The 53,680-nt window shown below is 43.9% G+C and carries 45 protein-coding genes and 2 riboswitches (1 of these 47 running past the window's edge); of the genes, 26 read left to right on the top strand and 19 right to left on the bottom strand.

All coding sequences use genetic code 11. The features are described 5' to 3' along the window. Positions 1 to 572: 572 nt before the first annotated feature. From SFC66_RS14445 to SFC66_RS14435, 3 genes are all read left to right on the top strand, one after another. A complete protein-coding gene (locus SFC66_RS14445) occupies positions 573 to 1,346 on the top strand; it encodes an SDR family NAD(P)-dependent oxidoreductase (protein WP_411219443.1) in 774 nt (257 codons plus the stop codon). Positions 1,347 to 1,810: 464 nt separating this feature from the next. After that, positions 1,811 to 2,746 (top strand): NADP-dependent oxidoreductase, encoded by a 936-nt coding sequence (locus SFC66_RS14440; protein WP_411219442.1) that lies wholly within the window; start codon positions 1,811 to 1,813, stop codon positions 2,744 to 2,746. A gap of 406 nt (positions 2,747 to 3,152) precedes the next feature. Further along, a complete protein-coding gene (locus SFC66_RS14435) occupies positions 3,153 to 3,782 on the top strand; it encodes a Spy0128 family protein (RefSeq protein ID WP_411219441.1) in 630 nt (209 codons plus the stop codon). 178 nt (positions 3,783 to 3,960) lie between these two features. Here SFC66_RS14435 and SFC66_RS14430 read toward each other — a convergent pair whose 3' ends face one another. After that, complete coding sequence (locus SFC66_RS14430; protein ID WP_411219440.1) at positions 3,961 to 5,034, bottom strand: aldo/keto reductase; 1,074 nt, start codon at positions 5,032 to 5,034, stop codon at positions 3,961 to 3,963. A 169-nt stretch (positions 5,035 to 5,203) separates the two neighbouring features. On the opposite strand from SFC66_RS14430, the gene SFC66_RS14425 reads away from it, so the two are divergent. From SFC66_RS14425 to SFC66_RS14415, 3 genes are all read left to right on the top strand, one after another. Further along, the gene (locus SFC66_RS14425) at positions 5,204 to 5,392 is read left to right on the top strand and encodes a hypothetical protein (RefSeq protein WP_411219439.1); all 189 of its coding nucleotides are present in this window, start codon (positions 5,204 to 5,206) and stop codon (positions 5,390 to 5,392) included. Positions 5,393 to 5,609: 217 nt separating this feature from the next. After that, positions 5,610 to 6,803 (top strand): hypothetical protein, encoded by a 1,194-nt coding sequence (locus tag SFC66_RS14420; protein ID WP_411219438.1) that lies wholly within the window; start codon positions 5,610 to 5,612, stop codon positions 6,801 to 6,803. A gap of 15 nt (positions 6,804 to 6,818) precedes the next feature. After that, a complete protein-coding gene (locus SFC66_RS14415; protein WP_411219437.1) occupies positions 6,819 to 8,045 on the top strand; it encodes a Zn-dependent hydrolase in 1,227 nt (408 codons plus the stop codon). A gap of 65 nt (positions 8,046 to 8,110) precedes the next feature. Here the strand turns inward: SFC66_RS14415 and SFC66_RS14410 are convergent, their stop codons facing one another. Then, on the bottom strand, positions 8,111 to 8,932 hold the full coding sequence (locus SFC66_RS14410) for a helix-turn-helix domain-containing protein (protein ID WP_411219436.1): 822 nt from the start codon (positions 8,930 to 8,932) through the stop codon (positions 8,111 to 8,113). Between the two features lie 170 nt (positions 8,933 to 9,102). On the opposite strand from SFC66_RS14410, the gene SFC66_RS14405 reads away from it, so the two are divergent. From SFC66_RS14405 to SFC66_RS14390, 4 genes are all read left to right on the top strand, one after another. After that, on the top strand, positions 9,103 to 11,052 hold the full coding sequence (locus tag SFC66_RS14405; protein WP_411219435.1) for a primary-amine oxidase: 1,950 nt from the start codon (positions 9,103 to 9,105) through the stop codon (positions 11,050 to 11,052). Between the two features lie 63 nt (positions 11,053 to 11,115). Further along, a complete protein-coding gene (locus SFC66_RS14400) occupies positions 11,116 to 11,694 on the top strand; it encodes a hypothetical protein (protein WP_411219434.1) in 579 nt (192 codons plus the stop codon). A gap of 49 nt (positions 11,695 to 11,743) precedes the next feature. Continuing rightward, entirely contained in the window at positions 11,744 to 13,120 is a 1,377-nt protein-coding gene (locus SFC66_RS14395; RefSeq protein WP_411219433.1) for an APC family permease, read from the top strand. A gap of 271 nt (positions 13,121 to 13,391) precedes the next feature. After that, the gene (locus SFC66_RS14390) at positions 13,392 to 15,533 is read left to right on the top strand and encodes a bifunctional metallophosphatase/5'-nucleotidase (protein ID WP_411219432.1); all 2,142 of its coding nucleotides are present in this window, start codon (positions 13,392 to 13,394) and stop codon (positions 15,531 to 15,533) included. 49 nt (positions 15,534 to 15,582) lie between these two features. On the opposite strand, the gene SFC66_RS14385 is transcribed toward SFC66_RS14390, so the two are convergent. Then, positions 15,583 to 16,785 carry a DUF4317 domain-containing protein gene (locus SFC66_RS14385; RefSeq protein ID WP_411219431.1) on the bottom strand — a complete coding sequence of 401 codons (1,203 nt, stop codon included), beginning with the start codon at positions 16,783 to 16,785 and terminating at the stop codon, positions 15,583 to 15,585. A gap of 149 nt (positions 16,786 to 16,934) precedes the next feature. Beyond that, a complete protein-coding gene (locus SFC66_RS14380) occupies positions 16,935 to 17,582 on the bottom strand; it encodes a DUF3885 domain-containing protein (protein ID WP_411219430.1) in 648 nt (215 codons plus the stop codon). A gap of 179 nt (positions 17,583 to 17,761) precedes the next feature. On the opposite strand from SFC66_RS14380, the gene dhaK reads away from it, so the two are divergent. The 3 genes from dhaK (at position 17,762) to SFC66_RS14365 (ending at position 21,337) form a co-directional block, all read left to right on the top strand. Then, complete coding sequence (gene dhaK, locus SFC66_RS14375; RefSeq protein WP_411219429.1) at positions 17,762 to 19,504, top strand: dihydroxyacetone kinase subunit DhaK; 1,743 nt, start codon at positions 17,762 to 17,764, stop codon at positions 19,502 to 19,504. Between the two features lie 134 nt (positions 19,505 to 19,638). Further along, positions 19,639 to 20,694 carry an NAD(P)H-dependent flavin oxidoreductase gene (locus SFC66_RS14370; RefSeq protein WP_411219428.1) on the top strand — a complete coding sequence of 352 codons (1,056 nt, stop codon included), beginning with the start codon at positions 19,639 to 19,641 and terminating at the stop codon, positions 20,692 to 20,694. 28 nt (positions 20,695 to 20,722) lie between these two features. Continuing rightward, on the top strand, positions 20,723 to 21,337 hold the full coding sequence (locus SFC66_RS14365) for an NUDIX hydrolase (protein WP_411219427.1): 615 nt from the start codon (positions 20,723 to 20,725) through the stop codon (positions 21,335 to 21,337). Positions 21,338 to 21,418: 81 nt separating this feature from the next. Here the strand turns inward: SFC66_RS14365 and SFC66_RS14360 are convergent, their stop codons facing one another. The 12 genes from SFC66_RS14360 to SFC66_RS14305 form a co-directional block, all read right to left on the bottom strand. Then, positions 21,419 to 22,201, bottom strand: coding sequence for an amino acid ABC transporter substrate-binding protein (locus SFC66_RS14360; RefSeq protein WP_411219426.1), 783 nt, complete (start codon positions 22,199 to 22,201; stop codon positions 21,419 to 21,421). A 4-nt stretch (positions 22,202 to 22,205) separates the two neighbouring features. Then, positions 22,206 to 23,555, bottom strand: a complete 1,350-nt coding sequence (locus SFC66_RS14355) for an MmgE/PrpD family protein (protein WP_411219425.1) — start codon at positions 23,553 to 23,555, stop codon at positions 22,206 to 22,208. Positions 23,556 to 23,566: 11 nt separating this feature from the next. Beyond that, positions 23,567 to 24,310: an amino acid ABC transporter ATP-binding protein gene (locus tag SFC66_RS14350; protein ID WP_411219424.1), complete on the bottom strand. Its 744-nt coding sequence runs from the start codon at positions 24,308 to 24,310 to the stop codon at positions 23,567 to 23,569. Positions 24,311 to 24,319: 9 nt separating this feature from the next. Continuing rightward, positions 24,320 to 24,991 (bottom strand): amino acid ABC transporter permease, encoded by a 672-nt coding sequence (locus SFC66_RS14345; protein ID WP_411219423.1) that lies wholly within the window; start codon positions 24,989 to 24,991, stop codon positions 24,320 to 24,322. Next, a complete protein-coding gene (locus tag SFC66_RS14340) occupies positions 24,981 to 25,523 on the bottom strand; it encodes a GNAT family N-acetyltransferase (RefSeq protein WP_411219422.1) in 543 nt (180 codons plus the stop codon). The genes SFC66_RS14345 and SFC66_RS14340 overlap by 11 nt, the downstream gene beginning before the upstream one ends. Before the next feature lie 12 nt (positions 25,524 to 25,535). Further along, complete coding sequence (locus SFC66_RS14335) at positions 25,536 to 26,843, bottom strand: LLM class flavin-dependent oxidoreductase (RefSeq protein ID WP_411219421.1); 1,308 nt, start codon at positions 26,841 to 26,843, stop codon at positions 25,536 to 25,538. 368 nt (positions 26,844 to 27,211) lie between these two features. Continuing rightward, positions 27,212 to 28,213: an ABC transporter ATP-binding protein gene (locus tag SFC66_RS14330; protein WP_411219420.1), complete on the bottom strand. Its 1,002-nt coding sequence runs from the start codon at positions 28,211 to 28,213 to the stop codon at positions 27,212 to 27,214. Then, positions 28,210 to 29,226 carry an ABC transporter ATP-binding protein gene (locus tag SFC66_RS14325; RefSeq protein WP_411219419.1) on the bottom strand — a complete coding sequence of 339 codons (1,017 nt, stop codon included), beginning with the start codon at positions 29,224 to 29,226 and terminating at the stop codon, positions 28,210 to 28,212. Before SFC66_RS14325 ends, SFC66_RS14330 begins: the two co-directional genes overlap by 4 nt. 13 nt (positions 29,227 to 29,239) lie before the next feature. Further along, complete coding sequence (locus SFC66_RS14320; protein ID WP_411219418.1) at positions 29,240 to 30,088, bottom strand: ABC transporter permease; 849 nt, start codon at positions 30,086 to 30,088, stop codon at positions 29,240 to 29,242. Positions 30,089 to 30,109: 21 nt separating this feature from the next. Further along, entirely contained in the window at positions 30,110 to 31,054 is a 945-nt protein-coding gene (locus SFC66_RS14315) for an ABC transporter permease (RefSeq protein ID WP_411219417.1), read from the bottom strand. A 70-nt stretch (positions 31,055 to 31,124) separates the two neighbouring features. After that, complete coding sequence (locus SFC66_RS14310; RefSeq protein WP_411219416.1) at positions 31,125 to 32,708, bottom strand: ABC transporter substrate-binding protein; 1,584 nt, start codon at positions 32,706 to 32,708, stop codon at positions 31,125 to 31,127. Between the two features lie 12 nt (positions 32,709 to 32,720). Beyond that, complete coding sequence (locus tag SFC66_RS14305; RefSeq protein ID WP_411219415.1) at positions 32,721 to 33,917, bottom strand: M20 family metallopeptidase; 1,197 nt, start codon at positions 33,915 to 33,917, stop codon at positions 32,721 to 32,723. 109 nt (positions 33,918 to 34,026) lie between these two features. Further along, positions 34,027 to 34,131: riboswitch (SAM riboswitch) on the bottom strand. A gap of 187 nt (positions 34,132 to 34,318) precedes the next feature. Further along, a riboswitch (SAM riboswitch) is annotated at positions 34,319 to 34,424 on the top strand. 78 nt (positions 34,425 to 34,502) lie between these two features. Between SFC66_RS14305 and SFC66_RS14300 the strand changes: the two genes are divergently transcribed. The 4 genes from SFC66_RS14300 (at position 34,503) to SFC66_RS14285 (ending at position 38,947) form a co-directional block, all read left to right on the top strand. Continuing rightward, on the top strand, positions 34,503 to 35,603 hold the full coding sequence (locus tag SFC66_RS14300; protein ID WP_411219414.1) for a methionine biosynthesis PLP-dependent protein: 1,101 nt from the start codon (positions 34,503 to 34,505) through the stop codon (positions 35,601 to 35,603). An 11-nt stretch (positions 35,604 to 35,614) separates the two neighbouring features. Beyond that, positions 35,615 to 36,790 (top strand): aminotransferase class I/II-fold pyridoxal phosphate-dependent enzyme, encoded by a 1,176-nt coding sequence (locus SFC66_RS14295; RefSeq protein WP_411219413.1) that lies wholly within the window; start codon positions 35,615 to 35,617, stop codon positions 36,788 to 36,790. Between the two features lie 15 nt (positions 36,791 to 36,805). Further along, positions 36,806 to 37,912, top strand: coding sequence for a 5-methyltetrahydropteroyltriglutamate--homocysteine S-methyltransferase (locus SFC66_RS14290; protein WP_411219412.1), 1,107 nt, complete (start codon positions 36,806 to 36,808; stop codon positions 37,910 to 37,912). A 132-nt stretch (positions 37,913 to 38,044) separates the two neighbouring features. Further along, on the top strand, positions 38,045 to 38,947 hold the full coding sequence (locus SFC66_RS14285; RefSeq protein ID WP_411219411.1) for a DMT family transporter: 903 nt from the start codon (positions 38,045 to 38,047) through the stop codon (positions 38,945 to 38,947). A gap of 47 nt (positions 38,948 to 38,994) precedes the next feature. Here SFC66_RS14285 and SFC66_RS14280 read toward each other — a convergent pair whose 3' ends face one another. Continuing rightward, on the bottom strand, positions 38,995 to 40,104 hold the full coding sequence (locus SFC66_RS14280) for a DUF4236 domain-containing protein (protein WP_411219410.1): 1,110 nt from the start codon (positions 40,102 to 40,104) through the stop codon (positions 38,995 to 38,997). A gap of 246 nt (positions 40,105 to 40,350) precedes the next feature. On the opposite strand from SFC66_RS14280, the gene pdxS reads away from it, so the two are divergent. The 5 genes from pdxS to SFC66_RS14255 all read left to right on the top strand — a co-directional run bounded on the left by pdxS (position 40,351) and on the right by SFC66_RS14255 (position 46,176). After that, positions 40,351 to 41,235, top strand: a complete 885-nt coding sequence (gene pdxS, locus SFC66_RS14275; RefSeq protein ID WP_411219409.1) for a pyridoxal 5'-phosphate synthase lyase subunit PdxS — start codon at positions 40,351 to 40,353, stop codon at positions 41,233 to 41,235. Between the two features lie 19 nt (positions 41,236 to 41,254). Next, positions 41,255 to 41,839 carry a pyridoxal 5'-phosphate synthase glutaminase subunit PdxT gene (pdxT, locus tag SFC66_RS14270; RefSeq protein WP_411219408.1) on the top strand — a complete coding sequence of 195 codons (585 nt, stop codon included), beginning with the start codon at positions 41,255 to 41,257 and terminating at the stop codon, positions 41,837 to 41,839. A gap of 188 nt (positions 41,840 to 42,027) precedes the next feature. Beyond that, positions 42,028 to 43,332: an aldehyde dehydrogenase gene (locus SFC66_RS14265; RefSeq protein WP_411219407.1), complete on the top strand. Its 1,305-nt coding sequence runs from the start codon at positions 42,028 to 42,030 to the stop codon at positions 43,330 to 43,332. A 536-nt stretch (positions 43,333 to 43,868) separates the two neighbouring features. Beyond that, positions 43,869 to 45,170, top strand: a complete 1,302-nt coding sequence (locus SFC66_RS14260) for an Nramp family divalent metal transporter (RefSeq protein WP_411219406.1) — start codon at positions 43,869 to 43,871, stop codon at positions 45,168 to 45,170. Between the two features lie 22 nt (positions 45,171 to 45,192). Beyond that, complete coding sequence (locus SFC66_RS14255; RefSeq protein WP_411219405.1) at positions 45,193 to 46,176, top strand: 2-hydroxyacid dehydrogenase; 984 nt, start codon at positions 45,193 to 45,195, stop codon at positions 46,174 to 46,176. Positions 46,177 to 46,360: 184 nt separating this feature from the next. On the opposite strand, the gene pdxR is transcribed toward SFC66_RS14255, so the two are convergent. Together pdxR and SFC66_RS14245 are read right to left on the bottom strand one after the other, a co-directional pair. Further along, entirely contained in the window at positions 46,361 to 47,827 is a 1,467-nt protein-coding gene (gene pdxR / locus SFC66_RS14250) for a MocR-like pyridoxine biosynthesis transcription factor PdxR (RefSeq protein WP_486388643.1), read from the bottom strand. 160 nt (positions 47,828 to 47,987) lie between these two features. Then, positions 47,988 to 48,482, bottom strand: a complete 495-nt coding sequence (locus tag SFC66_RS14245) for a TetR/AcrR family transcriptional regulator (protein WP_411219403.1) — start codon at positions 48,480 to 48,482, stop codon at positions 47,988 to 47,990. A 249-nt stretch (positions 48,483 to 48,731) separates the two neighbouring features. Here SFC66_RS14245 and SFC66_RS14240 point away from each other — a divergent pair, with 249 nt between their 5' ends. The 4 genes from SFC66_RS14240 to celB form a co-directional block, all read left to right on the top strand. Next, on the top strand, positions 48,732 to 50,912 hold the full coding sequence (locus tag SFC66_RS14240; protein WP_411219450.1) for an MMPL family transporter: 2,181 nt from the start codon (positions 48,732 to 48,734) through the stop codon (positions 50,910 to 50,912). A gap of 144 nt (positions 50,913 to 51,056) precedes the next feature. After that, on the top strand, positions 51,057 to 51,821 hold the full coding sequence (locus SFC66_RS14235) for a GTP pyrophosphokinase (RefSeq protein WP_411219402.1): 765 nt from the start codon (positions 51,057 to 51,059) through the stop codon (positions 51,819 to 51,821). Positions 51,822 to 51,951: 130 nt separating this feature from the next. After that, the gene (locus SFC66_RS14230) at positions 51,952 to 52,251 is read left to right on the top strand and encodes a DUF3784 domain-containing protein (RefSeq protein WP_411219401.1); all 300 of its coding nucleotides are present in this window, start codon (positions 51,952 to 51,954) and stop codon (positions 52,249 to 52,251) included. 940 nt (positions 52,252 to 53,191) lie between these two features. Further along, positions 53,192 to 53,680: the start of a PTS cellobiose transporter subunit IIC gene (gene celB, locus SFC66_RS14225; RefSeq protein ID WP_411219400.1), read on the top strand. The gene runs 822 nt beyond the window's last position; the window shows 489 of its 1,311 coding nt (coding positions 1-489); its start codon is at positions 53,192 to 53,194; its stop codon lies off the right edge, out of view.

Below are 53,680 nucleotides of genomic sequence, written 5' to 3'. Positions count from 1 at the left end.
GATCATCGCATTGCCAAGCGATGAGAAGAGACTTAGGAAATTTCCTAAGTCTCTTTTTATGTTTTTGCAAGATGTTTGATTGAGACTGAAGAGTGAATGAGCATAAGAATTCTTGAATAGCAATATATCAGCAGTTCACCTTTTCCATTTAGTTTACATGCAAACAATTTCAATCTATAATATTTAATGTAAGCGTTTCACTTCGTTATTTTTAACGGAGTATAGGCTTAAAACAAGTGAGAGATAGAATGTGTGAACGTCTGGAGAACAAAACAATAACAATAACCATCACGGGAGAGGCTGGAGAAATAGGTAAATCTGTTTCCATCTTTTTTTGCAGAATAGCATGCTAAATAGCAATTTGTGATGTGAATGAGGAGAAGTTATCAGAAGTCAAAAGCAATTCGGTCATGGGTCGTTTCGATGAGACATATGATAGATATAACTCGAGTTGTCTATTATTGAGTACAGATGACTGGTTAAACTATCTTTTTGGATAACGGAGTTATAATCAATGCGTTATCAGTACTAACTTTTCTACAGATTCAAATATTAGTGGGGAGGAAAAGTATTTGCAGAAGATAAAAAGGTTTGAAGGCAAAGTTGCTGTTGTGACTGGAGGGGCATCCGGCATCGGTTATGCAATTGTTAAGCAACTAGTTGATGAAGGTGCTAGAGTTGGTGTTGCGGATATAAATGAAGAAAGTCTAAAAGAAATGACGTCTCTATTTAAAGACAGCATTATGACAAGTGTGACAGATGTGACGGACGAACAAGAAATCAAGGCATTCATAAAGGCAACTTACGATACTTTCGGAAGTCTTGACTATGCTTTCAATGTCGCCGGTGCGTCCAAGAGTGCCCCCATTGAGCAAATGACGGAAGAAAATTGGGATTTTACAGTGGATTTATGTCTGAAGAGCGTATTTTTCAGTATGAAGCACGAAATTGAATTCCTAAAGAATCGCGGCGGTGCGATTGTAAATATCGCTTCATTAAATGCCCAGATTCCAAGTTATGGCGGCGGTGCTTATTCGTCAGCAAAAGCAGGTGTTGAAATTCTATCCAAAACAGCAGCACTTGAAACGGCGAAATATAATATTCGAGTGAATGCCATTTTACCTGGCTTAATTACAACTGCACTTACAGAAGGTGTATCACATTCCAAACTACTTGATGCTTATCTTGAAAAAATTCCTATGGATCGTGCCGGAGAACCTGCTGAGATTGCGGCTCCAGCATTATTCTTAGTCAGTAATGAGGCATCTTATATCAATGGAGCAAGTCTCGTTATCGACGGAGCATGGTCCACCACAGGTAATCCAGATATGAGCAGTTATTTTTGATATCAGTCTTAATAAGATACAAGAAAACAGACCTGAATGTTTAGGTCTGTTTTTTGCTGGTTTATGATTTAAATCATGCATCCAACCCTATCGACTGCTTATACTCTGGGGTTCTGACACGCTTTCATTATTTTTAACATGCCGGTTTATCGGATTGAACTATTTTTAGATTGTTTGGACTTACGAATTACTGGAGGCATAAAGTAATTTGATCAAAGCAGTTATCAATAGGCACGGCACATCCAAGAAGATAATTGGTAGTAAGCTAATTGTTCTCACGTCATGATTCTGTATGTATAAGCAGTTCAGTTTGAATCAAGGGTATTAGAGGTTAAAATGATGATTCTATTGGGAAAATAAATGAAACAGAGAATTCATCTGAGTTCCGCTAATATAGAATGAGTTTTTTGGCAGGAACGAAGAAGACTATAGCTTACAAATATATTCAAAGAGGAGTGCTATTCATGCGTGCAGTCATCATCAACGAATATGGCGATAAAAATGTGTTAGTAGAACAAGAAATGCCGAAACCGGAAATAAAACCAAACCAAGTGCTAGTCGAAGTATACGCCACTTCTATCAATCCGATTGATTGGAAACTCCGTGCGGGTTACTTAAAGCAGATGCTTGATTGGTCATTTCCGATCATCCTTGGCTGGGATGTTGCAGGTAAGATAGCTGAAGTTGGAAGTGAAGTGAAGAATTATCAAGTCGGAGATGAGGTTTTCGCGCGGCCGGATACTACCTCTGCAGGCACGTATGCAGAATTTACGGCTGTAGATGAAGAATTGCTTGCGAAAAAGCCGAGTAACCTAACATTTGAAGAAGCTGCCTCCATTCCGTTAGCAGGATTAACAGCTTGGCAATGTCTAGTGGACAACACTAAGGTCAAGCAAGGAGATAAAGTACTCATCCAAGCTGGAGCGGGTGGTGTAGGAAGCATGGCCATTCAAATGGCAAAACATTTGGGTGCCTATGTTGCTACGACAGCTAGTGAGAAAAATGAAGCATATGTAAAAGAACTGGGTGCTGATCAATTCATTAATTACCGCACCCAGCAATTTGAAGACGAATTAAGTGATTATGAAGCAGTCATTGATACAATGGGCGGCAATATCTTAAATAAAAGCTTCCAAGTCTTAAAGCCCGGCGGCAGACTAGTAACGATCGCCGGACAACCTGATGAGAAATTGGCAGAAGAACATCAAGTAACGGCAAGCTCCTACTGGTTGACACCAGATGGTAAACAGTTAGCTGAATTAGGGGATTTATTTGAGAAAGGAATCCTTAAGCCGCAAGTGGGTCATGTGTTTGATTTTTCAGCTGAAGCTTTGCAAGAAGCACATGAATTAAGTGAAACGCATCATGCCAAAGGTAAGATTGTGATTAAAGTTAAATAAGGAAAGACCTTTGTACCCAATAATGATTGATTTATTGTCATTATTGGGTATTTTACTATGCAATCATAGGTGATTTCTTAGTGGACAATGAGTGAAACCTTTTAAAAGTAAATATTATTTTTAAGAAAAGAATATTATGACTACATTTTGCTTATTAGTTAACTTAACAAACATTTATTTGAATACCAGAAAAAAAGATAAATTTTAACAAGAATGCATACTAATAGAATTTGTTTTGCTATAATAATATGCTGTGTAAGAAATTAATTATTTGATAATAGTATAGTGTCTGGACTTTGTGTGCTTGTGGAGCAGAGGGAGTGCTAGAATCATTTTTTAAAGAAACTATTGAGTAGCATCCCGAAGAACAGAGTAAAAACCATAGAAGAAAAGGAAGAAATAGATTATGAAAAAAATAAATTACGTTGTATTTTTACTTCTGCTTACTTTTCTAGCAGCATGTGGATCAAATGATGAAGATGCGAGTGAAGCTAGTAAAGAAGCTAAAGCAGCTGAAGAAACATCTAGTAATGAGGAGAAGGGTGTAGAAGTAGACAAAAATCTACTTAGTGTAGAGGTAACACTTCCTGCTTCTTTATACGAAGGAGAAGAGGCTGAAGAAGTTGTTGCTGAAGCAGAAAAAGACGGTGCAAAAGTAACGCCGAATGAAGATGGGTCCTATACGTTTAAAATGTCCAAATCAGATCATAAAAAGATGATGGATGAAATGAGCACTGAAATTGGCAGCTCTGTTGATGAGTTAGTTACAAGCGGTGATTACACTTCTTTTCAAGATATCCAGTACAATGATGACTTTTCTAAGTTTAAGGTAATCGTTGATAAAGAGGCCTATGAAAACAGTATGGATGCATTTGCATCTTTCAGCCTTGGTATCGCAGGTATGATGTATCAGTTGTTTGATGGTGCGGATCCAGATGAATACTCTGTAACAATCACTATCGAAGATGAAGCTAGCGGTGACGTGCTCGATGAAGTTGTCTATCCAGATGCGATGGAAGACGCGAATACGGAATGAGTTTTAATGTCCAATGAACTTTATTAAAGTTCATTGGACATTTTTATATTTAAGGAGAGTAGCCTGAGGAGGCTGCATTTAATTAATGTCATGATTGTGCATTTCTTAACCCATGGCAAAACACAAGTAAGTTATTTAAAAAGTACCATGATTCGAATAATCATGGTACTTTTCTCATTCATTCATCCAACCCCATCGACTGCTTATACCCCTGCAAATAACTCATCTCCGAAGGACTTCCCATTTCAAAGCTGCTCATGGCACGATCCCAATTTGGGTAGAGTGGCAGAGGGCGAGCGACTGATTCGATTAGGTTATGCTCTTCCTGTGTTAGTTTGATGTCGAAGGAAGCGATGTTTTCTTTCAGTTGTTCTTCATTTCGTGCTGCGATGACGATTGGGCCGACGTTTGGACGGTCTTTGACCCATGTATATGCTATTTGAGGCACAGATGCGTTATGGTTTGCAGCTACTTCTTCGAGTGCGTCAATGACTTGATAGAGTCGTTCTTGATCTTGGACCCAAGGCTCTGACCAGCCTCCGCCTTGACGGGTGTTTTCAGGTGCGGTTTTGTTACGGCCGATTTTTCCGTTCAGGAGACCTTCACCGAGCGGACTCCAGATCATATTGCCGACACCCAGTTCCGTTCCTGCCGGAAGCAGTTCATATTCTGCTTCGCGAGCTTCAGGGGTGTAATAGATTTGCTGTGTGATCGGTGGGATGTATCCTGCTTGCTGCTGTGCGATAGTGTGCGTTTTTGCCAAGGCCCAGCCGCTATAATTGGACACTCCCCAGTAACGGATTTTTCCTTTTCTGATCAGGTTGGTCATCGTTTCGATCGTTTCTTCGACGGGTGTGCGTCCATCCCAGAGGTGGACGAAATACAAATCAAGATAATCCGTACCAAGTCGTTGGAGTGATTGATCGATGCTCGCTTCGATATTGCTGCGGGAGGCCCCGCCAGTGTTCGGTTCATCTCCTAATTTGAAGCCGGTTTTCGAATTGATCAATACTTCATCCCGGCGTCCTTTGATTGCAGCGCCAAGCACACGTTCGGAGTCTCCCTTTGAATAAAGGTTAGCTGTATCAAACATATTGATTCCTGCTTCCAGGGACATGTCGACCATTCTGCGTGCTTCCTCTTCTTTTACATTACCAGTCGCTTCAAAGCCATTCGTACCACTGAACGGGATGGTTCCGAGGATATACTTCGGAACACGCAGACCAGAGTTTCCTAAATTGATGTATTCCATGATGCTCCTCCTTGTATAGCGCAGTTTTAAGCCTTGTACCCGGACGTAAAAGGGATAAAACGTAGGGCAGGGGATATAAGCAAAGAGGCTTAATGTGCAGCTTTATGTTTCTAGCATTAGCCTTTTGTGTAATTGTTTATCCGGTTAAATGGAAAGAAGGGGTAGTCAAATGAATGATGGAAAGGTAGGTAAAATATTCTCCTTTATCTTTGGTGGGATCACACGTGTTATAGGGATATTTGTATTGGTCATTATCCTGTTTGGAGCAGAAATCAGAGTGTTTTTGGAGGATGCATTTACAGATGACGAGCCTCAAGCTTTTTTAGACGATTTCGAAGATGACAGCGAAATTAAGTAAGTATGATGGTGTTTATGGTTAAACAGATAGATCGGTCCAATTTTCCGGCTCGAACCTATTTGTTTTATTGTTTTAGTTCAGGTAAACGGCACAGCCAACAATTAATAAAAAATTGAATTGACTGAAAACTTAAAATATAATATCATTCAAACATGCCTTTATTTGAATATTCACTATTCACTTGCTTAAAAATACATCAAGAAGTTAGGAGACTGTCATGTCACAATTGCTTGCATTAGTCATACTTACCCTTATTTTGTTCATTGGGGATTTGGTCGCGGTTCGAACGAAGGCTTGGGTGCCGTCTGTATTTGTTTGTGCCATATTATTTCTTGTAGGTTATTGGACGTTCTTCCCTGCAGATATTGTGTCGGTAGCTGGCGTTCCTCCAGTTGTGGCAACGATGATGATGTATCTGTTGATCACCAATATGGGGACGTTGCTGTCGCTTAAAGAATTGAAAGCACAGTGGAAAACGATTGTGATTGCGCTATCTGGTATCGTGGGAATCGTTGTGTTGCTGTTGTCAGTTGGAACACTGCTGTTCGGTTTTGAAACAATGGTTGTGGCAGTTCCGCCGTTGGTCGGTGGAGTCGTTTCTGCCTTGATCATGTCTGATGCGGCCAGTGCAGCAGGACTTTCCTCGTTAGCTGTGTTTGCCATCGTCATTTATGTGATGCAGGGGTTTGCCGGTTACCCGATTACAGCTTTCGTACTGAAGAAGGAGGGAAAGCGACTGCTGAAGCTGCATCGTAATGGAGAGCTTCAAGTGGGTGCAACGGATAAAGCAAAAGAGGAAATAGCAGCTACTGCGGAAGCAGCACCATCCAAATGGAAATTGCCTGAGAAATATAATACTGATTTCCTGAAATTCTTCAAGCTGGCACTGGTTTCGTATGCCGCCTACCTCGTATCCACGCTAGTGGCACCATTATTCGAGGTTAGCCCATTCGTGCTTTGTCTATTATTCGGTGTCATCGCATCCAGTGTCGGTTTCCTTGAAAAGCAGGCATTACAAAAAGCCAATGGATTTGGAATTGCCATATTGGTTTTGATGCTTTTCATCTTCGACGGGTTGAATCAGGCTACACCAAGCATGATGCTTCAGATATTGTATCCACTGGTAGGAACCATCATCCTTGGGGTGATTGGAATGTATATCTTCTCCTTCATTGCAGGTAAGCTTTTAGGAGTAAGCAAAAATATGGCGTTTGCGGTTTCTTTGACAGCTCTTTACGGTTTTCCGGCAGATTACATCATCACGAATGAAGTGATCAAGTCCTTGACCGAAGATGAAAAAGAAAGAGAAGTATTAACAAGCCGGATGCTGCCGCCGATGCTTGTCGGGGGCTTTATCACCGTAACGATCGTGTCAGTCATCTTAGCAGGAATCTTCGTTGGTTTCTTGTAATAGGGAGAGAGTAACTTGAGCTTAAAAGAGCGAATTGAACAGCATATTGGGACATTGGAACAATTTACGGCAACTCCTGGATGTGGGACAACGCGTCTCACTTACAGCCAGGAAGACTTGCAAGCCCGTAACTACATTAAGGAACAAATGAAATCATCGGGTTTGACTGTCACTGAAGATGGCTTCGGGAATATCTTCGGGAAACTAGAAGGTACTCTGCCAGATGCACCTAGTGTCATGATCGGTTCTCATTTCGACTCGGTACCGAATGGAGGAGCTTATGACGGACCTGCTGGAGTAGTGGCGGCACTTGAAGTCGCCAATATTTTTCAAAAGCAAGGTTTAAAACCGAAGTACCCGCTCGAAATCGTAGCGTTGGTGGAGGAAGAAGGTTCTCGTTTTGGCGGAGGCCTGATGGGTTCCAGAGGAATTACTGGAGTTTTGACTGATACAGATTTTACTAGCTTGAAAGATAAGGATGGTATTTCTACGGTAGAAGCGATGCAGAAGATCGGCTTGGATCCGTCGCTTCCCAAAGGAAGAAATGCTGAAACGATAAAGGCTTTTCTTGAATTGCATATTGAGCAAGGACCTATCTTGGAGGAAAAGGACATTCCCATCGGTATTGTAGATAGCATCGTTGGGTTGGCGCAATATGAAGTAACGGTGAAAGGGCAGGCTGGCCATGCCGGGACTACACCGATGAATCGGCGGGCCGACGCGTTGGTAGCAGCAGCCAATATCATCAGTCAGCTCCCGGAACTAGCTGTAAAGGAAGGGGACGGCACGGTGCTCACTGTTGGCCGATTGCATACTTATCCAAATGGAGCGAATGTGATACCTGATAAAGTGGTTTTTACGGTTGATTTGCGTTCGGGAAAAGAGGAGCATGTGCAAAACGTGATCAGTAAGATGAAAGCATGCATCGATGCATCTCAAACAGCTGGAATCGAAATAGTCGCACAAGAGCAATTGTATATCCAGCCAAAATCATTGAATGAAAACATCCGCACACTTCTTGAAAAGAAAAGCAAGGAAACGAATGCAGCATACTGCTCCATCAATAGCGGAGCAGGACATGATAGCATGATCTTTTCCGACGTTACGGACGTTGGTATGCTGTTCATACCAAGCAGGGCAGGACTTAGTCACTGTCCCGAAGAATGGTCGGACTCAAGGCATATAGCAAAAGCGACAGAGATATTTTTTGAAGCGGCAAAACAATTAACGGAGACGGAATAGTCCATCATGTGGAAGAGCCAGGCACCATCTTTATATTGGTGGTATCTGGCTCTTTTTCTGTGTGCTTAATGCACTGCTATAGTTGTGCCATTTATATCCTGAAGCAATTTGCTATATTGCATCGGTGTCATGCTCATGTATTTTTTGAACTCTTTATAAACATGGGCTTTATCATAAAAAATTTGCTGATCAAGGATTTCCTTGAATGCATATTGCTCATTCATCAATAGATGGATGGTGTACTGAAGTCTGACAATCTGACAAAATTGTTTTGGGGAAAATCCGATATATTCTTCAAATTTCTTTCGTACATAACGATCGGAATAACCAGTGAGTTCAGCGAGCTGGTTTACGGAAATAAGCCCTTTGGAGCTATGGATCTGATGAATGCAGTATCTGATGAGGTTGTCATGGTTGCCAAAAGGATTGTCAGTCGACTCGAAGGCAGCTAAAAACCATGCTGCTCTGTCACTTAATGAAGAGAGGGAATGAAGCTCATCGAAAGAAACAAGACCAGGACTGCACGCATCTTCCAGTGGAAGGACTTTGTGTTGAATCAATTCTTTGATCGTACAAGTGAACTTCAATATATGTTGATCAGCTGTAAGTCTGACGCAGAAATATTCCGTGTTGCTTTCAAACACTTCCAACCGTCTTTGAGTCGGACTGGCCGCAACCATGACGGAAGGAGCGGCAGATGACAGATTGAATAATATATCGATGCAACCGTCAGGAATGACAGGCAGCGAAGTTATTTCTTCATGGGCCGTCTTGAATTGATAAAACAACGATACACCTGTCTCTGACATCTGGTTAGTTTGCATTTCATGATAGCTGCTGCTGTTCATACTCATTTCGGGCTGCGTTGGTTTGAATGGTATTTGCATAACGACACTCCTTCCTAATAAAGATCTTAGATAAATAGTAAAAGTGTGCGGTGCTGCTGTCACTTTGTTTGTTACCATATTTGACGAACAAAATGAGTTTGTTCCGATTTTTATACTGTAAATTAACAGATTATTCTTTATATTTAACGTAGATTGAAGGAGGGGTAATCATGCAAACAAAAAAAGCAGTATCCATCAGCCATCCACTGGAGCCTTTAACTGGAGAAGAAATAGAAAAAGCGGTTCAGATAATAAAAGAGGAAAAACAGCTTGGCGATAAAGTGCGATTCGCTACAGTGGTTTTACACGAGCCGGAGAAATCTTTTGTCATCAATTTTCAGCCAGGACAGGAATTCAGCCGGGAAGCTTTTGTGATTCTGTTGGATAACGAATCAGAGAAAACATATGAAGCAGTTGTATCCATAACCGATGAGCAAGTGCAGTCATGGGAATATATTGCGGATGTACAGCCGGGAATCATGCTCGATGAATTCGATGAGGTCGAAAACATTGTCAGGGCTTATCCGGAATTTCAGGAGGCACTCTTGAAAAGAGGGATCACTGACCCCGATTTAGTGATGGTCGACCCGTGGTCAGCGGGTAACTTTGGCATCAAAGAAGATGAAGGAATCCGATTGGCGCGCACCATTTGCTGGGTGAGAAAATTCCCGCTTGATAATGGCTACGCTTATCCATTGACCGGGATAGTCGTTTTCGTCGATCTCAACAAGATGAAGGTGCACCGATTCGAGGACCACGGTATCAGGACAATACCGCAAACAGATGCCAATTATTCACCTGAAACATCTGACAGCATTGTTCCACGGACGGATCTGAAGCCATTGGATATTGTGCAGCCAGAAGGGCCGAGCTTTGCTATCGATGGGCATTTCATCAAATGGCAGAAATGGAATATTCGTTTCGGCTTTACACCGAGAGAGGGTCTTGTGCTTTACAACGTAGGATATGAAGACAAAGGGAAAGTTCGCCCGATTCTTTATCGTGCATCTTTATCTGAAATGGTCGTGCCATACGCGGACGGCAGTTTTGCGCATAATACCCAAAACGCTTTTGATGCAGGGGAATATGGGATGGGGCAGCTGGCGAATTCCTTGGAGCTCGGTTGTGACTGCCTTGGTGAAATTCGCTACTTTGACGCGGTGCTTGCTGACAGCAAAGGCAATGCAAGAACGATAAAGAATGCCGTTTGCCTGCATGAAGAAGATTACGGAATTGCGTGGAAGCATACAGACTGGCGAACGAACCAAGTTGAAGTGCGCCGTTCAAGGCGTTTGGTTCTTTCTTTCTTCTGTACAGTCGGCAACTATGATTACGGTTTTTATTGGAGTTTCTATCAAGATGGAACGATTGAAATGGAAGTGAAGCTTACAGGAATGCTGAACACAGGAACATTTGATGAATCGGGGAAATCAAAATATGGAACGGAAATCGCACCGCAATTGAATGCATCACATCATCAGCATTTCTTTAATTTCCGTTTGGATACGATGCTTGACGGCATGCAAAATTCCGTAGTGGAAACACATACCGAAGCAGAAGAAGAAGGTGAGGATAATCCGCATAACAATGGATTCTACACCGTATCAAAAACATTTAAAACCGAACAGGAAGCACAGCGTATCATGGATATCCCGACACAAAGGACTTGGAAGATAGTCAATCCCAACTCCCTGAACGCAGTTGGCACACCAGTCGGTTATAAAATAATGCCGGGGGAAAACTGCTTGCCGTTTGCAACCAAGAAGTCGAGCGTGATCAAGCGGGCTGATTTCCTCAATAATCATTTGATGGTGACACAATACGATCCAAAAGAAAAGTATGCTTCCGGCGATTATCCGAATCAGCATCCTGGCGGAGAAGGCTTGACGAAGTATGCAGAAGCTGACCGTAATATAGAGAACGAAGATTTGGTCGTGTGGTATACCATGGGTCATCATCACATAACCAGACCAGAGGACTGGCCGGTGATGCCGACAGCATATATCAATTTCCAGCTGAAACCTGTAGGATTTTTCGATAGAAACCCGGCATTGGATCTGCCTAGACCGGCATCCAAATCGAGCAGCTGCCATACGAAGACGGGCGGCAGCTGTCATTAAGAACCTAACAGGGGAAATGGAGAAGGATGCCATTTCCCCTGTCATTCATTGGAGGTGCTTTGCATGCTGCTTGCTACACTTATCACCGTAATCGTATTCAGTCTTTATTTTTATTTCACGATTCATTCGGCGAATGCCGATGCGATAAAATCACTTGGCAAATGTGTACCGATGGTGTTGGGGATGACCAGCAGTGTGACAGTCGGGTTGGTAATAGGTGTATGGATAGCCGATTTCTTTGCGATTGCAACGATAGTTTCCATCATTCTCTCATGCTGTTTATCCTTGCTTTTTGTGAAGAGATTCGGCATGAACGGTATGATCGAAGCGCTAGCTGCTAGTTTCATGGGCGCAATGATGGGAGCGATGATGGGTGTGATGCTTACGTCGCAAGTTGAAATGATCATTGCGTTGATAGCGTTCAATGTATTTTTCATGACTAGTGTATACGTTGTCATTGCTTTATTGCATAAAGCAGCAGGTAAGAAAATGCAGTGGTTCATCAGGAGTAAAGAGTTCTATGTCTTGACGGTATTATGTGTCAGTCTGATCAGTGGCATGGGGATCTTTCAATTTACGATTGCGAATGATAATCCCGATAGAGCTGATGTGGATCAGCAAGGTTATGAGCATTCGCATTAAAAGAAGCATTGTATGGAAATGGGCAGATGATTAAAGGGAGATAAGGAAAATGCAAAATAAAAAAGTGGGATTATGGACCGCAATAGCTTCTGCGGTCGGAATTGTAGTCGCATCATCTGCAATTGTTTCACTCGGACAGGGATTCGGCCTTGCTGGACATGGATTCATCATTGCTATGGCAGCAGCTATGATATTGAATATTTTGGTTGCATTTTCATTTGCCGAACTCTCCGGAATGATGCCAAAAGGTGGCAGTATGGTCAATTATACACTTCCTGCGCTGGGTCCCTTGGTTGGAATGATTTCTGTTCTTAGCGGTTATGTACTGGTAAATATGTTTGCTGGAAGCGCAGAGGCATATATAGCTGGTGTGGTTGTCCGGGACGTTTTTGTACCTTCCATGTCCCCTGTACTCATTTCTGCACTGCTTGTCATCACTTTAGTACTGGTGAATATACGAGGTGTAGAGCTTTTTGGCAAAGTGCAAATCGCTTTAACAGCATCCATGATTTTATCGATGGTCATGGTAGGCATAATCGGTTTGACGGGGTTAGGCAGTGGGGAACCACTTGAGACGAGCTTTGAGTTCAACACAATGGGATGGGGAATATTCAGTTTAACCGCAATGGCGTTCTGGCTATTTGTAGGGATAGAATTCGTGACACCAATGACCGAGGAGTTAAGAAAGCCAAAGCTATATATTCCTTTATCGATGATTGCAGGATTATTCATTATATTGATTGCTGATGTTATATTCGGGAATGCAGCTATCAGATATGTACCTTCTGATGTGTTAGCTAATTCAGATTCCCCCCACATGGAAACAGCTTCGGCCATACTAGGTAGAACAGGTCAAATCTGGATGGGAATCGTTACGCTCTTAGCAACTTCCAGCACATTGAATGCGTTGTTATACGCAATTCCCAAAATGCTGTATGCCATGGCACAGCAAGGACAGCTCCCAGGGTTATTTGGAAAAGTCAATAAATGGGGAACGCCGTGGGTCTCGACGGCTTTTATGGGAGCATTGCTTTTAGTATTTAACGTAACACAGGTAACGGCAACAGAATCGATTACAACATTTATATTGGCAGGATCCTTTTGCTGGTGTATCACCTATATCATTGCGCATATGAATGTGATTGTACTGCGTTACAAGTACCCATCTATTAAACGATCTTTTAAATCACCGCTAGGCATCACTTTTCAAATAGCCGGCATCATAGGGATGATTTATTTGTTGTTGAATATCCATCCCGATCCGACGACAAAATTGCAAGTTTATAAGCTGGCGCTTGCCTTTTTAGCCTTCGTCATCGTTTTTTCAATTCTTTGGCTGAGAATAAAACAAAAAAGAAATTTATTTCAAACTGTACCATTAAATCAACATTCCACGGAAGAGACTACCAAAGATAGAATCAGCTAAAAGAAATATATTAGATTATTGGATGCTTCTACTGGATTATCATTCTGGGGAAGCTTTTTTTTATGATTTAAAAAAGCGAATTCCTGAGACCAATATACAAGGTTCACTTTCCTAAACTCAAAAATTATTAAAAATATGTAACTTTTCACAATATTTTAATGATAAATTAATAGTATGATTCTACAATTAAGTAGAAGAGTCGACAAGCGCTGCATGTTGGACTGGTACATATATTGTCGGAGATTCACTATACATTTGGGGGTATCCATTTATGAAGGGTAAGAAAAATTTGAAGTTATCACTAAGCGTTGCTGCAACCATTACTTTGCTATCATCCTTTGCTTTACCGAATAATACATATGCCGCGGCTGAAAATGAGGAAAATTTTTCTCTGACAATCATGCATATGAATGATACTCATGCGCATGTGGAGCCTTTGCCTAATATGATTACAGCAATAAAAGAAGTCCGTGCTCAAAATCCTGATGCCTTGTTGTTCAACGCAGGGGATGTTTTTTCCGGTACATTATATTTCAATCAATTCCGGGGGCAAGCAGATTTAGCTCTTCTGAACATGATGGATATCGATGCCATGACGTTTGGAAATCACGAGTTCGATTTGGGTTCCAGTGAAAATGGTCACAAGTCACTCTCTGAGTTCATCAGTGGAGCTAATTTCCCGTTCATTTCCGCCAACGTCGATTTTTCAGGTGATACTTATGTTGGAAACAAAGTGAACAATACTTTCACAGAAGACGCGCTGGACAGCACTATATATGATGGTATGGTGAAAGACGTGAATGGGGAGAAAGTTGGTATTTTTGGTCTGACTACAGAGGAAACTTTGGAAACCTCCAGTCCGGTCAATGCGAAGATTTCGAATTACGCTGCAGAAGCAGAGCGGGCTGTAACAGCTTTTGAGGACATGGGAGTAGATAAGATTGTCGCGCTGACACATATTGGCTACGACAGTAACCCTGCGGTGGGGAATGATTTGATGCTGGCCGAGCAAGTAGATGGCATCGATGTTATTGTCGGAGGTCATTCCCATACCAAACTGGATCAGCCTACGGTAGTCAATACGGATGAAAACGGCGCTGCAAAAGATCCTACCGTGATCGTGCAGGCCTATCAATATGCTGAAAACCTTGGGAAATTGGATGTGGAATTCAATGACCAAGGACAAGTTACAGGCTATGAAGGGCAGTTGATCGATGTCACAGCGAAGCCGGCTGATGCCGAAGCGGCACAAGCACTTGCTGCTTACAAGAGTGAAGTGGATCAAGTATCGAACGAGGAAATAGGTGCCGAGGCATTGAAACCTCTTACCAATCCAAGACTGTCTGATAGTGACGTAAGTGTGCGGGCTGACGAAACAGAGCTGGGCAACTTGATCACCGATAGCATGCTTGTTAAAGCACAAGAAAAAAATCCTAACGTCTCCATTGCTATGCAAAATGGCGGCGGTATCCGTTCAGCGATCGATCAAGGCCCGATCACTGTCGGTGAAGTGATTGCTGTGATGCCTTTTGGCAATGACCCTGCTGTCGTACAGCTGAGCGGTGATGAAATTAAGCAGATCCTGGAATACAGCGTTCGCCTTGCTCCGGAAGAAAGCGGCGGTTTCCTGCAAATTTCCGGTATGAAGTTTGCCTACGACAGCACAAAGGAAGCAGGTTCCCGTGTCGTGAGCATGCAAGTCAAAAATGGGGATGCGTATACGGATATCCAGCCGGATCAAATGTATTCTGTCACAACAAATAACTTCACTGCAAAAGGCGGGGATGGTTATGATGTGTTTGCGCAAGCATATGCAGAAGGACGCGTACAGGATCTAGGCGAGATCGATTGGGAGCAGTTCCGTGATTATATGGTGGAAGATTTAGGTGGTAAAGTTGACCCTGTGATCGAGGGACGTATAACAGATTTGGAAGGCAAGGCGCCAGTGGAGGAAGAACCACCTGTTGATGTGCCGAATGAGGAAACACCAGTAGACCCAGATCCAAATGAAGAAACACCTGATCCAAATGAACAGCCACCTGTGACTCCGGATCCGAACGAAGAAACACCAGATCCGAATGACGACGGCAAGAATGACGAAGAGAACCTTGGAGAAAAGCCACAGGAAGATCCTAAAAACGACAACGGAGATGACAATACACCAGGGGGCGATGGTAACAACAAGCAAGACGATAATGACAGCACACCACCGCCGAGCAGTCAAAATAACAGTGGTAATGGCAGTGGCGGCAATATCGTAAAAGTGTCTGACGACAACACTAAACCAATCAGCAGCGGAAGCAAACTGCCGAATACAGCAACAAATATGTACACGTATATGGTGGCCGGTGCAGCATTGCTTGCAGCTGGTGTGATCACCTTCATCTTCAGAAGAAAAAAAGCAAAAGCTTAACCCTATACAAATAAGGATGCTGCATCATGATGCAGCATCCTTATTTCCCTTAGAGCTGTTCCGCTTCTTCTTCTCTATTCACTTTGTTCACCAAGTTTTCTTCTGCCATCTTGAAGCCTTCGATGACTGTATCTTCTTCCACTTCAATCATGATGCAGCGCTTATTGTTGAATACAACTTGGCGCACATATCGCAAATCTTCCGGACTGATTGCGATATTGGCAACTTTTGTTTTGATTTTTATCGATTTGGAATTATATTTCGGCAGTACACTGGTAGCTTTCATTTCGTATTTTTCATCATCGATGACTTTTTGATAAGCGGTTTCCACTTTTTCAGGCGTCACATCTTCTACACCGCTCATCGTCAGGACGCGTTGGATATCCTGTCGATCAAGCTTAGGTGCTTCATCTTCTTCATTTTCTTCCACCACGCGATTGATTTCCTCATACACACTGGCAAGAGCAGCGGTATTCAGCTGATCACCTGTGATATCTTTGACGATTTCTTCAAAGACACTTTTATCATCCCGCGCTGTCATCGTTTCCTCGGCATTCAATACATCCTCGATAAAAGCTGTGTCCGGTTCAAAAGCTTTCGCAGTGGAGTAGAGCACATGATTCACATCAGCCGCACTATCGTTGAAGCATGGGAACAAAAATCCTGATAATGGAGCCTGCAAATTGATGACGGGATTCACGGTGATGTTATATTTGAATTCTCTTTCCACATAATCAAATTCCAATTCTTTCTTAGGCTCTTGCGTCTTATTGATGCTGCAAAGCAAGAATTGGTGGGAATACATTGTGTCGTTGGCACTTTCTTCCGCATCATCACTTTGACGTCTTTGCGGTTTGAAATATTCTGCTTTGATGAAACTGATGACCACATCATGCTCGTATTGTCTGTCTTCCAGCATCTTTGCTACAAGCTTCAGCATATCATTCGTCCACTCTTCCACATCATTCGTGAGTAAACCGCGATGCAGGATGAATTGACTGCTATCTTCCACATCACGCTTGAATTTCAGCTCAAAAAGCTTTTCATCTGGCTGACCAGCAAGTACTTTCTTGAAGTTGCCAAGGAACAGCTCCTGCTGATCTTCATCCAGCATGCCGAATGGCATGCTTTCGTGATGATAGATATCACTGGATTCTTTCATGATATAGACGTTGAAGATATTCGAGATTTTAAGCTTGTCATTACCTTTTTTAAATTGCCTGCGAATCGTGGCGATATCTTTTTTATTCATATTTTTTCCCGTTCCTTATTGATAGAGTGAAATGCACGTTCACTTATTTTAACATAGAGATTGATTGCGAAACGGCACTTTTTATGTAGGGTTTTGAAATGTATTGAAATCAGTTAAGCTTCATTCACTCTTGTGAATGAAGTAGCAGTCTAGCTTTCTGCTATCTTCTTATCATATGTAAAAGCAGTGAGCTGACTTGATAGTTTATCAAGTGCTGCAGATTCTTTTGCAATGATTTCACATCCGCGGTCGTCATAGATAAAGAAGATAATGTCCTTGCTTTTGTTGATAAAGAATACGTCTGGATAGCCGACATTCTTTTTGAACCTTGGTTTCAAAGAAGGGAAGTCCTCATTGCATGCAGCTTTCAACAAAGCAGGAATCCGGATATCTGTCGACTTGCACAGCAGGGAAAGCTGCAGATATTCGAAAAGCCCTTGTTCTTCTTCAGAAGTATCAAAAGGATAGGGATGGGTCTGACCTTGTATTTTATATAATAGCTTTTTATTGCGCACATAATGATTGAATATCTGTGTTTTCGCCGCTTTTGCGTTTTTTACTTTATACAAATTGGCAGCAAGATAAAGCTCGTCCTCAGCGTCAAAAAGAGTGTTGAAAATCGTCAGCGTTTGCTGATATACAAGATGGAAATAGTCCATATTGAGTTCGTAATCATCTAGTGATGGAGAGAGGTCTTCTCCAAGTTCTATATGAATGCCAGTATGCCACTGACCGTAAATGCTCGGCACTAGCTCAAGGCCAGGGAAGGATTTTTTTAGATAGTCTTTTACATGCATGGTTGTTCCTCCTTACTTCCAGGGTAACTATATTGTAATAGATTTGGCTCTATCTAGGTAAGAAACTAACTGACCATCTATGTTTTCAGACTTATCAGCCTAGTTTGTGCAATTCTCAAATCGTTCTGTTAAGCTGAAGGAAGAAAGACACTTTTGCTAGTACAAGAGGAGGATCACCGATGAAGAAGATCATTAATCGTCCAGAAGATGTTGTCTTGGAGATGTGTCACGGATTGGTTTTGGCTCACCCGGAACTACAATTATTGAAAAAGTATAAAGTGATCAAGCGGAAGCAGCTGCAAACGGACAAGGTCACCTTGATCAGCGGAGGAGGCAGCGGGCATGAGCCTTCGCATGCAGGGTTTGTCGGGGAAGGTATGCTGGATGCAGCGGTGTGCGGGGATATGTTTGCATCTCCTTCCCAAATCCAGGTGTATCAAGCAATCAAGGAAACAACAGGCAAGAAAGGTACACTGCTGATCATCAAGAATTACAGCGGCGATATCATGAACTTCAAAAATGCTGCTCATTTGGCTAAAGAAGATGGGCTGGAAGTGGATTATGTGAAGGTGGATGATGATATTGCGGTAGAAGACAGCTTGTATACCGTCGGCAGACGCGGGGTTGCCGGAGTCGTGCTTGTACATAAGGTCGCCGGAGCGGCAGCAGCTGCGGGCTGTGACTTACAGCAGGTGAAGGCAGTAGCGGAGAAAGCTGTCTCCCGGACGCGCAGCATCGGTGTTGCTTTGACATCGTGCACCTTGCCAGGTGGGGAACCGACTTTTAAGCTCACGGAGGACGAAATGGAGTATGGCGTCGGAATCCATGGTGAGCCTGGTATTAGACGGGAAAAAGTCCTTTCAGCTGACGAACTGGCCAAACAAATGGTCGAAGATCTGCTGAAGGAAGGGCAGCCTGACGAGGACGCAGCTCTGCTGATCAACGGATTTGGCGGCACACCATTGCAGGAATTGTATTTGTTCAATCAATCAGTCGGTCGTGAACTAGCTGCACGGAATATCAAGATAAACCGTATATTCGTCGGCAATTATATGACAAGCATTGATATGGCAGGTGTGTCAGTGACGATCATGTCACTTGATGATGAGCTGCGTACACTGCTTTCCAGTAAATCGGATACACCAGCTTTCAAGATTGACGGACCTGTGGAACAGCCTGACTTTGAAGAGTGGGAAGAGTCGGCACAGGAGTCGAATGTTTCCTATGAAGTGGAAACAGACAGCTCTTATGCACAAGTGAAGGATGACGCTATCAAACTTGAAAATATTATCTATTTGGTTGATAGAATGAGTGAAATCATCATCGAAAATGAAGCAGCTTTCAATAAGCTGGATACGTATGCTGGAGACGGGGATTTTGGCAATAGTGTCGCAAAAGGCTTCCGTCAGTTGAAACGGGAATGGAAACATATACTGGGTCAGGATGATTTGACGATTGCCAGCTTCTTTGATGCTTCTTCCATGGTGATCATGGAACATTGCGGCGGTGCATCAGGTCCTATATGGGGCGGTGCGTTCCGGGCGGCAGGCAAAGCAGCCGAAGGAAAGCAAGAGCTATCCGTAACTGAATTCGGAGAGCTTCTGCAGCATGTCGTTTCTGCCATCCAGGACATTGGTGAACGTTCCTTCGGTCGCGGAGCCGAAGTTGGGGATAAGACATTGATCGATGCACTTGCCCCATGTGCAGACAGCTGGCAGCAGAGTGCCGCAGCAGGTGAAGATATGAAGAGCAGCTTCCAAAAAGGCGCAGAAGCTGCAGTGGAAGGTGCCGAGAAGACAAAGGATATCGTTGCCCGAATGGGACGTGCGGGGACTGTCGGAGAGCGAAGTTTAGGCTACCCGGATGCAGGGGCACATGCTTTGGGAGTTATATTTACCAAGTTGGCAGATAGCTTGAAGTAAAAGACAAATGAGTTGGTGGGCTGTAGAGAAATCTACAGCCACTTTCCAATGGATCAAAAAAACAATGTCATTAGTAGAAGACCATGTATAGGTACGTGTCGTGAGTGTATGACAAAGAAGGAGGAGTCAATATAATGACGAATCAACTAACAGACAGTCTTTGCCTCTCTCGTCCGATAATACAAGCCCCCATGGCAGGAGGCATAACAACAGCGGAATTAGTAATTTCTGTATCGGAAGCGGGTGCCTTGGGAATGATTGGTGCCGGATATCTGGATGCGGAAAGCACTCGACATCAAATTCGGGAGGTGAAAGCTGGGACCCGCAAACCTTTTGGGGTCAACTTGTTTGTTCCTGCACCTTTTACAATAGAAGAAGATTCGATGAAGAGAGCGCAGCAAGCACTCGAGCCCTTTCAAGTGAAGCTTGGTGCAAAAAATACTGCGGATTTCTTTGTTTCTTATGAACAAGCTTTAGCGGTTTTTTATGAACAGGTTAATGTCATAATCGAAGAAGAAGTACCGGTCTGCTCTTTCACTTTCGGAATTCCTTCTCGTGAGGTGATTCTCTCATTAAAACAAAATGGTACATATACAATCGGTACGGCAACCACATTGGCAGAAGCACAAGCAGTTGAAGCATCCGGCATGGACGCGGTCGTCATGCAAGGAAGCGAAGCCGGCGGTCACCGCGGGAATTTTTTGGCGGATGTTGAAAGCAGTATGATTGGGTTGATGGCATTGATACCACAAACCGTCGATCAAGTATCGATCCCGGTCATCGCTGCTGGAGGCATAATGGACCGCCGTGGCGTGCAGGCGGCCATATGTTTAGGAGCTCAAGCAGCACAACTCGGTACGGCATTTCTGACTTGTAAAGAAAGTGGCGCCAATGACATACATAAACAAGCTGTCCTGGAGCGACAGCAAGAGGACAAGACAACATTGACACGAGCATTTTCCGGCAAGGCGGCCAGAGGGATCGAGAATGACTTTATCCGGGACATGCGAAAGATGGAGCAGGAACTTCCGCAATTCCCTATTCAAAATGCATTGACCAAACCCATCCGTTCCGCAGCCGCACAGAACAATGATAGAGAAGCTATGGCCTTATGGTGCGGCCAAAACCCAAATGCAGCAGAGCCTATCACTGTTCGGGAACTGATGCATAAACTAGTAGACGAAGCATAAAAAGAAAACGGGATGATAGGTGATAGTCTTGGAAAAATGGTTGGAATGGGCAAGAAGGATACAGGCAATCTCCCAGGCGGGGCTGCATTTCTCCAAAGACGTGTTCGACCGGGAGAGATACGAAGAACTGCAGCAGCTCAGCTCGGAAATCATCGCAAACTACTCCGAGCAGTCAGCGGAAACAGTGAAAGGAACATTGGTTGCGCAAAAGGGATATCCTACACCAAAGCTGGATGTACGCGGTGTCGTTTTCCAGGATGGAAAGCTGCTTCTGGTGAAAGAAAAGATGGATAATCGCTGGTCGCTGCCGGGCGGATTTTGTGAGGTTGGACTGTCGGCAAGTGAGAATGCCGTGAAGGAAATCAAGGAAGAATCAGGCTATGATGTTGTTCCAAAGAAACTTTTAGCGGTGCTGGATTCGGATAAGCACACCGATAAACCGCAAATGTTCCACTACTACAAAATCTTCCTGCAATGCGACATCGTCGGCGGAGGAGCACAAGAAAGCGTGGAGACGAGTGAAATCGGCTTTTTTGGTGAAACAGAGCTGCCGCCTCTGTCGCTGAGAAGGAATACGGAGGCACAGATACGGTTGCTATTTGAATACCTGCGCAATCCTGAAAAACAAAGTGTATTTGATTAAACTCTTTTCGTTATGTAAGCTGCATTACATGCAAAAAAGCAGAAATCTTAATGGTTTCTGCTTTTTTGCTTTCCATATTCCTTACTTGTTTGGTTCAGTGGTATCCATTCCGAAATACTTCTCGGATAATTCCTTCAGGGTACCGTCTTCTTTTAGCTTCTTTAGTTGTTCATCTACTTTATCTTTTAACTCTTCATCGTCTTTTTGGAAGGGGAATGCTGTCGGTTCTTCTGCGATTGGATCACCTACGAACTTGATTTTCAATCCTCTATTGTTCATCTCTGCGGAAAGGACGGAGCCGGAGTTCACATAGCCTGCTATTCGACCCAACTCCACATCGTTCATTGCACCTTCTCGGTTTTCATATGTTTTAATGTTAAATTGACCGTCTGAGTCAAACTCTTCCAGTTTTTCTGTGTGATTCGATCCAAGTACACCTGCAACATCTTTTCCGGCAAGATCATCGATTGCTTGGATATCATCATTATCTGCAGAAGTGACGATTTGAGTGCCGATATAAGAATATGGTTCGGAAAAAGCGTATTTTTCTTGTCTTTCATCTGTGATTGCCACAGCATTGGCGATTGTATCGATTCTTCCTGATTCCAATTGCCCGATAAGTCCGGAAAAGTCAGTTGTTGTCCACTCTACTTTATACCCCATGTTTTCTGCGATTTTTTCAATTAGTTCTACATCATACCCGACAAGTTTGCCGTCTTCTTGATAGGAGTTCGGATAACTTTGACCGGTAGCACCAACGTATAATGTTTTTTCGTCGCTTGATGATGTGCTGCTGCCAGAGCAAGCGGATAGAACGAATAAAATTCCTAATAACAGAAACGAGATAGTTTTTTTCATGATCATGACCTCACTTTTCTTTTAATAAATCTATCAGTGGTGCTGTGTATTCGGCTTTTTGAATGCAATCAACCAATGTCTGCAAAGGTATACTGCAAGGTACATGCTGAGCTAATTTATCGTGCAATCTTTCCACTGACAATGGATTGGCTGAAGAGCCTTCGGGAGCATCACATCTAGCTGTATAAACTTCTCCGTGTTTAGTCTCAACCTCGACAATAGTGAAGCGTCCTTTTGGAACAGCATGGGGTGCAGGACGAATAGACTTGCTGTAAACACGCTGCATCTTACGCATCAATTCCTTGATTTTCTTGCTTGGTTCCCTTGCATCAAAATGATGTGCTGTTATTTTTCCTTCTGTAAGAATTATGGCGCATACATACTCTGCGCTGAAACGTCCTTCTTCACCTGTTTTCGGGTGAGTGGAGATGAGTGCGGCGTCCCCGCCTGTGGGGAAAACAATGTTAACCGCTGCGATATCATCAAGAGAAATGGAATGATTTTGCCGAAGCTTCTTGGCTGCATCAATAGTATGATAAGCTGCTGAACAGCAAGGGTATATCTTGAACCATAACCCTGGTGAGACAATCGACCACTCAAGCCCCCATCCGACTGCTAAATCCTCAGGAACTTTTTTATTTTCGCTATAGACAGAGTAGAAATTCTCAAGCATCGTGCTGCTGCCGCTTATTGCTCCCGATTCAGCGATTTTAGTGGCTAACAATCCATTTCGTGCAGCAAGTCCCGCGTGTAATGGCTTTACTTCTGTTCCGAATTGTCCGCGGAGTCCGCTTGATTGAGTGGCAGCAATACCAAGAGCTACAGCAAACTTTTCCTGCGGCAGTTGAAGAGCGAAGGAGGTAGCCGCCGCTGCACCGATACTGCCTAATGTTGATGTATTATGCCAACCGCGTTCATAGTGCCAAGCGCCAATTGTTCTCCCGATCCGCGCCATGGTTTCAACACCAATGATATAGCTATTCAAAAAGTGTCGATAAGACATATTCTTACAAGACGCAAGCGCAAGAAGCGCAGGCAGTATAACTGTACTTGGGTGTCCGCGGACTTCGGCGTGTACATCATCGAAATCGAGATAATGGCCGATGAAGCCATTTAAAAAGGCGGCCTGCAAATCAGATGTCAACGTATGCTGGCCTATGACTGGGGCGGTTGGAGTTCCGCCTTCTGCCAATGTAAAATCCACAAGATTTTGTACACTTTTTTCGTCTTTTGCGGCAAAGCAGGATGCTAGAAAATCTAGAACACCTTTTTTTGCTTCTGATACGGCAACTTCTGAAATAAGAGGAGCAGATTTATAGATAGCTGCGACGAATTGAGCAGTATAATTATTCTCCTTCATCGTAACTCCTCCTAAATGGTTGATTGGCTGATACTTCTGATGAATGCTTTTGTACGATCATGCGATGGGGTTTGGAATATCTGTTGGGATGTTCCGGTCTCTATGACGATTCCTTCTTCCATGAAAACAACACGATCAGCCACTTCACGTGCGAATTCCATTTCATGTGTGACAACAATCATCGTTTTCTCCATTTGAGCAATAGATTTTATGATTTGCAGAATTCCTGTTACGAGCTCTGGATCAAGGGCAGAAGTAGGTTCATCAAATAATAGAATGGAAGGGTCCATCGCTAATGCTCTGGCAATGCCGACGCGTTGCTGCTGTCCGCCAGACAGGGTTATCGGGTATTGATGTTTCTTGTCTGCCAAACCAACATCGGCAAGCAGCTTGTCAGCAAGTGTGATTGCTTCTGATTTTGGCATTTTTTTCGAGATGATGAGTCCTTCTGTCACGTTCTCCAGTGCTGTCTTGTTCTTGAATAAATTATAGTGCTGAAAGACCATCGCAGACTTTTTTGTCAAAGCTGCAATATCTTTACGGGAAGCTTTTTTAGTTTCAATGGATATGTTATCAAGCGTGATGGTGCCGCCATTGGGAATTTCCAACCAGTTAATGCAGCGTAATAAAGTCGATTTACCGGATCCAGATGGACCGATGATTGCAACAACTTCCCCTTTTTGAACGTCAAGATCAATGGATTTCAGTACCGGTACGCCATTGAATTCCTTTGTTAATCCATTTATAGAAAGCATGTTTTCCTCCTAACTCTTGTAAGGCTTATTCAGCCTTCCTTCAACCAAGCGCTGGATTAAACTATAAATGATTGTGAGCAGCCAATACATGATTGCTACGGCCAAATAGGTTTCCAGGTACTTGTATGAAGCTGATGCAAGTATCTTTCCTTGTGCAAATAACTCGGTTAAACCCAATGTGAATGCGAGTGAAGTTTCCTTGAGCAGTCCTATGAAAGTATTACCGGTAGCTGGTATTGCGTTACGTGCAGCCTGAGGAAGAATGATACGCCGATATGCTTGAGCGCTTGTCATACCTACCGTTTTACAGGCTTCCAGCTGTCCTTTATCAACGGAATCAAGTGCTGCCCGGAATATCTCTGCCATGTAAGCGGCATTTTTGATACTTAAGCCAATGATAGCAGCAGTCAAAGCTTCCATTGCCCGCAGTTCAGGAAATAGCTGCGGTAATCCGTAATAAATCAGGAATAACTGTACCAGGGTTGGGACGGCCCTGAAGAAAGAAATATAGAATACAGCCACGCGATAAAGTACGGGAATCTTGGCTCGCAGTATTAAAGCAAGGATCAAGCCACCTATAATCGCAGCAACCAAAGATAATACCGCCATGACAACTGTCAATGGGACATATGGAAGGAGTTCGGGAAATATCTCTAGAAAATAAATCGGATCAAAGTTCATCGATATCTCCTCTTCTCAGAAAATCCAATCCTGGAAACTGTTGTTCGTTAAGCACTTTTATCAAGTACTGAGTCACATGCCCTCTGCCGGAATCTTTCGTCCCGAATTTCTGATAACCTTTTCGAACATACATCTCGACTAACCAAGGGTGATGCGAGGCAGTTCCGAGTGTAACGGCAGGACATTTCAACTGATTGCCAAGAAATTCTGATTCCAAGTGATGAAGCAGCATCGAACCATAGCCGCATTTTCCAACGCTTGGGTCTGTTGCAAACCACCAAAGATGGGGGTAGCCATAAGGTCCGGGATTAGCTCCCCAGGGCATTCTGATGGAAGCAGTAGATCGAATGATTCCATCTGTTTCAAGCAGGAAACACAAGTTTTCCTCCAGATTCTTCTGAACTAGCTGTTCTGTTGGGTTTGCAGCAACAAACTGGATTCCGATTTCTCTATTTGGTTCATAAGCGCGATGTGTTAATTCCAGTAATTCTGGAACATCCGTTGCTGTTGCTTGACGTATGATATAAGACATAAAGACTCCTTTCTATACTTGAGGCAACCCTAGACGTTCTCTAAGAGTATTTCCTTCATAATCCTTTTTGTAGATACCACGCTCTTGCAGGATAGGGATAACTTTTTCAATGAAAGTATCAAATTGACCAGCCAGCAGGGGAGGCATGATATTGAATCCGTCACAAGCTTCCTCCAATACCCATTCTTCCAATTTGTCAGCCAGCGCCTCAGCTGTTCCGATAAACACATGATGTCCTCGTGAACCAGCAATTCTTTTATATAGCTGCTCCAGCGTAAGATTCTCTTTCAATGCCATCTTCTTGATAAGTTGAAAGCGACTCTGGACACCATCAATTTCATTGATCTCCAAGTCATTGAATTTACTGTCGAGCGAATAGTGAGATAAATCGATTCCACCTAGATAGTTGGATAATATGCCTAGCCCAATTTCTTTAGGTATAAGATTTTGTAGTTTTTCATATTCGGCCTTCGCTTCCAAGTCTGTTTCTGCAATAACCGGGAAAATACCTGGCATGATCAATACGTGATTTGGATTTCGGCCGAAGCTGGCAGCTTTTTCTTTAATCGTTTTATAAAATGCTCTTGCATCTTCTAGATTGGTTTGTGCTGTAAAGACAACATCAGCAATTTGCGCTGCAAGCGTTGTACCAGCCGGAGAAGAACCTGCTTGAATCAACACCGGTTTTCCTTGAGGGGAACGTTCAATATTCAAAGGACCCTTTACTTTGAAATGCTTTCCGGAGTGATTGATTGGCAGCATCTTTTTTGCATCCACAAACACGCCGTTTTCTTTGTCCCGAATAAGAGTCAGTTCTTCCCACGAATTCCAAAGTGATGTGACTACTTCAACGAATTCTTGTGCACGTTCATATCTCAATTCATGTTCCATATGTTTAGAACCATTGAAATTCTCTGCTGTCTGTGGAATGGATGAGGTAACCACATTCCACGCTGCTCTGCCATTGCTGAGATGGTCCAGTGAACTGAACTGTCTTGCGACATGAAATGGCTCACTATATGTAGTGGAAGCCGTGGCAGCTAAACCAATGTTTGTTGTTTCCCTAGATAATGCTGATAAGAGGGTGAGCGGTTCGTATCTGCTGATGATATTTGGGTGAGACGTAGAAGATACGAATAAACTATCGGCTAGAAAAACCATATCGAATTTGCCTGATTCAGCATTTTTAGCGGTATGAATCAGATGGTCTAAATCCATTGGTCCAGCCGTATTGGCTTCTGGATGACGCCAAGCGGCAACATGATGACCATAACCTGCAAGAAAAAGGCCGAGTTTCATTTGCTTGGATTGTTTGTTCATAATAAAATCCTTTCTAAAGCAGAGTATAATAATCGGAATTGTTGTGTTTTTTCTAACACTACTTACTGACAGTTGTTCTGTCAATATTTATTATTTTGAAAATAGGAAATACATAAAATTTTACTGAAGTTATGGAAGTCCGTTTTGTTTTCTGTCGATTGGGGCTGCTATATCCTTATTGGTACAATGCGATTTGTACTTATAGATACTATTGAAGTCATTTTAGTAAAATAAGAAACTTTATTTATTTGAAATCAAGCAATTTTTTTTAAACAAAAAATAATAAAAAGAGAATACTAGACAGTCAACGAATAGCAAAGGAGAAAAATATGTATGATGATTCTACCTTATGAGAAGCTGCTAGCTCCTCATAAGGTAATCCTCACTTTCTCCTCCGCACCAACAGGATAAAAGCAAGCTACTTCCTGACCGGGTATACCACGTTCTTCCGGAGCAGGTATGTTCGTTTTGCAAAACTCCGTTGCTTTTGGGCAGCGGGTGTGGAACACACACCCGGATGGCGGATTGGCAGGGGAAGGGAGTTCGCCTTTTAGCACAATGCGTTCCCGTGCGCGTTCTTTGTCGGGGTCCGGCAATGGCACAGCAGATAATAGCGCGTTCGTGTAAGGATGCTGTGCATGTGTCTGGAATGTTTCCCGATTGGATTTTTCCATCACTTTGCCAAGGTACATGACGGCAACGCGGTCGGCAATGTGATTGATGACGGAAAGGTCATGGGCAATGAATACATAAGTCAAATCCAGCTTCTTCTGAAGGTCCTGGAAAAGGTTGATCACTTGTGCCTGAACGGACACATCGAGTGCACTGACAGGCTCGTCACAGACAATCAGCTGCGGCTCCAGAGCAATTGCCCGGGCAATACCGATTCGCTGGCGCTGTCCGCCCGAGAATTCATGCGGCAGCCGGTTGTAATGATCATCTGGATTCAAACCGACAAGTTCCATCAGTTCTTTGACACGAGATGCCAGGTTTTTGGTTTTCTTGTATGCCTTCAATGGCGCTGCGATGCTTTCACTTACTTTCATCCGTGGATTCAGACTTGTATAGGGATCCTGAAACACCATCTGCATATTGCGGCGCAGTTCGTATAGCTCTTTGGCAGAGGCATCGGTATAGGTGCTGCCATTATAGAGGATATCCCCGGAAGTAGGCTTCTGCAGTCCGACTATGCTTCTGGCAAGTGTGCTTTTCCCGCAGCCTGATTCACCTACAATCCCTAAAGTTTCTCCTTTGTTCACCGTCAGATCGATGCCATTCAAAGCCTTTACATGACCAGTCGTTTTTTGCAGTACACCATTTTTAACCGGGAAATGAACATGCAAATCTTTTATTTCCAATAAAGAGGTCATGACAACACCACTCCTTTCCTTGCGGCAACAGCTTGTTTTTCTTTATCAAATTGCGTTTTACTAAGCACACAAGCTGCTGAGTGATCAGGCTTTCGTTCAGCAAGCGGGGGATCTGTTTGCAGACAAGCATCCCTTGCAAACGGGCAGCGAGGATGAAAATTGCATCCTTGCGGCGGGTGGATCAAATTTGGCGGATGCCCCTCGATATGCAGCAGTCTTTCTGCTCCGGCAGCATCCAACCTCGGTATCGAGCGCAATAGCGACCATGTATACGGCATCGCTGTATCATAGAAAATATCCGAAGTGGTGCCGGATTCGACGATTTTACCTGCATACATGACAAGAATCTTGTCTGCCAGATTAGCAACGATGCCGAGGTCATGGGTAATCATGATGATAGCTGTTCCATATTTTTTCTGGATGCTTTTCAATAGATCGATGATTTGTGCTTGGATCGTCACATCCAACGCGGTTGTCGGTTCATCAGCAATAAGCAGTTTCGGTTTGGCAGCAAGTGCAATGGCAATCAAGACACGCTGACGCATACCGCCGGAAAACTGATGCGGATAGTTTTGCATCCGGCGCTCGGGATCAGGGATACCAACATCGGTCAGCAGCTCGATTGCTTTTTGATGAGCTTCTTTTTTCGAAAGCTTTTCATGTGTCCGGATGGCTTCCATCAGCTGCCGGCCGATTTTGAATACTGGATTCAGGCTCGACATCGGATCTTGGAAAATCATTGCGATTTCATTTCCGCGCAGTTTGCGCAGGCGTTTTTTATCCATCGTCAGGATGTTATCTCCTTCGAAAAGGATTTCGCCTTTGGGATAGGTTGCAGGCGGTTCGGGGTTCAATTTTGTCAGTGAGTGAGCAAGGACACTCTTCCCGCTGCCGGATTCCCCAACGATGCCGATTGTCTGACCAGCTTCCAGTCGGAAAGATACACCATCAACTGCTTTGACGAGGCCAGCTGGTGTATCCAGGTGAACGTGCAGATCGTTTACTTCTAGCATGATTATTCCTCCTCTAGGCAGCTGGCGCTGTTTGCTTTGGTTTGCGTTTCCGCTTTTTCTTCACGCTATGCGGGTCAAAACTATCCCGAAGACCGTCACCAAGTATGTTCAGCGATAAGACAGTGATGACGATTGCGATTCCAGGGAAAATCGAGAACCATGGGGCTATCGTGATATAAATCTGCGATTCCTGCAGCATATTTCCCCATGTCACCGTGGAAGGATTGACGCCGACTCCGAGGAAGCTGAGTGCAGCTTCTGCGAGTATTGCTTTAGCAAATATGAATGTACTTTGCACGATGATCGGTGAAAGTACATTCGGCAGGATATAACGGAACAAAATGACCAGATTACTCGTTCCGGTTGTGCGTGCTGCTTCAATGTATTGCGCATTATTGATCTGTAACACAGCAGAACGGACAACACGTGCCATGACAGGGAAGAAAGCAATCGTCAAGGCAATGACGATATTCGTGATGCTGCCGCCGAGTGCTGCAACGAGTGCCAATGCCAGCAAGAGCGCAGGAAAGGCAAGGAAGCCGTCCACAATCCGCATCAAGATAAAGTCGGTTTTACGGAAATAGCCGGAGACAAGGCCGATTAGGGTGCCGATGACCGTTGCCACGATAGCCACGATGACGCCAACAGCGAGCGAAACCCGTGCAGCAATGATAACGCGGGCGAATATATCCCGCCCGAAATCATCCGTCCCGAACCAATGAGCAGCAGAGGGAGGGAGCAGACGCTGATTGGCATCCATCGCAGCCGGGGAGACGGGCAGCCATAAATTCGCCGTGATGGTCGCCAGCGCAACCAATGCAAAGATAGTAAGAGCAATAATATTCCTTTTCTTGGACATCATCGTTTATGTACCTCCTTCGGCTCAGTCATAGCGGATCCTCGGATCAAGGAAAGCATATAGCAGATCGACGATTAAATTGACCAAGACATAAATGGCTGCAATGAATAGCACGACACCTTGGATCACTGGATAATCCCGGCGGTGAATCGAGTCGATCAGCAGTTGCCCGATGCCTGGGATGGTGAAGAGTGTTTCGATGATGACGGTTCCGCCAAGCAGTCCTGCCACAGTAGCACCGAGCACGGTCGTTGTCGGAATGAGCGCATTGGCGAAAACATGCTTCATCAGTACATCGCGTTCCCGAACGCCTTTTGCCCGTGCTGTTTTCGTATAATCTTGGTTAACGGAATCAAGCATACTGTCCCGGAGCATCCTGGCGATGATGCCGATCTCCACAAGCGCCAGTACAAATGCCGGCAGCAGCAAATGATACAGCCATGGACCGATTCCTTCGGCAAGCGGCATATAACCGGCAACCGGGAAAATCGGGAAGGTTACACCAAAAGCCAGCACAAGCAAAATGGCCAGCCAAAATTCCGGAATCGATACACCGAGTAGGGAAGCATTGGTGAACAAAGGGTCCAGAATCGTCTTGCGCAGGGAAACAATCAAGATCGCGATCGGAATGGAAATGACCAAAATGAATAGCAATGATAAAACCATCAAACTGACAGTCGGACCGAAATTGGCAAAAATCAATTCTGTCACGGGCTGGGAGGAGTAGACACTTGTGCCCAAGTCACCAGTGACCACTTGTTTGAGCCAATCGAAGAATTGGATATATAAAGGCTCATTCAGACCAAGCTGCTCTTCCAGCTGGGAAATGGCCTCCGGGGAAGCATCTTCGCCGAGGATGATGAAAGCAGGGTTACCCGGCGTCAGATGAACGAGCAAGAAAACGATGATACTGACGACGATCATGACCGGTATGACAGATAACAGCCTGCGAATCGTATAGTTAAGCAAAATGAATCACTCCTTCATTCAGAAATGGAAGAAAACCGCCGGCGGTAACGCAGGCGATTTTCCCGGGGCATTACTGTGATTTCCATGTATTCCAAAAGCGCGGACCATACCAATCATCGTAATCTTGCAGCTTCGACGTGCGTGCATCCAATGTGGAAAGATTGCTCACTTTTTCAAATGGAAGCTCGTCATATATCGTCTTGTTCAGCTCAGCCAAAATTTCTTGCTGGGCGGCTTCATCTTCCGCTTCACCCCATTGTGCGATAAGCTCCTGCCAGCGTTCGCTGTTGTACCAGCCGCTACTGTTGGAAGCCTGGCTCACGACACCAGCTTGGTTAGGCGAGAAGAACGGGGACCAGCCGACTACGACCATATCCCAGTTAGCGCCATCGCTCCATTTTTCCAAATAAGTAGCCCATTCATAAGACTCCAGCTCAACATCGAAGCCGACTGCTTCAAGCTGCTGCTCAGCGATCTCAGCAATCTTCTTGTACTCGGCATGATCATTGGAGAAGATGATCTTTACTGGCTGTCCGTCATAGGAACTGTCTTCCAAGAGCTTTTTCGCTTCTTCTTGATCAAAAGCGGAGAAGTTGTCGATATTCTTATCCGAGTAAAGAGCTGTTTGATCTGGTGTGAACAAAGCACCATCCAGATTGTAAAATTCACTATTGCCGTACGTTGCTTTGGCGATTGCTTCTTTATCCAGTGCCGCATGAAATGCCTCGCGGACCTTGATATCATCAAATGGTGCTTCTGATTTATCCGGTGTGATGACGGAATAGCCATTACTGGAAATAGCAGGTTCAACATTTGGTGTTGATTCGACGACATCATACAAATCAAGCGGAATGGATTGTACATAATCATACAGATCAGTCTTCAGTCCATTGAGCATCACTTGCGGATCTTTTACGATCTTGAAATGAACTGTATCCAAGTAAGCAGTCTTTTTACCTGTCAAACCGCCCCAATCTTCTTCACGAGATTGGTAATCCTCGAATTTTGACAGGACGATTTCGTTTCCGCGCTTCCAGGAATCGAATTTGAATGGACCGGTACCGATCAGCTGTTCATTTGTCAGCGGCTGTTCGCCTGCAGCTTCTGCAATGTCAGCCGGGAGGACGACAGCGGATGCTTTTGGTGCAGCCATATCGGTAAGTAAAGCAGTGTAAGGGTCGTTCAATGTGATGACCAATGTCAGATCATCTGTTGCTTCCACGGAATCCACATGGGTAGCAGTGATTTTACCTACGGAAGAAACCTTTAACCAGCGCTCGAGTGATGCTTTGGCATCCTCGGCCGTGACGTCCTGTCCGTTATGGAATTTCAATCCGTCACGAAGCGTGATCGTGTATGTTTTCTTATCGTCGCTGACAGAATAGTCTTCAGCAAGCAAAGGGCGTGCCTGATAATCCTTATCCAAAGCGAATAACCCTTCATAAATATGCCAGCCGACTCTTCTGGTGGCACTTTCGCCGGAATACATCCAGTCAAGCGTGTCTGGGTCTGCTGTCATCGCAACGTTCAAGTCGCCGCCTTGGACAGGTTCGCCGCCGCTTGCGCCGGAACTGCTGCTGGAATTGCCCGAGCAGCCGATCAAAGCTACTGCCGTTGCCAAACCAAATAATATAAGTGCGAATTTCTTTTTCAAGATATTTCCCCCTTAGCTTCCCAAAATTGAAAATACGATTTTCGTGAATGCCTTCTCTGTGATGAGCAATGCACGCTCATCAATATCAAACTTCGGATGGTGATGCGGATAGTGGGTGCTAGTATCTTCATTGCGGGACCCGACTTTGAAAAAGCTGCCCGGTTTCTCTTGCAGGTAATAAGCAAAATCCTCTGCACCCATACCAGTTTCAAGGGGTATCACTTGCTTTTCACCAAATTGTTCAGAAAACAGCTGCTGTAATAGAGCAGTTTCCTTTGGGTGATTGTAAAGAGCAGGATATCCATGCAGATAGTCGATGGAATAAGAAGCACCGAACCCACTTGTGATACCAGCAACGATTGCCTCGATTTGACTCCTGACCTGCTTGCGGATGTCTGCATTGAATGTGCGGACTGTACCTTCAAGTTTGGCAGTGTCCGGAATGACATTGAATGCATTTCCTGATTGGAAAACGCCGAGTGTCACAACGGCAGATTCCAGAGGGCTCACACGTCGGCTGACGATTTTCTGCAGAGCACTGACGATATCACTGCCGATGACAATGGGATCGACTGTCTCCTGGGGAGCTGCCCCATGGCCGCCTTTACCTTGGATGGTGATCGCAAACTTATCGACAGCAGCCATTTTGAACCCTTCACCGACGCCGATTTTACCTACAGGGGCAGCCGAATTGAGGTGAGCGCCATAGACATAATCCACGCCGTCCAGCGCACCGTCTTCAATCATGGCTTTGGCTCCGCCTGGAGGGACTTCTTCGGCTGGTTGAAACAAGAAGACCACTTTACCATTTATGCTGTCTTTATATTTGAGCAATGCTTTGGCAGTACCAAGCAAAGCAGCAGTATGGCCGTCATGACCGCATGCATGCATCACTCCTGGTGTATTGGAACGATAAGTTGTTTCCTTTTCATCCTGTATCGGTAAAGCGTCGAAATCAGCACGCAAGGCAATTGTCGGTCCGGCGGTATTTCCAGTTAGTGCAGCGACAATGCCATAACCGCCAACATTTGTCTGGATATCTTCATAACCGAAGCTGCGTAATTTATCTGTGATATAACGGGCGGTTTCCGTTTCCTGAAAGCTCAATTCGGGGTGCTGATGCATATATCGTCGCCACTCGACTACTTCTTGGAAATCATGTTCCAACTCCTTATGTACCTCTGCGAGTGTTTGCTTGATTGTTTCCATGTTTACCCTCCTGTTAAGAATCTTGATAACTCCAATCAATATAATCGGGATTGTCCGCAAAAAAAAGCTCCGCTTCCAGACAGAAGAGGGGCTTTTTACGTTTCCGCTCTTCTCATCTTTAGTGCTTGGACACTTGGAATTAGCACAGTACCGCTGCTTGCAGCCTGCTGCTTTGGTTTCATAGGGCCATTCCCTCCACCAATCTCGATAAGAAAAATCAATTGTAATATAAAGAATAGACTGAAAAATAATAGGTGTCAACATTATTTTTTTACTGTAATTGGTATTGGTTTTGTCATCTATGCAAATATTTTAATTTGATAGAAAATTTTAATAAAACATATTGACTACATTTTTCAATATGGTAACATGTCTATAATATAAAAAATTAAATAGCACTTTTCTTATCAAGAGAGGCGGAGGGAATTGGCCCGGTGATGTCTCAGCAACCAGTCTGTGAAATGACACGGTGCTAATTCCAAAAGGTATCTGCCTTAAAGATAAGAAGCTGATTCGGTCATGATCGAACCTTCTTCCTTTTTGGGAGAAGGTTCTTTTTTGTTATACAGAAGGGTGAGAGGCAGTATGGATAAAAGTTTGGAAACAACATTCGTTCAATTAGGAAACCGAAGCGATGACACGACAGGGGCAGTGAATCCGCCGGTATATCTATCAACGGCTTATGCGCATGGAGGTATCGGGGAGTCAACCGGATATGATTATTCTAGGACAAAGAACCCGACTAGGTCTGTGCTGGAAGAAGGATTTGCTGAGCTTGAAAAAGGTGATCAAGCATTTGCCTGCAGCTCGGGAATGGCAGCAATCCAGCTGGTATTGTCACTCTTCCGGTCAGGAGATAGCCTGCTTGTACCTGAAGATATTTATGGCGGTACATATCGATTGTTTGACTTCTACAAGGACACATACGGGGTGACACCGATATATGCACCGTTTCGGACGGTGGAGGAAACAGCAGCTTTGATCACAGGGAATACAAAGGCAATCTTCCTGGAAACACCGACAAATCCGCTGATGCAGGAAATCGATATCGCAGATTATGCAAAGCTTGCAAAAGCACACAACTTGCTGCTGATCGTGGACAATACATTCCTGACGCCATATTATCAGCAGCCAATCGAGTTGGGAGCCGATATCGTCGTTCATAGTGCAACGAAATATATAGGTGGTCACAACGATGTACTGGCTGGATTGGTTGTGAGCAAAGGAGCCGAGTTATCCGAACGATTATCTGTTTTGCATAATGGTGCCGGTGCTGTTTTATCGCCGCTTGATTCCTGGCTGCTGATCCGTGGTTTGAAGACACTGCCGCTCCGAATGCGGCAGCATCAAGCAAATGCCCAGCTCATCGCCGGCTTTTTGGCAGAGCACCCAAAAGTAGCGGATGTATTGTATGCAGGCAAAGGCGGTATGCTTTCCTTTCGGATCAAAGACAGCGAATGGGTCGATCATTTCCTTCGCAGCCTGAACATCATCACCTTTGCCGAAAGTCTTGGGGGAGTGGAAAGTTTCATGACGTATCCAACGACACAGACACATGCGGATATTCCGGTAGGAGAGAGGGAAGCACGAGGAATTTGCGACCGTCTGCTCCGTTTCTCGGTCGGGATTGAAGAAGCGGAAGATCTAATCGCTGATTTACAGCAAGCATTCGCCAAACTGGACTAGGAGGTCATCAAATGGGAGAGCAACGAGCAGAAACGACGTGTATCCGCGGATCACATAAAGAACAGCAAACCGGTGCAGTGAACGTGCCGATCTATCTGTCATCCACGTATCACCAGGAAAGCTTCGATGATTTTGGTCCATTCGATTACAGTCGTTCTGGAAATCCGACACGAGAAGCACTGGAAAAGAAGGCAGCCGAGTTGGAAGGAGGAACGCATGCTTTGGCATTCTCCTCGGGTATGGCAGCCATCTCCTCGGCGTTCATGCTGCTGTCGGCTGGTGACCACGTCATTGTGCCGGAAGACGTTTACGGGGGAACGTATCGTTTCGTGACCGAAATTCTTCCTAAATTTCAAATCAGTCATAGTTTTGCTGACTTCACGGATCATCGTGCTGTGGAAGCGGCGATACAGCCGAATACAAAGGTCATTTACATGGAAACACCGTCCAATCCTTGCTTGAAAGTGACGGATATCAGGATGATTGTCCAAATAGCGAAACAACATGATTGTTTGACATTCTTGGATAATACTTTCTTGACGCCGCTCTATCAGCAGCCGCTGGCACTCGGTGTCGATGTGGCCATCCACAGCGCGACCAAGTTCCTGTCGGGGCATAGTGATATCATCGCGGGCTTGTTGGTCACGAAAAACAGTAATCTGGGAGAGCGGCTCGGTTTCATCCAAAATACATTCGGCGCCATACTCGGAGCCCAGGACAGCTATTTGCTGCTCCAAGGCATCAAGACCTTAGGCACAAGGTTGCGTCAATCGACGGAGTCAGCAGAAAGGATTGCTTCTTACCTGCAAGGGCATCCGCTGGTGGAAGAGGTATTTTACCCTGGATTGCCTTCCCACAACGGTCATGAAATACATACCGGTCAAGCACGTGGGAACGGCGCTGTATTATCGTTTGTCCTGCCGAGCCGGGAACATGCGAAGATATTCGTCGAACAGCTTCAAATACCGATCTTTGCTGTCAGCTTAGGGGCGGTGGAATCCATCCTTTCGTATCCAGCAGCAATGTCACATGCAGCCTTGCCGGAGGCAGAGAGGCTTAAACGCGGCATAAGTGATGGCCTCCTGCGGTTATCCGTTGGCTTGGAGCATGCGGAAGATCTCCTGGCAGATCTGCAGCAAGCCTTACAAGCAGCAACAATCGAAACAGCAGAAACAGCAAAAAATTAAATGGGAGAGATGAACATGACAACGAAAACAAAAACGGCACCATTCAGAGCGGATCACGTAGGGAGCTTGCTTCGCCCGGATGTATTGCACCAGGCAAGACAGCAGTTCAAAGAAGGCCAAATCAGCAAACAGGAACTCCGTGATATTGAAACATCCGAAATCAAAAGGATCGTCGATAAACAAATCGAAGTAGGTTTGGAGCTTGTGACGGACGGGGAATTCCGCAGAAGATTTTGGCATACTGATTTCCTGGAGCATCTAAACGGCATCACAGGTTATGTTCCGGATACTGGCTATATTTTCAAAGGCGAAGAAACAGAACGCTATAACATAAAAAATACCGGCAAAGTTTCCTTCAATCCGGATCATCCATTCCTTGAGGATTATAAAGTATTTCACGAGATTGTCGCTGGCAGAGCCGTTGCCAAACAAACGATCCCAAGTCCGAATCAACTCTTCCATGCGGATATCAGGGACCATTCGGTTTACCCGGATATCGAAGATTTTGCTGCTGATGTGATCCAGGCATATAAAGATACCATCCAAGCCTTTTACGATGCAGGAGTGCGTTATTTGCAGCTGGATGATGTGTATATTGCTACACTATCTTCCCCCGAAGCGAAATTCGATGGCGAACATTCCCGTGAATTCTTGATCGATCTGGCGCGTCGTGTCATCAATGCTGTATTGGAAGATAAGCCGGAAGATCTGACTGTGACAACGCATCTCTGTCGGGGGAACTACCGCTCCACTTATATGTTCGGGGGCAGTTATGACCTCATCGCCAAGGAACTATTGGCGAAGGAGAAAGTAGATGGCTTCTTCCTTGAATACGATGATGAGCGATCGGGCTCATTCGAACCGCTTCGTTATATTCCAAAAGACGGACCGAGAGTCGTGCTTGGTGTCGTGACTTCGAAATTCGGCGAATTGGAAGATAAGGATGCTGTGATCAGCCGTATCGAAGAAGCAGCAAAGTATGTTCCGCTTGATCAAATCTGTTTGAGCCCGCAATGCGGTTTTGCCTCTACACATCATGGAAACAAGCTGACGGAAGAAGAGCAATGGGAGAAACTGCGCTTCATCGTTGATGTGGCGAAGACAGTTTGGCCTGAGGAATAAGAAGGAAATTAACTGGAGGTCATGCAGAGGAGCATGGCCTCTTTTTTACATAATTTTAAATGCAGCAAGACAACAGAGCTACCCTGCGTTTAAAATAATAATTGATAATTTTATAAGAAAGGGCCTGCGCAAATGAAACAGAACCAAACTGCTATTTTATTGATCATATCCATCATCGCCATATCTTTCGCAGCCATCTTTGTGAAATGGTCGGATGCGCCGGCTACGATCCTCAGTATGAACCGTATGTATCTGGCTTGCCTTTTTCTGCTGCCGATTATCTGGATCAATCGCAAGGAATTCAAAAAGATAGGTAGAAAAGAGGCTTTATCTTTTATATTATCAGGAGCTTGTCTGGCAGCTCATTTTGCCTTATGGTTCAGTTCTTTGAAGCTGACTACAGTAGCAAGTTCCACTATCATCCTTGCTCTGCAGCCAATTGTCGCAATGGTGGGCGGCTTCCTGATTTATAAGGAAAGAGCATCCAGAGCTGTCATAGTTACAATTGGCATTTCCATTATCGGTGTGATCATGGTTGGCTGGGGGGATTTTGGGCTTGATGATCCTTCTGTACTGATCGGGGATTTATTATCCTTTCTCTGTGTCATCGCCGTAGTCGGTTATCTGCTGATCGGCCAGAATAATGTGAAGAAAGTGTCGCATTGGGTGTACAGCTTTTGTGTCTTCCTGTCAGCAGGTTTATGGCTGAACATCTACAACTTGGCAGCAGGCATTCCAATTGGCGGATATGATTTTGATGAATGGAAAATCTTCTTCCTTTTGGCCATTTTTCCGACTTTGGCACATGTCATATTCAATATGCTGTTGAATTATGTAAATACAACTACGATTTCAATGAGTGTCTTGGGTGAACCTGTTGGCGCAACACTTCTTGCGGTATGGCTGTTAGGGGAGAAGTTAAGTCCGTTGCAAATGGTTGGCGGAGCTATTGCATTGCTTGGAGTTCTTTTATTTTTGATACGGCAGAATAGTGAGTACCGGGTGGAAGATAAACCGGATAAACGTGAAGCATAGTCTGCTCCGTGGTAAATGAAAGTTCACTGCTATAAAGAAGACAGCGATTAAATGAAATCACTGTCTTTTTTACTATATACGCGGTCGATTGGACGAAAACCCATTGTTTTCCTAAAATCCATTTTGTGTTTGAAATTAGCCAGTGCATCAGAACAATCGATATGCTCCAAATTAAGTTCTTGTAATGTATGCCTATCAATTTCGACAGACAATAAAGTACCTTCACTCGTATGACCAGTAGATGTGTCCAATACATCATCAACAGCATGAATAAATACTGTATGCAATGGCAGCAGTGCAAACATGTCTCTGGCAATCCTGATGATACAGCTGGCGATATAGTCTTGCTGGATATCATAATACCTCGTTTTTGTCATTTGTTTACGGGATACTTTTCCGGTCTTGGTGAGAGAAAGTTGCTCAGAAGGCACGACAGAGTCTGAATGCACTTTGAATACAATCTCCATTCGAGCTTCATCAACTTCATAGAATTCAAAGCCACTTCCATATTCCAAAAGGTCATCTAACGGTGCAAAAGCATCGATTACTTCGAAATAAGCCTCTGTTTCGCCGGCAAGGACGCGCTTTGCAATTGTGGTATCCCGTTCCCACAGCTCATAGCTTTCTGAGTCATTTTGGGTAGCCTTCGAAATTGCCGTTAATAATTCTTGGCGGATTTTAGCATCACGTTTAAAAACTCGCTGCATAAAACTAGGTTTGAATTTTCTCAAATTCGATTCAGCTAATTGCTGTTGCGGCCCCATTTCACCTTTTTTATAGGGAGGAGCTTCTGCTGCAATAGCATGCCAATCGACAAAGTCATCTGCTTCTATATGAATGGAACGTATTCTGTCCAATCCGTTTTCGAACAACTCGACTTCAAGCTTGTTTTGTTCTAATTGCGCCATTTTTTCTTTCTCTTTCTCCTGCTTAAGCAGTTCTTGCTGCATTATATAAGCAGAAGATTTCCGTTTGCTTGAGCCGGTTGAATAAGAGATACCTGTCCCTGGGATACTCGCTGTCATTCTCGATCCGCTTTTGGAATTGACACTATATCTAAGTCCCTTCGTACCAGCGCTTATCCCCATACTTTTCGAACTCACATTAAGGCGCACGCCAGGAGCAACCTTGAAACTTTTTCTCATCCTCAATCCCAAAATCCGCCCACTCCTTTACATTATCGAGATAACTACCTTTATATTATAATAATCGAAATGAAAAAGTGGGAAGAAAAGGATTATTTTATCGTTCAAGTGGGATACGAGGCCAAAACAATAAAGAGAAACAAAATCTCATAGAGTAGTGACTGTTATACATGAACCTTGCGTGTTATACCCCAATCATATGTACAATACCTCTATCAAACTTTTCAGATAATGAGAAGAGGATCAGGAGGAGTCAATATGGCGAAAACAGGTACAGATTTAGTAAAACGGGGTATGGCGGAAATGCAAAAGGGCGGCGTCATCATGGACGTTGTGAATGCAGAGCAGGCGAAGATTGCAGAAGAAGCAGGTGCTGTTGCGGTCATGGCACTTGAGCGTGTTCCTTCTGATATCCGTGCTGCAGGCGGTGTTGCGCGGATGGCGGATCCAACGATTACGGAAGAGGTATTGAATGCTGTTTCCATCCCGGTCATGGCTAAGGCTAGAATCGGACATATCGTGGAGGCGCGTGTACTGGAGGCGATGGGCGTCGATTACATAGATGAAAGTGAAGTGCTGACACCGGCAGATGAAGAGTATCACTTGAACAAGCGGGAATTCACGGTGCCTTTCGTATGCGGAAGCCGCGATCTTGGGGAAGCAGCCCGCCGCATCGGGGAAGGTGCTTCCATGCTCCGGACAAAAGGTGAGCCAGGAACAGGAAATATCGTCGAAGCTGTCCGTCATATGCGCAAAGTTCAATCACAAGTACGCAAGCTTTTGTCCATGAATTCGGATGAAGTGATGACATTTGCCAAAGACCTCGGTGCTCCATATGAAGTATTGCTTCAAATACGTGAAGCTGGCAAATTGCCGGTGGTGAACTTTGCTGCTGGCGGCGTGGCAACACCAGCGGATGCAGCGCTGATGATGCAGCTTGGCGCGGATGGTGTCTTCGTAGGTTCTGGTATATTCAAATCGGATAATCCAGCGAAGTTTGCCAAAGCGATTGTGGAAGCAACGACACATTATCGGGATTATAAGCTGATTACGGAGCTTTCCAAGGGGCTCGGCACACCGATGAAAGGCATTGATATTGCCAGTCTGACTCCTGAGAACAGAATGCAAGAGCGCGGCTGGTAAGGGAAAGGAGGGTTTCTTTATGAAAATCGGCGTATTGGCACTTCAAGGTGCGGTGCAGGAACACGCGCGAGCAGTGGAAGCGGTCGGAGCAGAAGCCATTCTCGTCAAACGTGCAGAGCAGCTGCTTGAACTGGATGGTTTGATTTTGCCTGGCGGCGAGAGTACAACGATGCGCAGGCTGATTGACCGCTACGATTTCATGGAACCGCTGCTAGCTTTCGGTGCCGCCAAGAAGCCTATCTTCGGTACATGTGCAGGCATGATTCTGTTGGCCCAACGGATCAATAACCAAGAGTCAAATCATCTTGGACTGATGGATGTGACAGTGGAACGAAATGCATTCGGCCGGCAGGTGGACAGTTTTGAAACGGATCTGGTAATCAAGGATGTTGCCGATGATTTTCCAGCTGTTTTCATTCGGGCGCCTTATATTCTTGATGCAGGACCAGCAGTCGAGGTGCTGAGTGAGGATACAGGTCGAATTGTAGCAGCAAGGGATGGACATTATTTGGCGACAGCCTTCCACCCAGAGCTGACAGGAGATACTAGGCTGATAGCTTATTTCCGGAATATGGTCGAGGAAGCTGCACGAGCAAAGGTATGACAAAAAGGAAGCCGGCGTCGGAGCCAGCTTCCTTTTTTGTTCGCTGCAGAAGAAGTCACATCGCTTGCAATCTTTTTTGAGAAGTATTATAGTTCTCCAAGTTGAATGTTTGATGCATCAATTAATTTTTCGGGTGACACCGGGAAAGACTTATCCAAGGACATTCCTATTGCAAAGGAGATTGTAACATGGAGAATTATCAAGACCTTTTAAACAAACAACGGAACTACTTTAGAGGCGGAAAAACAAAGGACGTACAGTTCCGTATCGATACATTGAATAAATTAAAGGATTTAATTCACACGAATGAACTAGCTATCTTGAGTGCAGTGAAGCAAGACTTGAATAAATCCGAATTGGAAGCTAAACGAGCAGAAGTCGGTCTTGTTTTGGCTGAGATTGATTTTACATTAGAGCATTTGGAGTCATGGGCTGAAACGAAGGAAGTACCAACAGCTGCTTCCCACGAAGGAGCACAGAGCTTTATCAAGCCTGAACCTTATGGATCTGTGCTGGTGATCGCACCATGGAATTACCCATTCCAGCTGGCGGTTTCTCCATTGGTTGGTGCAATTGCAGGCGGAAACACAGCAGTTTTGAAGCCATCTGAATTAACACCAAATACATCGGCGATCTTATCAAGCATCTTTAATGATCATTTCCCGGAAGAATATTTGCATGTTATCGAAGGGGAAGTGGAAACAAGCACAGCACTTCTCAAGGAAGACTTTGATTATATCTTCTTCACGGGCAGCACTGGTGTCGGTAAAATCGTAGCAGAAGCTGCTGCAAAGCATCTCACGCCTATGACCCTGGAGCTTGGTGGCAAAAGCCCGACAATCGTTCATGAAGATGCGAACCTGGATGAGGCAGCATTGCGGATAGCACGGGGAAAATTCGCCAATGCAGGTCAGACATGTGTTGCGCCGGATTATCTGCTTGTTCACAGCAGTGTGAAAGAAACACTATTGGATAAACTGAAAGCAAGCATCACAGCAGCATATGGTGAAAATATTGTCGAAAATCCGTATTTCGGGCATGTAGTGAGCGAAAGGCATTTTGATCGCCTGGTTGACTTTTTGAACAATGGAACAATTGCAGCGGGCGGGCAGTCTGATCGTTCGCAGCTTATTATCGAACCAACGATTCTGGATAACATCTCTTGGGATGATCCGGTCATGCAGGATGAAATCTTTGGTCCGATCTTGCCGGTTATCGCGTATGATGATCCAGCTGCTATCATTGATGAGATTGTGAAACGGCCAAAACCTCTTGCGCTATACTTGTTCTCCGAAGACGAAAACTTCCAGGATGAGATCTTGAACACCATTTCATTCGGCGGTGGTGCGATCAACGATACAATCAGCCATATGACTTCCCACTACCTTCCATTCGGAGGTGTCGGTGCCAGTGGTATGGGAGCATATCACGGCAAAGCGAGCTTTGATACTTTTACTCATTTCAAGAGCATCTTGAAGCGAACTAATAAATAGAGGTGAAGAGAAAGCAGAAGGACACCAAAATTATCAGAGGTGCCTTCTGCTTTTTTTATTATTAACATTTTAGTGAGGAACAAAAGCGCAAATACAAGATATTAACCCTACTGTTTGCATTTGAAGCATGAACAATCGCATTCATCTTCTACGTACATGATCAGAATGTGTTTTGTGTGACAGTATCGATATTTTTTGCAGTTAAAAAAGCTATCAGATATGGGTAGGCCTTTCAGTAATTTAGGTGTTGACTTATTGTTCATTTGTAATACAATTAAACAAAATGATAACGCTTTCAAATTTGGAGGAGAAATCAATGGGAGAAACGAGTTGGAGAAAAAACGCTGTTTGAAACATGCATGTCACTGCATTTCCACAACGTAATAGTAAATGTTTGCAGGTATGAACAAGAAGTTGTTTTGCATTGCTTAATGAATCTTTTTTATATCGTTTCTGCGATGCCTACACAGCAGTATGAATGGTTTTTCAAAAAGTGTCCGGATGTTTTTTAACGCTTATATCAGAGGAGGTCCTATATGGATAATCAAAACCGTAATTCTGAGGATATGGCAAATCAGGTGGCAGAAAAACAGACTCTTATGAAGACAATCCGTTCGTATGGTCCAGGTATAGTAGTCGTCTTGACGTGGCTCGGCGCAGGCGATTTGGTCGATGCAAGTGTTGCAGGTTCTCATTACGGGTATTCGCTTATGTGGGTGCTGGCGCTCGCACTGCTGATCCGTTTTGTCATCGTCAATATCATGGCGAGGTTTGATTTGTGTAATACAGCAGGAATAACGATAATTGAAGGCTTTGGAAAATTACACAAATTCTATCCATATTTTTTCGGATTTGCTGCGATTATAATGGGTCATCTTGTAAACGCATACATGATTAAAGGTTCAGGAGAAGTGCTGGCGTGGATCTTTAATGCAGGCACTCCGCTCATGTGGTCCATCGGTGTGGTTATCATCAGTTTATTTATCTTAGGAAGGAATATTTATAATAAGCTAGAATTGGTAATGAAGGTTTTACTAGGTGTCATGACATTATCATTTGTTGGGCTGGCCATTTATTCCACGCCTGATGGAACGGAGATAATAAAAGGAACAGTTGGATTTGGTATGCCGGAGGACACTGGTGCTTACGGGACGCTGTTAGTAGCAATTTCCCTTGTTGGGGCAGTAGCGGGATCACTTGGGAATTTTCTATACGGCTATTTCATAAAAGAACGTGGCTGGACGAAGCCTGCACATAAACGGCTGCAGCGCAATGATTTATTATTCGCCGTTTGTATGGGGGTCGTCATTAACCTTGCTGTATGGGTCGTTGGTGCAGAAATACTGCGCCCGAATAATATTGAAGTGAACAGTTTGGACGATATTGCCAGAGCACTGGAGATACACTTAGGTTACTTTGGTTCCATCGTGTTTTATTTAGGGGCATTTGGTGCTCTATACAGCAGCGTGATCGGGCATGCGGTCGGTTTCCCAAGGATTTCAATTGATTGCTTCCATGTCATCAATCCGGCAAAGAAGGAAAAATATCAAGGAAAAGCAGATGCAGATCCACGATATAAGTGGCTGAGCTTGTTTATCCTGGTCACACCACTGATTTGGTCATTTCCAGGTATGCCAGGATTCGTGACGCTGGTGGTATTTGTAAACGTCCTCTATGTCGTTGCCTTACCTGCAATATCGATCGGATTGCTCATTCTTTCCAACCAGAAAAAATACCTTGGCAATCAAACGAATAATATCTTTGAAAATATCATTTTAGTTTTGACCACGCTGTTGGCAATCTGGTCGTCCATTCAGCTGTTGATAGGATTCTTTTAATTGATGAAAGGAGTTTGAACACATGAAGCCAAAAGTAGTCGTGTATAAAAAAGTAAAACCGGAAGTGAAAGAAATGTTAGGGAAAGTATGTGAGCCAGTTTTTTTTGAAAGCCCTGATTATGCCGCCGACCCGCAGTTTTGGAGTGAACTTAGTGAAGCGGAAGGGCTGATGGGTTCTTCTTTAAAGATAGATAAAGAACTGCTGGATAAAGCAACGAAATTGAAAGTAGTTGCAAATACTTCGGTAGGTTACGATAATTTCAATTTAAGTGATATCAATGAACGCGAAATATATGCCACCAATACGCCTGATGTTTTAACTGATACGACTGCGGATACGATTTTCAGCCTACTGCTCGCCACGGCCAGGCGAATTCCCCAAATGAATGATTATGTGAAGCGCGGGAACTGGGAAAACAAGATAGAAGAAAGCCTGTTCGGAATCGACGTGCATCATAAGGTGTTGGGCATCATCGGAATGGGAAGGATCGGCAGTGCAATCGCCAAGCGGGCTCATCACGGCTTCGACATGGAAATTCTATATCATAATAGAAGTAAGAACGAATTAGCGGAACAGGAATATGATGCCCGTTATTGTGAGCTGGATGAATTATTGTCAAAATCGGATTATGTGTGCGTGATGTCTCCATTCACAGAAGAAACGAAGCATTCGATTGGCAAACGGGAATTGGATTTAATGAAGAAAACCGGCATCTTGATTGTCGGCTCCAGAGGCGGAATAGTTCGGGAAGATGATTTGTATGAGGCGCTCCAATCCGGTTCTATCCGAGCGGCAGGTATGGATGTTTTCGAAACAGAGCCGGTGGAAAATAATAACCCGTTATTAACTTGTGAAAATGTCGTAACGCTGCCGCATATCGGATCAGCGACGGTGGAAACCCGAACAAAAATGGATGTTTTGGCGGCTACGAATGTGATTGCTGCTCTTCAGGGTGAAACGCCACCAAGTCTTGTCAATCGTGAAGTTTTTGGTAGTAAAGCGTAAACGCTAAGAAAGCAGACTTCAGCCTCGGCTGGGTGAAGTCTGCTTTCTTTAGTAAGATAAAACTTGGTACATGGAAAATAGAAAAATGGAAAACAGTAAAAACAAATGATCATGATATTTAAGATGATTTGCTTCATAGGTTACTCTCTTTTTATCATGACTAGATTCTTTAGCTTTTATGATGTCAAAACGTAGGTGAGGAAGAACTTGGCGGCTGCATCGCCTGCATGATATCACAAAGAATCCGGACACCTTCTTCCAGCAATTTCTCATTGGCGTAGGAATAGCTTAAACGGAATGTACTGTGTTCATTTTCGATGGCAAAACAAGCAGAGCCTGTGAGAAAGGATACATGCCGCTTGTTTGCTTCAGAAAGTAGATCATTGCTGTCAAGCCAAGACGGTAGCTGTATCCAAACATTCAAGCCGCCTTTTGGCTTAAGCCACGTCACACCGGCGGGAGCCTGCTCTTTGAGGACTTTCAACACTACATCACGACGGCTCTTCAAGGCAGTGCGAAGCCGTTTTGTATGCTGTTCCATTTTAGTGGAATCGACAAGCGGCAGAATCACCTTTTGTGGAAGCAGCGGACTGCCAAGGTCGCTGTTCGCTTTAGCCGCATACAGCCTTTTGAAGATGGATCCAGATGCTGCGATAAGACCGATACGGCATCCAGGGGCAATTGTTTTGCTCAGACCCTTCAAGTAGATGACATGCCCAGTTTTATCCATGCTCTTGATGGGAAGCGGCGGCTTGCGATCGAAGTAAATATCGCTGAACGGATCATCCTCCATAATCAAACAATGGTGGCTTTCTGCAATATCAAGCAGCACTTTGCGGCGTTGCAGCGGCATGATCGTACCAGTCGGGTTATGAAAAGTGGGCGTTGTATAAATCAATTTTGGTTTGTGTTTTTCGCATAAAGCATGAAGCATATCGACGCGCATACCGCCCTCATCAACCGGAACGGTAAGAATGGTTGCACCTCGGCTGCGGAAGACATCAATGGCTCCAGGATAAGTCGGTGCTTCCATGATGATGACATCGCCAGGGCCGACGAATGTACGTGCGACAAGGTCGATGCCTTGCTGGGAACCGCTTGTGATCAGGAGGTTTTCCGGTGATGCGGTTATTTTTGCTTTCTGCAGATTCTGCGACAGTTTCTCCCGTAAAGATAAATCACCTTGAATACCTCCATATTGCGAAAGAATGCGCGGATTTTGCATGAACACTTGGGCAATCAGCTGATCCATGTATTGATTCGGGAACAGAGCCGGATCAATCATGGAAGAAGAAAAATGATAACTTGCATCCGAATCTTGAAAACGTGCATATTGGGAACGATGCAGATAATCCGGAATGCTCAGCTGCCAGTCATAATCAGAGCCTGTATGCATTGTTTCCGACTGTTGCTGAGCCTTCACATATGTGCCTTTTCCTTTGCTCAATTCAACAAAGCCATCTTCCTCAAGCTGTTTATAAGCTTTCATGACTGTAACAAGGCTGACTTCAAGATCTTTGGAAAGCTGCCGTACGGTGGGCAGCTTCGTTCCGCCAGTCAGTAAGCCGGAACGGATTTTATCCACGAAGGATACATATATTTGCTTGGAAAGCGGAATGGCTTCATTTTTATGTATGGTGATCATCTGCATGCTCCTATGTGTTATAGCGTGTTATAGTATGATGCTAGTATAGCATGAAACTTACAGCACATGATGTAATGCTGATATGGAGCAGGTGAAAATGGCATTAAGATGTGTAATGTACAAAAAAACGAGAAAGGTCAAAAACCATTCTCGTTTTTCTAATACCTTATTTTAAAACTGTACTGGGTAAGACCTCTGTTATCATAGTAGCAATTTGTTCTGGAGACTCTTGCAAGTCATTTTTTAACCAATGTGTGAGGATGCTGAACATGCCCCCAGCGATGAATAATACCTCTGGCTGCTTTAGCTTTTTGTTGAAAATTGTATCGGCTTGTGAAAGTCGGCTCACTGCATAGATGAAATAATCAAGAATAACACCATGCGTATTGGAGTTTATTTGCCGTTTTAATGACATGGGGCTCTCAGCCAGCTCTGCGATCATGTCTGTCAGCATGACATGTATGCTGCTTTGCGGATTTAAATTGGAGAGTTTTTCAATAGCATTTTTTACATGCATTTCCACAGAAGCAGTCATCACATCATAAATTGTATGATAATACTTGTAGAACGTTACTCTGGCTACGCCTGCTTTCTTGCAAATATCTGTTATCGTGATATCTTCTAAATCACTTTCTTCCAGTAATTGATTCAGAGCTTCCATGATATATTGCTGCGAATACAAACTATCTTGTCTGGATTTCCTCAAAAACTAACACTTCCCCTCAGTCTGTTCGTTTTATGCTCAATTCATCACATTATTATTGAAAGATTTTAATACGCCAGTATACTTACAAATGTAAGTACAAACGTAAACTTTAATGATGGTGAAAGTGTATAAGAACGCTGCATGTATGTCAAATGCTGCTGCGAATGTACTTTCATCAGCAAGTTGACATTGGAGGAGATTAAAATCGCAAAGCTTTTATATAAGCTAGGCAAATGGGCAGTGAATTACAAAAAGAGCGTTGTCTTCGGAGCCTTGGCGCTTCTTATAGCCTTAGCAGCAGTAACAGTCTCAATGGGGACAGCATTCAATGAAGACTTGAGTATCCCGAACACACCTGCTGAAGAAGCAAATGATTTGCTGCGGGATGCTTTCCCTGATTCCGAGGCAGGAGCACAGGTACAAGTCGTATTCAAAGCTTCGGACGGCGATACACTTGATTCGGAAGAAATAAATAAAGAGATTACCGATATGTTAAACAGCATTCAGGAAGATGATGCGGACGTAGTCTCTGTAGCAACGCCGGTTCAGCTTCAGAACTTGAATGAAGATAAAACCGTTGGTTATGGAACAGTCACATTCAAGGATGAAGCGGCAGAAGTATCACAGACTTCCATCGACAATGTAATGGAAAAGGCTGAAGATACTCGCGATGCAGGAATCCAAACGGAATTAACTGGTGATGTCGAATTCTCCGGCATGCATCTGGGTGCAGGTGAAATTGTCGGTATCATCGTAGCATTCCTAGTGCTGGCAGTCACATTCACTAGTTTCCTGGCAGCGGGTATGCCAATCCTATCTGCATTGATCGGACTTGGAATCAGCTTGCTGACAATCGTGATCGGCTCCAATTTCTTCGAGATGCAAAATGTATCCTTGACGTTGGCAGCGATGCTTGGAATTGCGGTTGGAATCGACTATGCCTTGTTTATCATGACACGATACAGACAGCAGCTTGCTGAAGGGCATGGGGTGAAGGAATCCGTGGCTATTGCAGTCGGAACTTCAGGAAGTGCGGTCGTATTTGCAGGTATAACGGTTATTATTGGTTTACTAGGCCTTGCTGTTACTGGAATTCCGTTCCTGACAGTGATGGGTGTGGCAGCTTCGATCAGTATCTTGTTGTCTGTAGTTGTCTCCATTACAGTGCTGCCTGCGATACTTGGTATGCTTGGAACTAGAATTTCTCCTTCCGGTGGTAACCGCTTCTTGAAGAAAGTCACAGGGACAAAAGAAGGAAAGCCTAGTAAAAATAAATGGGGCAAGTTCGTAACAAGACGACCATGGCTTGTCACATTCCTTTCTGTAGCGATTCTTTTGATCATCGCTATTCCGTTCACGCATATGAATTTAGGATTGCCAGACGATGGAACGGCAAAAGCAGAAGATACAACAGAGCGTAAAGCATATGATCTTCTTGCAGATGCTTACGGAGTAGGTTTCCATTCCACACTGATTGTGGCCGCGGAAATCGATGAAGATGAAAGTGCCGAGCAAATCCAGCAGGATCTGCAAACAATCGGTCAGGATATCACGGATTTGGACAATGTGAAAAGTGCCACTCCGGCAATTCCGAATGAAGCTGGCGATGTGTTCATCATCAGTGTGACACCGGAGACGGGACCGAATGATCAGGAAACAAAAGATATCGTAAATGAAATCAGGGATATGTCCAATGACAATGTGGATATGCTTGTTACAGGTACGGCTGCGGTCAATATTGATATTGCGCAGAAACTGAATGATGCATTGCCTATATTTGCATTGCTGATCGTTGGACTTGCTTATGTCCTGCTTGTCCTTGTGTTCAAATCCATCCTACTGCCGCTTAAAGCAGTTCTTGGATTCCTGCTTTCCATCGGGGCAACATTAGGTTTTGTCACATTCGTCATACAGGATGGCAATATGATCAATCTATTCGGATTCCCAGGTGAAAGCCCGATCCTTGCCTTCCTGCCGATCATTGCGATCGGTATCCTATTCGGTCTGGCAATGGATTATGAAGTATTCCTGGTCAGCCGGATGCGTGAAGTTTATTCCCAGACAAGGGATCCGAAAGAAGCGATACTTGCTGGAATGCGTGATAGCGGTAAAGTTGTCGTGGCAGCAGGTTTGATCATGATGTCGGTATTCGTCGGCTTCATGGTGACACCTGATGCAATGATCAAATCAATCGGAATGGCACTGACATTCGGTGTCCTGTTCGACGCTTTCATTGTTCGAATGACGATTGTGCCGGCTGTCATGTCCTTGATGGGCAAAGCGGCATGGTATATGCCTAAATGGCTCGACAAAATTCTACCGAACATAGACGTAGAAGGGGAAGCACTCCTTCATGAGAAAGAAAAAGAAAGAAAGACAGTCTAGCAGCTGTAAAGAAAAGGACGTTCTCTAATGAGAGCGTCCTTTTCATATAATTATCATTTCCATACAGGAGTAAAGCGCGGGGACCTGATAAAATAGAAGATAGCATAAGCTGAAGTCCCGTCATCGACAGAAGGAGAAATCAAGATGCAATCACTAACACAAGAGAATCTATCACAGCTAAAACAATTAAGAACAGAATTGACAAGATTTACGGCTGTTTATAAATTTGCTTTGGATGAAGTGAATACAAAAATCAATATCTTAAAAGAAGAATTTTCCTATATCCATGACTATAATCCGATTGAACACTGCAATTCACGATTAAAATCACCGGAAAGCATACTGAAGAAAGTCTATAAAAAGAATATCGATTTTTCATTGGAGAGCATCAAGGAAAGTGTTAAGGACATTGCTGGTATTAGAATCACTTGTTCTTTCAAGTCCGACATTTATGCATTAAGCGACATGATTGAGAAACAAAAGGATATTGAGCTTGTGGAGCGGAAGGATTACATAAAAAATCCAAAACCGAACGGTTATCAAAGCTTACATTTAATCGTGAAAGTACCAGTATTCTTATCTGACAGGGAAGAAAGTGTTTGTGTGGAAATCCAGATCAGGACAATAGCGATGGATTTCTGGGCCAGCCTGGAGCATAAAATATACTATAAATATGATAAAGAGATACCGAGCCGGCTGGCGGACGAATTGAAGGCAGCAACAGATTCGGCAGCAGCGCTGGATGAAAAGATGGAATCGATTCATAACGAAGTAAAAGAGCTTAAGGACGAAAGGGAAAACGCACAACTGGATGAAGTATTCGATGTAAGCAGCATGACTGCGACACGGGACAAGTTCATGCAAGGAATACTTCAGCAGCTTATTGAGAAACCTAAGAAATTGAAATAAAATGTAAAATGAAGCAGAGAACCGTTCAGCCTGATGATGAACGGTTTTTGTTGTTTTGGATTGGATATAGAATTCAATAGGGTAATGAAAATCCGTTTCAAAATAAAAGATTAAGCTAGAGGTGATTAATATGATACAAATTGAAATAATCTCTGTTTTAATAGGTATAATTTTAATTGTCATAGCATTTTTGCTAGCAGTAAAGAAAAAATTACATCTGCTTAGAGGATATAATCACCAACGGATGTCACAAAGAAATAAGCAAAAACTCATAGACATTGTAAGTTCTTCTAATTTAATGTGTGGAACAATCTTAATCCTAGTCCCCTTTATGCTTCCTTGGTGGTGGACTGTGAATACAATTCACTTTGTAATTATTGCTAATCTTGTCATTTTGATTTATGTAAATAAAACGTTAGTTGATAAATAATGTTAATTCAAAGATTTAGAAATGGTACACACTGAACACTTATGAGTAAGTATATGGAACATTCAAGGAAGTTAGTGAAAACTATTTAGGAGGAAAACATTAATGTATCAAGAGTGATTTACATGGATTAATATACCAGGATATCGTTAATAGATTGAATGTTGGGCATGATAATAAGCAGCACAAAGTGTTTGCTTATATGGCTGCCGCAACAGAAAACCTGAGATAACAGAAGCCTTTTCGCAGCATGATATAGATTTTGAAAGACTGTTGGAAATGTCTCAAAAATGGTCAGCAGCAGAAACGTATTTCATTGAGTTAGGATGTCAGTTTTATGATGGCTATAACTTTTATTCTATTGAAGACGAACAAGAAAAAAAGGCGAATAATCATCTTTTGGTAGCATGATGATGGTATGGATCAAAGCAATATGAAAGTCATGTTATCAGCTATTCAATTTATAAATTCATGAAAGGGATTTCGGAAGATGGGTACTGTCATGATGCCCTTATCATCTGTTCCATGGTCGGCGAGTTTCGGCATGCTGATTGATAAATTTGGTGTGTCGTGGAAGTTTAGTGGTGAGGCAAGTAAATTCCTGGCTAGTTTCGATAGGTGAATTGATAGTAGCTCATTGTCATCAGCATCACGTGAGACGGTCAAGTAGGAGAAATCCTATAAAGTGTGATTAAGTTTATTCTTTGCAACTAGTGATTAAGGTGGGGAAGGTCGGCGGACGATGATTTTCCCACTATCTGCGTAGAAGTAAACGAATCATCTTAACAATTCTTCGATCAGCTTGGTGAAGAATATGTGGCTCATAATGCCATTGCGGCTAATGAACAGATTAAAGTAATCACAAGATAATTGGGCTCAAAAAGCCACATCTAAATGAAAACGCTTACATATACTGCTGTAAATCCGCTAAGGGGGTACAGTCATGAGTAAAGTGAATCAGTTCCTGGAGGAGAAGGTAATGCCGGCTGCTGCAAAGGTTGCCCAGCAGCGACATTTGAATGCACTTCGTGATGGACTTATTTTATCGATGCCGCTGATCATCATCGGCTCGTTCTTTCTGATTCTGGCTAATTTCCCGATTCAGTCGTATATGGACTTTCTTGCAGAAAGGCCTCAGTTGAAGGAGAGTTTGCTCTATCCATACCGTGGGACATTCGAATTGATGACATTGATTGCTGTCTTTGGCATCGGGTACCGTTTAGCTGAGTCGTATAAAGTCGATCCACTTGCGGCTGGTGCAGTATCTTTATCTGCTTTTTTCGTCGGTACACCTTATGTTACGTATATAATCGGCAAGACACCAGAAGGAGCTGCCATTACAGAAACAGCTTATCAAACTGCCATGTTCACGAGTAAAGGTCTGTTTGTCGGGATGCTGATTGCCCTGCTATGCACCGAGATATACCGACTG

The organism is Terribacillus saccharophilus (assembly GCF_046592895.1).
Lineage (GTDB): Bacteria > Bacillota > Bacilli > Bacillales > Amphibacillaceae > Terribacillus > Terribacillus saccharophilus_D.
This window is presented reverse-complemented; position numbering and strand designations above follow the sequence as displayed.

Excerpts from the sequence above, each read along its gene's own strand:
- SFC66_RS14440 (WP_411219442.1), top strand. The coding sequence starts at position 1,811 with ATGCGTGCAGTCATCATCAACGAATATGGCGATAAAAATGTGTTAGTA.
- SFC66_RS14435 (WP_411219441.1), top strand. The coding sequence starts at position 3,153 with ATGAAAAAAATAAATTACGTTGTATTTTTACTTCTGCTTACTTTTCTA.
- SFC66_RS14430 (WP_411219440.1), bottom strand. The coding sequence starts at position 5,034 with ATGGAATACATCAATTTAGGAAACTCTGGTCTGCGTGTTCCGAAGTAT.
- SFC66_RS14425 (WP_411219439.1), top strand. The coding sequence starts at position 5,204 with ATGAATGATGGAAAGGTAGGTAAAATATTCTCCTTTATCTTTGGTGGG.
- SFC66_RS14420 (WP_411219438.1), top strand. The coding sequence starts at position 5,610 with ATGTCACAATTGCTTGCATTAGTCATACTTACCCTTATTTTGTTCATT.
- SFC66_RS14410 (WP_411219436.1), bottom strand. The coding sequence starts at position 8,932 with ATGCAAATACCATTCAAACCAACGCAGCCCGAAATGAGTATGAACAGC.
- SFC66_RS14405 (WP_411219435.1), top strand. The coding sequence starts at position 9,103 with ATGCAAACAAAAAAAGCAGTATCCATCAGCCATCCACTGGAGCCTTTA.
- SFC66_RS14400 (WP_411219434.1), top strand. The coding sequence starts at position 11,116 with ATGCTGCTTGCTACACTTATCACCGTAATCGTATTCAGTCTTTATTTT.
- SFC66_RS14395 (WP_411219433.1), top strand. The coding sequence starts at position 11,744 with ATGCAAAATAAAAAAGTGGGATTATGGACCGCAATAGCTTCTGCGGTC.
- SFC66_RS14390 (WP_411219432.1), top strand. The coding sequence starts at position 13,392 with ATGAAGGGTAAGAAAAATTTGAAGTTATCACTAAGCGTTGCTGCAACC.
- SFC66_RS14385 (WP_411219431.1), bottom strand. The coding sequence starts at position 16,785 with ATGAATAAAAAAGATATCGCCACGATTCGCAGGCAATTTAAAAAAGGT.
- SFC66_RS14380 (WP_411219430.1), bottom strand. The coding sequence starts at position 17,582 with ATGCATGTAAAAGACTATCTAAAAAAATCCTTCCCTGGCCTTGAGCTA.
- dhaK (WP_411219429.1), top strand. The coding sequence starts at position 17,762 with ATGAAGAAGATCATTAATCGTCCAGAAGATGTTGTCTTGGAGATGTGT.
- SFC66_RS14370 (WP_411219428.1), top strand. The coding sequence starts at position 19,639 with ATGACGAATCAACTAACAGACAGTCTTTGCCTCTCTCGTCCGATAATA.
- SFC66_RS14360 (WP_411219426.1), bottom strand. The coding sequence starts at position 22,201 with ATGATCATGAAAAAAACTATCTCGTTTCTGTTATTAGGAATTTTATTC.
- SFC66_RS14355 (WP_411219425.1), bottom strand. The coding sequence starts at position 23,555 with ATGAAGGAGAATAATTATACTGCTCAATTCGTCGCAGCTATCTATAAA.
- SFC66_RS14350 (WP_411219424.1), bottom strand. The coding sequence starts at position 24,310 with ATGCTTTCTATAAATGGATTAACAAAGGAATTCAATGGCGTACCGGTA.
- SFC66_RS14345 (WP_411219423.1), bottom strand. The coding sequence starts at position 24,991 with ATGAACTTTGATCCGATTTATTTTCTAGAGATATTTCCCGAACTCCTT.
- SFC66_RS14340 (WP_411219422.1), bottom strand. The coding sequence starts at position 25,523 with ATGTCTTATATCATACGTCAAGCAACAGCAACGGATGTTCCAGAATTA.
- SFC66_RS14335 (WP_411219421.1), bottom strand. The coding sequence starts at position 26,843 with ATGAACAAACAATCCAAGCAAATGAAACTCGGCCTTTTTCTTGCAGGT.
- SFC66_RS14330 (WP_411219420.1), bottom strand. The coding sequence starts at position 28,213 with ATGACCTCTTTATTGGAAATAAAAGATTTGCATGTTCATTTCCCGGTT.
- SFC66_RS14325 (WP_411219419.1), bottom strand. The coding sequence starts at position 29,226 with ATGCTAGAAGTAAACGATCTGCACGTTCACCTGGATACACCAGCTGGC.
- SFC66_RS14320 (WP_411219418.1), bottom strand. The coding sequence starts at position 30,088 with ATGATGTCCAAGAAAAGGAATATTATTGCTCTTACTATCTTTGCATTG.
- SFC66_RS14305 (WP_411219415.1), bottom strand. The coding sequence starts at position 33,917 with ATGGAAACAATCAAGCAAACACTCGCAGAGGTACATAAGGAGTTGGAA.
- SFC66_RS14300 (WP_411219414.1), top strand. The coding sequence starts at position 34,503 with ATGGATAAAAGTTTGGAAACAACATTCGTTCAATTAGGAAACCGAAGC.
- SFC66_RS14295 (WP_411219413.1), top strand. The coding sequence starts at position 35,615 with ATGGGAGAGCAACGAGCAGAAACGACGTGTATCCGCGGATCACATAAA.
- SFC66_RS14290 (WP_411219412.1), top strand. The coding sequence starts at position 36,806 with ATGACAACGAAAACAAAAACGGCACCATTCAGAGCGGATCACGTAGGG.
- SFC66_RS14285 (WP_411219411.1), top strand. The coding sequence starts at position 38,045 with ATGAAACAGAACCAAACTGCTATTTTATTGATCATATCCATCATCGCC.
- pdxS (WP_411219409.1), top strand. The coding sequence starts at position 40,351 with ATGGCGAAAACAGGTACAGATTTAGTAAAACGGGGTATGGCGGAAATG.
- pdxT (WP_411219408.1), top strand. The coding sequence starts at position 41,255 with ATGAAAATCGGCGTATTGGCACTTCAAGGTGCGGTGCAGGAACACGCG.
- SFC66_RS14265 (WP_411219407.1), top strand. The coding sequence starts at position 42,028 with ATGGAGAATTATCAAGACCTTTTAAACAAACAACGGAACTACTTTAGA.
- SFC66_RS14260 (WP_411219406.1), top strand. The coding sequence starts at position 43,869 with ATGGATAATCAAAACCGTAATTCTGAGGATATGGCAAATCAGGTGGCA.
- SFC66_RS14255 (WP_411219405.1), top strand. The coding sequence starts at position 45,193 with ATGAAGCCAAAAGTAGTCGTGTATAAAAAAGTAAAACCGGAAGTGAAA.
- pdxR (WP_486388643.1), bottom strand. The coding sequence starts at position 47,827 with ATGCAGATGATCACCATACATAAAAATGAAGCCATTCCGCTTTCCAAG.
- SFC66_RS14245 (WP_411219403.1), bottom strand. The coding sequence starts at position 48,482 with ATGGAAGCTCTGAATCAATTACTGGAAGAAAGTGATTTAGAAGATATC.
- SFC66_RS14235 (WP_411219402.1), top strand. The coding sequence starts at position 51,057 with ATGCAATCACTAACACAAGAGAATCTATCACAGCTAAAACAATTAAGA.
- SFC66_RS14230 (WP_411219401.1), top strand. The coding sequence starts at position 51,952 with ATGATACAAATTGAAATAATCTCTGTTTTAATAGGTATAATTTTAATT.